54 protein-coding genes (1 of these 54 running past the window's edge) are annotated in these 57,671 nt (G+C 49.6%); 35 read left to right on the top strand and 19 right to left on the bottom strand.

Annotated elements, in window-relative coordinates; translation table 11 throughout:
• Together H141_RS0113635 and H141_RS0113630 are read right to left on the bottom strand one after the other, a co-directional pair.
• Nucleotides 1-1,237 carry the 5' portion of an anthranilate synthase component 1 gene (locus H141_RS0113635; RefSeq protein ID WP_019676837.1) on the bottom strand. Its footprint begins 359 nt before the window's first position, so only the first 1,237 of its 1,596 coding nucleotides appear in the window; its start codon is at nt 1,235-1,237; its stop codon lies beyond the left edge, outside the window.
• A 298-nt stretch (nt 1,238-1,535) separates the two neighbouring features.
• A complete protein-coding gene (locus tag H141_RS0113630; RefSeq protein ID WP_019676836.1) occupies nt 1,536-1,715 on the bottom strand; it encodes a DUF6435 family protein in 180 nt (59 codons plus the stop codon).
• Between the two features lie 129 nt (nt 1,716-1,844).
• On the opposite strand from H141_RS0113630, the gene rnm reads away from it, so the two are divergent.
• The 6 genes from rnm to H141_RS0113600 all read left to right on the top strand — a co-directional run bounded on the left by rnm (nt 1,845) and on the right by H141_RS0113600 (nt 6,996).
• Nucleotides 1,845-2,681, top strand: coding sequence for an RNase RNM (rnm, locus tag H141_RS0113625; protein ID WP_019676835.1), 837 nt, complete (start codon nt 1,845-1,847; stop codon nt 2,679-2,681).
• Between the two features lie 28 nt (nt 2,682-2,709).
• Nucleotides 2,710-3,330, top strand: a complete 621-nt coding sequence (locus H141_RS0113620) for an L-threonylcarbamoyladenylate synthase (protein ID WP_019676834.1) — start codon at nt 2,710-2,712, stop codon at nt 3,328-3,330.
• A 6-nt stretch (nt 3,331-3,336) separates the two neighbouring features.
• Nucleotides 3,337-4,158 (top strand): segregation and condensation protein A, encoded by an 822-nt coding sequence (locus tag H141_RS0113615; protein WP_019676833.1) that lies wholly within the window; start codon nt 3,337-3,339, stop codon nt 4,156-4,158.
• Nucleotides 4,158-4,742 (top strand): SMC-Scp complex subunit ScpB, encoded by a 585-nt coding sequence (gene scpB, locus H141_RS0113610; RefSeq protein ID WP_019676832.1) that lies wholly within the window; start codon nt 4,158-4,160, stop codon nt 4,740-4,742. Before H141_RS0113615 ends, scpB begins: the two co-directional genes overlap by 1 nt.
• Entirely contained in the window at nt 4,742-5,722 is a 981-nt protein-coding gene (gene rluB, locus H141_RS0113605) for a 23S rRNA pseudouridine(2605) synthase RluB (RefSeq protein WP_019676831.1), read from the top strand. The genes scpB and rluB overlap by 1 nt, the downstream gene beginning before the upstream one ends.
• Nucleotides 5,723-5,895: 173 nt before the next feature.
• On the top strand, nt 5,896-6,996 hold the full coding sequence (locus tag H141_RS0113600; protein WP_019676830.1) for a WD40/YVTN/BNR-like repeat-containing protein: 1,101 nt from the start codon (nt 5,896-5,898) through the stop codon (nt 6,994-6,996).
• Nucleotides 6,997-7,053: 57 nt separating this feature from the next.
• Here the strand turns inward: H141_RS0113600 and galE are convergent, their stop codons facing one another.
• A complete protein-coding gene (gene galE / locus H141_RS0113595) occupies nt 7,054-8,073 on the bottom strand; it encodes a UDP-glucose 4-epimerase GalE (RefSeq protein ID WP_019676829.1) in 1,020 nt (339 codons plus the stop codon).
• Nucleotides 8,074-8,373: a YciI family protein gene (locus tag H141_RS0113590; protein WP_026349460.1), complete on the bottom strand. Its 300-nt coding sequence runs from the start codon at nt 8,371-8,373 to the stop codon at nt 8,074-8,076.
• 186 nt (nt 8,374-8,559) lie between these two features.
• Here H141_RS0113590 and H141_RS0113585 point away from each other — a divergent pair, with 186 nt between their 5' ends.
• The gene (locus H141_RS0113585) at nt 8,560-10,017 is read left to right on the top strand and encodes a sodium-dependent transporter (RefSeq protein ID WP_019676827.1); all 1,458 of its coding nucleotides are present in this window, start codon (nt 8,560-8,562) and stop codon (nt 10,015-10,017) included.
• 71 nt (nt 10,018-10,088) lie between these two features.
• On the opposite strand, the gene H141_RS20300 is transcribed toward H141_RS0113585, so the two are convergent.
• The 3 genes from H141_RS20300 to H141_RS0113565 form a co-directional block, all read right to left on the bottom strand.
• Nucleotides 10,089-10,412 carry a DUF6170 family protein gene (locus H141_RS20300; RefSeq protein WP_019676826.1) on the bottom strand — a complete coding sequence of 108 codons (324 nt, stop codon included), beginning with the start codon at nt 10,410-10,412 and terminating at the stop codon, nt 10,089-10,091.
• Between the two features lie 263 nt (nt 10,413-10,675).
• Nucleotides 10,676-12,565: a propionyl-CoA synthetase gene (locus H141_RS0113570; RefSeq protein ID WP_026349459.1), complete on the bottom strand. Its 1,890-nt coding sequence runs from the start codon at nt 12,563-12,565 to the stop codon at nt 10,676-10,678.
• A 73-nt stretch (nt 12,566-12,638) separates the two neighbouring features.
• Nucleotides 12,639-14,174 carry a bifunctional GNAT family N-acetyltransferase/carbon-nitrogen hydrolase family protein gene (locus H141_RS0113565; RefSeq protein ID WP_019676823.1) on the bottom strand — a complete coding sequence of 512 codons (1,536 nt, stop codon included), beginning with the start codon at nt 14,172-14,174 and terminating at the stop codon, nt 12,639-12,641.
• Between the two features lie 164 nt (nt 14,175-14,338).
• On the opposite strand from H141_RS0113565, the gene H141_RS0113560 reads away from it, so the two are divergent.
• Genes H141_RS0113560 through H141_RS20290 form a run of 9 tightly spaced genes read left to right on the top strand, consistent with a single transcriptional unit; the run spans nt 14,339 to nt 23,113 of the window.
• The gene (locus H141_RS0113560) at nt 14,339-16,201 is read left to right on the top strand and encodes a sensor domain-containing phosphodiesterase (RefSeq protein ID WP_019676822.1); all 1,863 of its coding nucleotides are present in this window, start codon (nt 14,339-14,341) and stop codon (nt 16,199-16,201) included.
• Between the two features lie 54 nt (nt 16,202-16,255).
• Nucleotides 16,256-16,774, top strand: a complete 519-nt coding sequence (locus H141_RS20295; protein WP_019676821.1) for a Na+/H+ antiporter subunit E — start codon at nt 16,256-16,258, stop codon at nt 16,772-16,774.
• Complete coding sequence (locus tag H141_RS0113550; RefSeq protein ID WP_019676820.1) at nt 16,771-17,049, top strand: MrpF/PhaF family protein; 279 nt, start codon at nt 16,771-16,773, stop codon at nt 17,047-17,049. Before H141_RS20295 ends, H141_RS0113550 begins: the two co-directional genes overlap by 4 nt.
• A gap of 20 nt (nt 17,050-17,069) precedes the next feature.
• A complete protein-coding gene (locus tag H141_RS0113545) occupies nt 17,070-17,354 on the top strand; it encodes a cation:proton antiporter (protein WP_205620397.1) in 285 nt (94 codons plus the stop codon).
• Nucleotides 17,351-18,310 carry a hydrogenase subunit MbhD domain-containing protein gene (locus H141_RS0113540; RefSeq protein WP_019676818.1) on the top strand — a complete coding sequence of 320 codons (960 nt, stop codon included), beginning with the start codon at nt 17,351-17,353 and terminating at the stop codon, nt 18,308-18,310. Before H141_RS0113545 ends, H141_RS0113540 begins: the two co-directional genes overlap by 4 nt.
• Entirely contained in the window at nt 18,303-18,653 is a 351-nt protein-coding gene (locus H141_RS0113535) for an NADH-quinone oxidoreductase subunit K (RefSeq protein ID WP_019676817.1), read from the top strand. Before H141_RS0113540 ends, H141_RS0113535 begins: the two co-directional genes overlap by 8 nt.
• Complete coding sequence (locus H141_RS0113530) at nt 18,650-20,068, top strand: complex I subunit 5 family protein (RefSeq protein WP_019676816.1); 1,419 nt, start codon at nt 18,650-18,652, stop codon at nt 20,066-20,068. The genes H141_RS0113535 and H141_RS0113530 overlap by 4 nt, the downstream gene beginning before the upstream one ends.
• Nucleotides 20,065-21,573, top strand: a complete 1,509-nt coding sequence (locus H141_RS0113525; protein WP_019676815.1) for a proton-conducting transporter transmembrane domain-containing protein — start codon at nt 20,065-20,067, stop codon at nt 21,571-21,573. Before H141_RS0113530 ends, H141_RS0113525 begins: the two co-directional genes overlap by 4 nt.
• Nucleotides 21,566-23,113, top strand: coding sequence for a complex I subunit 5 family protein (locus H141_RS20290; RefSeq protein ID WP_019676814.1), 1,548 nt, complete (start codon nt 21,566-21,568; stop codon nt 23,111-23,113). Before H141_RS0113525 ends, H141_RS20290 begins: the two co-directional genes overlap by 8 nt.
• 103 nt (nt 23,114-23,216) lie before the next feature.
• Here H141_RS20290 and H141_RS0113515 read toward each other — a convergent pair whose 3' ends face one another.
• On the bottom strand, nt 23,217-25,307 hold the full coding sequence (locus H141_RS0113515; protein ID WP_019676813.1) for a tetratricopeptide repeat-containing diguanylate cyclase: 2,091 nt from the start codon (nt 25,305-25,307) through the stop codon (nt 23,217-23,219).
• A 198-nt stretch (nt 25,308-25,505) separates the two neighbouring features.
• Here H141_RS0113515 and paeA point away from each other — a divergent pair, with 198 nt between their 5' ends.
• Nucleotides 25,506-26,801 carry a polyamine export protein PaeA gene (gene paeA, locus H141_RS0113510; RefSeq protein ID WP_019676812.1) on the top strand — a complete coding sequence of 432 codons (1,296 nt, stop codon included), beginning with the start codon at nt 25,506-25,508 and terminating at the stop codon, nt 26,799-26,801.
• A 47-nt stretch (nt 26,802-26,848) separates the two neighbouring features.
• On the opposite strand, the gene H141_RS0113505 is transcribed toward paeA, so the two are convergent.
• From H141_RS0113505 to dinF, 3 genes are all read right to left on the bottom strand, one after another.
• The gene (locus tag H141_RS0113505; protein WP_019676811.1) at nt 26,849-27,493 is read right to left on the bottom strand and encodes a DUF5610 domain-containing protein; all 645 of its coding nucleotides are present in this window, start codon (nt 27,491-27,493) and stop codon (nt 26,849-26,851) included.
• A gap of 182 nt (nt 27,494-27,675) precedes the next feature.
• Nucleotides 27,676-29,055, bottom strand: coding sequence for an MFS transporter (locus H141_RS20285; protein WP_205620396.1), 1,380 nt, complete (start codon nt 29,053-29,055; stop codon nt 27,676-27,678).
• A 111-nt stretch (nt 29,056-29,166) separates the two neighbouring features.
• Entirely contained in the window at nt 29,167-30,510 is a 1,344-nt protein-coding gene (gene dinF / locus H141_RS0113495; protein ID WP_026349457.1) for an MATE family efflux transporter DinF, read from the bottom strand.
• Nucleotides 30,511-30,651: 141 nt separating this feature from the next.
• Between dinF and H141_RS0113490 the strand changes: the two genes are divergently transcribed.
• The 4 genes from H141_RS0113490 to H141_RS0113475 all read left to right on the top strand — a co-directional run bounded on the left by H141_RS0113490 (nt 30,652) and on the right by H141_RS0113475 (nt 33,992).
• On the top strand, nt 30,652-31,830 hold the full coding sequence (locus H141_RS0113490) for an MFS transporter (protein WP_019676808.1): 1,179 nt from the start codon (nt 30,652-30,654) through the stop codon (nt 31,828-31,830).
• A 103-nt stretch (nt 31,831-31,933) separates the two neighbouring features.
• Nucleotides 31,934-32,479, top strand: coding sequence for an RNA polymerase sigma factor (locus H141_RS0113485; protein ID WP_019676807.1), 546 nt, complete (start codon nt 31,934-31,936; stop codon nt 32,477-32,479).
• Nucleotides 32,472-32,999, top strand: a complete 528-nt coding sequence (locus H141_RS0113480) for a hypothetical protein (RefSeq protein ID WP_019676806.1) — start codon at nt 32,472-32,474, stop codon at nt 32,997-32,999. The genes H141_RS0113485 and H141_RS0113480 overlap by 8 nt, the downstream gene beginning before the upstream one ends.
• Before the next feature lie 18 nt (nt 33,000-33,017).
• Nucleotides 33,018-33,992 (top strand): DUF4097 family beta strand repeat-containing protein, encoded by a 975-nt coding sequence (locus H141_RS0113475; RefSeq protein ID WP_019676805.1) that lies wholly within the window; start codon nt 33,018-33,020, stop codon nt 33,990-33,992.
• Between the two features lie 87 nt (nt 33,993-34,079).
• Here H141_RS0113475 and H141_RS0113470 read toward each other — a convergent pair whose 3' ends face one another.
• The 4 genes from H141_RS0113470 to H141_RS0113445 all read right to left on the bottom strand — a co-directional run bounded on the left by H141_RS0113470 (nt 34,080) and on the right by H141_RS0113445 (nt 37,374).
• Entirely contained in the window at nt 34,080-34,529 is a 450-nt protein-coding gene (locus tag H141_RS0113470; protein ID WP_019676804.1) for a c-type cytochrome, read from the bottom strand.
• A gap of 437 nt (nt 34,530-34,966) precedes the next feature.
• Nucleotides 34,967-35,569 carry a porin family protein gene (locus H141_RS0113460; protein ID WP_019676802.1) on the bottom strand — a complete coding sequence of 201 codons (603 nt, stop codon included), beginning with the start codon at nt 35,567-35,569 and terminating at the stop codon, nt 34,967-34,969.
• 186 nt (nt 35,570-35,755) lie between these two features.
• Complete coding sequence (locus tag H141_RS20280; protein WP_019676801.1) at nt 35,756-36,487, bottom strand: pseudouridine synthase; 732 nt, start codon at nt 36,485-36,487, stop codon at nt 35,756-35,758.
• Between the two features lie 218 nt (nt 36,488-36,705).
• Entirely contained in the window at nt 36,706-37,374 is a 669-nt protein-coding gene (locus H141_RS0113445) for a DUF4136 domain-containing protein (protein WP_019676800.1), read from the bottom strand.
• A 291-nt stretch (nt 37,375-37,665) separates the two neighbouring features.
• Here H141_RS0113445 and H141_RS0113440 point away from each other — a divergent pair, with 291 nt between their 5' ends.
• The 7 genes from H141_RS0113440 to H141_RS0113410 all read left to right on the top strand — a co-directional run bounded on the left by H141_RS0113440 (nt 37,666) and on the right by H141_RS0113410 (nt 47,459).
• Nucleotides 37,666-38,721, top strand: a complete 1,056-nt coding sequence (locus tag H141_RS0113440) for an efflux RND transporter periplasmic adaptor subunit (RefSeq protein ID WP_019676799.1) — start codon at nt 37,666-37,668, stop codon at nt 38,719-38,721.
• Nucleotides 38,722-38,798: 77 nt separating this feature from the next.
• Nucleotides 38,799-42,071: an efflux RND transporter permease subunit gene (locus H141_RS0113435; protein WP_019676798.1), complete on the top strand. Its 3,273-nt coding sequence runs from the start codon at nt 38,799-38,801 to the stop codon at nt 42,069-42,071.
• On the top strand, nt 42,068-45,148 hold the full coding sequence (locus H141_RS0113430; protein WP_019676797.1) for an efflux RND transporter permease subunit: 3,081 nt from the start codon (nt 42,068-42,070) through the stop codon (nt 45,146-45,148). The genes H141_RS0113435 and H141_RS0113430 overlap by 4 nt, the downstream gene beginning before the upstream one ends.
• A 74-nt stretch (nt 45,149-45,222) precedes the next feature.
• Nucleotides 45,223-45,783: a TMEM165/GDT1 family protein gene (locus H141_RS0113425; RefSeq protein ID WP_019676796.1), complete on the top strand. Its 561-nt coding sequence runs from the start codon at nt 45,223-45,225 to the stop codon at nt 45,781-45,783.
• Nucleotides 45,784-45,889: 106 nt separating this feature from the next.
• Entirely contained in the window at nt 45,890-46,453 is a 564-nt protein-coding gene (locus tag H141_RS0113420) for a hypothetical protein (protein ID WP_051090412.1), read from the top strand.
• Nucleotides 46,454-46,487: 34 nt separating this feature from the next.
• Nucleotides 46,488-46,964: an NYN domain-containing protein gene (locus H141_RS0113415; RefSeq protein ID WP_019676794.1), complete on the top strand. Its 477-nt coding sequence runs from the start codon at nt 46,488-46,490 to the stop codon at nt 46,962-46,964.
• Nucleotides 46,965-47,081: 117 nt separating this feature from the next.
• Complete coding sequence (locus tag H141_RS0113410) at nt 47,082-47,459, top strand: DUF1622 domain-containing protein (RefSeq protein ID WP_019676793.1); 378 nt, start codon at nt 47,082-47,084, stop codon at nt 47,457-47,459.
• 31 nt (nt 47,460-47,490) lie between these two features.
• Here H141_RS0113410 and H141_RS0113405 read toward each other — a convergent pair whose 3' ends face one another.
• Complete coding sequence (locus H141_RS0113405) at nt 47,491-48,867, bottom strand: diguanylate cyclase (protein ID WP_169337181.1); 1,377 nt, start codon at nt 48,865-48,867, stop codon at nt 47,491-47,493.
• Between the two features lie 760 nt (nt 48,868-49,627).
• On the opposite strand from H141_RS0113405, the gene H141_RS0113400 reads away from it, so the two are divergent.
• Nucleotides 49,628-49,867, top strand: a complete 240-nt coding sequence (locus H141_RS0113400) for a hypothetical protein (RefSeq protein WP_019676791.1) — start codon at nt 49,628-49,630, stop codon at nt 49,865-49,867.
• A gap of 128 nt (nt 49,868-49,995) precedes the next feature.
• Here H141_RS0113400 and H141_RS0113390 read toward each other — a convergent pair whose 3' ends face one another.
• The gene (locus H141_RS0113390) at nt 49,996-52,275 is read right to left on the bottom strand and encodes an EAL domain-containing protein (RefSeq protein WP_019676789.1); all 2,280 of its coding nucleotides are present in this window, start codon (nt 52,273-52,275) and stop codon (nt 49,996-49,998) included.
• A 371-nt stretch (nt 52,276-52,646) separates the two neighbouring features.
• Between H141_RS0113390 and H141_RS20790 the strand changes: the two genes are divergently transcribed.
• Together H141_RS20790 and H141_RS20785 are read left to right on the top strand one after the other, a co-directional pair.
• Nucleotides 52,647-53,006: an NYN domain-containing protein gene (locus H141_RS20790; RefSeq protein ID WP_019676787.1), complete on the top strand. Its 360-nt coding sequence runs from the start codon at nt 52,647-52,649 to the stop codon at nt 53,004-53,006.
• A 137-nt stretch (nt 53,007-53,143) separates the two neighbouring features.
• Nucleotides 53,144-53,716, top strand: coding sequence for an ion transporter (locus H141_RS20785; protein ID WP_051090410.1), 573 nt, complete (start codon nt 53,144-53,146; stop codon nt 53,714-53,716).
• Between the two features lie 52 nt (nt 53,717-53,768).
• Here H141_RS20785 and H141_RS0113375 read toward each other — a convergent pair whose 3' ends face one another.
• Nucleotides 53,769-54,107 carry a YajD family HNH nuclease gene (locus H141_RS0113375; protein ID WP_019676786.1) on the bottom strand — a complete coding sequence of 113 codons (339 nt, stop codon included), beginning with the start codon at nt 54,105-54,107 and terminating at the stop codon, nt 53,769-53,771.
• 79 nt (nt 54,108-54,186) lie between these two features.
• Nucleotides 54,187-54,867, bottom strand: a complete 681-nt coding sequence (locus H141_RS0113370; protein ID WP_026349454.1) for a glutathione S-transferase family protein — start codon at nt 54,865-54,867, stop codon at nt 54,187-54,189.
• A 230-nt stretch (nt 54,868-55,097) separates the two neighbouring features.
• Between H141_RS0113370 and H141_RS0113365 the strand changes: the two genes are divergently transcribed.
• From H141_RS0113365 to H141_RS21170, 4 genes are all read left to right on the top strand, one after another.
• Nucleotides 55,098-56,015, top strand: a complete 918-nt coding sequence (locus H141_RS0113365) for a matrixin family metalloprotease (protein WP_019676784.1) — start codon at nt 55,098-55,100, stop codon at nt 56,013-56,015.
• Nucleotides 56,016-56,069: 54 nt separating this feature from the next.
• Nucleotides 56,070-56,822 carry an esterase/lipase family protein gene (locus H141_RS0113360; RefSeq protein ID WP_157610924.1) on the top strand — a complete coding sequence of 251 codons (753 nt, stop codon included), beginning with the start codon at nt 56,070-56,072 and terminating at the stop codon, nt 56,820-56,822.
• A gap of 167 nt (nt 56,823-56,989) precedes the next feature.
• Nucleotides 56,990-57,154: a hypothetical protein gene (locus tag H141_RS21770; protein ID WP_019676781.1), complete on the top strand. Its 165-nt coding sequence runs from the start codon at nt 56,990-56,992 to the stop codon at nt 57,152-57,154.
• A gap of 325 nt (nt 57,155-57,479) precedes the next feature.
• Nucleotides 57,480-57,671: transposase (locus H141_RS21170; RefSeq protein ID WP_157610922.1), on the top strand; the 192-nt coding region annotated here is incomplete at its 3' end.

Genomic DNA, 57,671 nt, shown 5'->3' with positions numbered 1-57,671 from the left:
TCACATAGGAGTAGCGGTCTACCTTCAGCAACTCTTTGACATAGCGGCTGCCTGGCACGCTAATTCGGGCAACGTCGTTGCGGGCTAAATCGACCAGCATTAAATGCTCGGCTTTTTCTTTGTCGTCCTGGCGTAGCTCCAGCTCAATCCGGCTGTCTAAATCGCGATCAATACTGCCATCGGCTTTAAAACCGCGGCGCCGGGTGCCGGCAATCGGGTAAATTTCTACCTGACGGTTACTGGCGCTAAATTTCAGCGCCGACTCGGGTGAGGCACCAAACAGTTGAAAGGCGGGATCTTTTACATAGAACATATAAGGGCTGGGGTTCAGCTGTTTTAATTTGGCGTAGGCTGCCAACGGGTTAGGGCAGGGCAAGCTAAAACAGCGGGATGGCACTACCTGAAACACATCGCCGCTGACAATATGCTCCTTTAATGCGTCCACCTGGCGGCTGAAATCAGCATCACTGATATCTACCTGCAGCTGGCTGTCATCACCTGGCTTGCCGGTTGCTAAAGGTGCAGGTTCAGCCAGCCGCTGTTTAAGCTGCTCTAAGCGTTTACCAATGACAAAATAGGTGGCAGGCGCCTGTTCACCACAAAATACATTACCAATCAGCTGGCTTTGCGCTCGCTGATGATCAAGCACCAATAGGGTTTCCGCCAGGTAAAACAGATAATCGGGGCACTGGTTGTTACCATTGCCCACCGCTGGTAACTGTTCAACGTTGGCTACCATGTCATAACCAATTACCCCGGCCAGCATAATGGCAAAGTCAGCTTCGTTGTTCTGCTCGGCGCTTTGCTGGCTGTGGCTGGTTAGCTGATGCTGAATAACCCGCAGTACAGCAAATGGATTAGGCTGCATTAAGCGGCTTACTTCATCCAGCAAGGGATCGGGCTGGCTGAAACTGATGCTAAGGCTGTTATCAGCCCGCGTGACCGTGGCAACGTCTGCCAGTTTTTCTGCCAGAAAAGGCAGTAGGGTGCTGCCGTTCTGACTAAGTGCGCTAATTGCTACCTGCATACCATTACATTCAATGCGCAGCGCAGCGTCAATCAGCATCAGGCTTTTCAGGTTGTCTTTGCTGTCTATTTCGGCAGACTCAAGCAGCACAGCGCTATCACTGTCGGCACTTAAGCTGGCAAAGGTGGCCAGCGCATCAGCATGATAGGGCGCCGGCATGGTAATACTGGCGACTTCGCCTTGCTGGTCAGTAATATGACTAAAAATCATAATGTTATTCTCTTAAAATAAAAAAACCCGCTTCTTATCAGGAAACGGGCTTAGGTAATTAAAGCTAATACAACGCCTACACACGCCCGTTGGGTATGTGCCACCACCAGTTAGTCAGGTTGAAAGCGGTTGTAAATTGCATTGGGTTTAATCACTGGTTATTACAATAAAGTTGCCACATAAAACCGCGAAATGTGGCGCGCGTCAAGTGCTGTTTTGTTATAACACAGAAATAAAAGCGTATAAGCGGCCAGATGGCCTTACTTAGTTGGCTATATTTGGCGTTAGCCAGCCCGCTTTACTTGCTGTCAGCTTTTTCCAGCTCGGTCAGTTGCTGCCAGATTTGTTCACTTTGCTCGGTTAAATCAGCATATAAGCGCATATCGCCATTGCGCTGGGCGTGCATTGCTTGTTCCAGCTTGCTGTCGTAAGCCTTACGTAATTTTTTTGCCGGGTTGGGTTTCAGAAAGCCAAACATAGTTACACCTCAGGATAGATTTGCAGGGAATACGGTTGATAGCCAGCTTTGGTTCAAACGGGAAGCAATAGCGATGCTTTGCCAAATGGCTGCCCTGTGCGACAATAACCACCTTATACTGAGGTGTTAATGAAATTTGATTTACACAGCCATACCCTGTGCTCTGACGGCGTGCTGTCGCCCGCTGAACTGGTCGCGCGCGCAGTTGAGCGCGGCGTAGATGCGCTGGCGATTACTGATCATGATACGGTAGCTGGTTTAGCCGCCGCCCGGCAGGCGATTGACCAGCAGCAACTGGCATTACGGCTGATTAATGGCGTGGAAATTTCTACCCGTTGGCAGCAGCTGGAAATTCATATTGTAGGGCTGAATATTAAGCCGGACTGCCCGCAGCTATTGGCGCGCCTCGCTTCGCAGCAGCAGCAGCGACTGGAGCGGGCGGAAGAAATGGCCAGGCGCCTGGCAAAAAGCCAAATTCCGGATGTAATGCCGGCGGTACTGGCACTGGCCAATGGCGCGGCGATTACCCGTACCCATTTTGCCCGCCATCTGCTTAATATTGGCAAAGCCAGTTCGATGAATGATGTGTTTAAGAAATATCTGGGACGCGGCAAAACCGGTTATGTACCCAGTAACTGGGTGGACATGGCCGATGCGGTACAATGGATCCATGATGCCGGCGGCGTTGCCGTATTGGCCCATCCGTTAAAATACCAGCTGACCACCAAGTGGGTAAAACGACTGGCCGAACAGTTTGCAGCAGCCGGTGGCGATGCGATGGAAATTATTTCACCACAGCAAACCCCGGTGCAAAAGCGTGAGCTGTGGGCGCTTTGCCAGTTACATGGCTTAACGGCGTCGGTAGGTTCAGACTTTCATCAGCAAACCAGCTGGAATGATCTTGGAAAAAATCTATATTTAACTGATGATGTTACGCCGGTTTGGCATAACTGGGCGTTAAATTAAATATATAACAACGATAGAAGAACAATAAATGAGCCAATTTTTTCATATTCACCCCGAGAACCCGCAGCAGCGTCTGCTGAAACAAGCCGTGCAAATTATTAAGCAAGGTGGTGTCGTGGTTTATCCGACGGACAGTGGCTATGCCCTGGGTTGCCATGTCGGAGATAAAAATGCGATGGACAGGATCACCCAAATTCGTCAGATCAGTGGTGACCATCACTTTACCCTGATGTGCCGGGATTTATCTGAGTTGTCGGTATACGCCAAGGTGGAAAATACTGCTTTTCGGCTGATTAAAAACAATACCCCGGGCGCTTATACTTTTATTTTGCGCGGTACCAAAGAAGTGCCACGACGTTTGTTAAACGATAAGAAAAAAACCATTGGCCTTAGGATCCCGGAAAATAAAATTGCCCAGGCGCTGCTGGCCGAATTAGGTGAGCCGCTACTGTCTACCAGCTTAATTCTGCCTGGCCAGCAATTTGCTGAAGCTGATCCGGACGATATGCGCTCGCAACTGGAACGCCAGGTTGACTTAATTTTGCATGGCGGCGTTATCGGCGAAGATCCCACTACTGTGGTCGACTTATCGGAAGAGGGCGCGACCGTGCTGCGTGAAGGCCGTGGCGATCCGACCCCCTTTATCTAAAGCCTGATGAGCAACCAGCCTGCTAACTTAACAGTGCAACAACCTTTGCCGCTGGCCTTTGTCCGCGGCGAGGCAGTGCATCAACGTCCGGATGATTTATATATTCCGCCTGATGCGCTGGAAGTGCTGCTGGATGCTTTTGAAGGGCCTCTCGATTTTTTACTGTATTTAATCCGCAAGCATAAGTTTGATATCGTCGACTTACCGGTGAACGAAATTACCCTGCAATATATGGAATATATTGAGCTGATGCAGGGCCTGAATTTTGAGCTGGCTGCCGAGTATCTGGTAATGGCAGCCATGCTGGCTGAAATAAAATCACGGCTGTTGTTGCCAAAACATACCCAGCACGATGAGGATGAACAGGATCCGCGGGCGGAGCTGATCCGCAGGCTGCAGGAGTATGAAATCTATAAGCAGGCCGCCACTGAGCTGGACAGCCTGCCGCGCGATGAGCGTGATTATTTCAGCGCCCGGGCAGCCCTTGCCGATAATTTCAGCCCATTGGTGGTGTTACCCGAGGTGGAACTCGGTGAACTGGTTATGGCGTTAAAAAGCATTATGCAGCGGGCTAAAGACTTTCAGCATCATCATATTAAACGTGAGCATTTGTCGACCCGCGAGCGGATGAGCAGGATTTTAGATTTATTAGCGCAGCATCAAGGCTACCTGGCGTTTGAACAGTGCTTTGAACTGAGCGAAGGGCGCGAAGGTGTCGTCGTCAGTTTTCTGGCCATTCTGGAACTGACTAAAGAAAAACTGGTTGAGCTTACCCAGGTTGCAGCTTATGGCCAGATCCATGTCAAATTAGCGAAAGAGCACGGCTGATGGCGCAGAAAATCAATGATATTCAACTGTTGCAGCTGATTGAAGCGGCTATTTTTGCCAGCGAGCAACCGCTGGGTGTCGCCGAGTTGCAAGCTACGGTGCTGCAACGTTTTACTGTAAGTAAAAGCCGGATAGATGCTACAATCCGCCAGCTGCAACAGGATTACAGTGCCAGGGGTATTCAGCTGCTGGAAACGGCTTCTGGTTTTCGCTTTCAAACCCTGCCTGAACTCAGTGATGATTTAGCCCGGCTCTGGCCAGAACGCTCAGCCCGTTATTCCCGCGCCGTATTGGAAACTCTGGCGTTAATTGCCTATAAACAACCACTGACCCGTGGCGAAATTGAAGAAGTACGTGGCGTAACGGTCAGTACTCAGATCATCCGTACTTTGCTGGATCGCGGCTGGGTAAAAGTGGTGGGTCATAAAGAAGTACCAGGCCGGCCGGGGCTGTATGCCACCACCGCGTTATTTTTAGATTATTTTGGCTTAAAAAGCCTCAGCGATTTGCCGCCTCTGCCGGAATTTACCGAGCTGACGGCCGATCTTTTTCCCACCGTCGAGATGACAGGAGAGTTACACTAATGAGTGATAAAATCAGCAGCGAAAAACTGCAAAAAGTATTAGCCCGCGCCGGCGTCGGTTCGCGCCGGGAAATGGAAGACTGGATCAGCAAAGGCCGGGTAACTGTTGATGGTAAACCTGCCAGCCTGGGCGATCGGGTAAGTACCGCACAGGCGGTGCGGGTCGATGGCCACCCGGTGCAACTGGCCAGCGAAGAGCAGCAAATCTGCCGGGTGCTGGCTTATCATAAGCCGGAAGGTGAAATTTGTTCACGCACTGATCCGGAAGGCCGGCCCACGGTGTTTGCCCGCTTACCGAAAATTAAAGGTGCCCGCTGGATAGCTATCGGCCGGCTGGATATCAATACCTCAGGTTTATTGTTGTTCACCACCGACGGTGAACTGGCCAACCGCTTAATGCACCCAAAATTTGAAGTAGAGCGCGAGTACGCGGTGCGGGTATTTGGCGATATTAACGATGCGATGATCCAGCGGCTGCGCACCGGCGTTGAGCTGGAAGATGGCAAAGCCAACTTTAAGAAAATAAAAGCGCTGCCGGGCGAGGGGATTAACCGCTGGTTTCATGTGGTGCTAACCGAAGGCCGTAACCGTGAAGTGCGGCGGATGTGGGAGTCACAAGGTGCGGTGGTCAGCCGGCTGATCCGGGTGCGTTACGGCGATTTACTGCTGCCAAAGCATATTCCGGCCGGCGGCTATGCTGAGTATCCACTGGACGAGGTTAACTACCTGCGCAAGCTGGTGCACTTAGGCCCGGAGGAGCAAACCCTGGTAAAAAGCGAAGATCGTACCGAACGTCGCCGCCGCTTAGCCAGTATGAAACGGGCGGTGCGTAAGCACCAGATCGCCGAGAAAACCCCGGCTAAAAAAGCCGAACCCAAGCCAAAGCCGGCAGCCAAACCGCAGCGCGCACCGGCCAGCAAGGGCAAATCAACCCAGCGCCAGCCCACTGGTAAAAAACCGACCCGGCAGGGTCAAAGCTAACATAGCTAATCGGAAAAAGGCGCTGCGGCGCCTTTTTTACTGACCGGTGTGGCAGTTGACTAACCTTTTACAAGCGCTACTTCCTTTATGGTGAAAAAAGCGTTAACTTTTAATTACAAAAAAGAATTTTTTTTAAGCTACAGTAGGCATATTCAGCTAAAAGGAAGTGAGTTATGTCTGTTAAACCATTTTTGCTAGTTTGTGGCTTATGTCTGAGTGCTTTATTCATCAACGCTTGTGGAGGTAGCAGTACGTCACAGGTACAGGAGCCACCGCCGCCACCACCTGTGTCGCCGGCGCCACCGGTTACCCTGAGTTTTCAGGGGTTGGATGGTTTAATTATCAATAAGTTATATCAGCAAAGCGGCGTGTTAGTGGCGGCCAGCGATGATGGGGTTTATCGTCAGGCCAGCAACGGCAGCTGGAATAGCGCAGGCCTGAATGGCTTCGACGTTATGGCGATGAGCCTGTTAACTGAGCAGCACTGGCTGGCATCCAGTTATGTGTCTGATCAGGACGGTTATCCCAACTACCTATTATTTGAAAGTTTTAATGGCGGTAGTGACTGGCATGAAGTGGATTATCAGTTTGGCCAGGCTGGAATTAACGAAGCAATTTATGCCATGTTGTTTGATAAGACCGCGCAGGTGGTTTATGCCACTGGTATAGATGTGCTGGCCAGCTCCACTGATATGGGGCAAACCTGGAAGGCGCAACATGGTGATTTTGGTGGTTTTGGCCAGCCCAAATCAGCGCTAACCCAATCCGCTGATGGCCTGACTATCTGGTATGGCGGCCAGGGTGCCATTGAAAATGGGGTGTTCTATCAATATGACGTGACAAGCCGCCAGGCTATTATGCACACCGACTTATTTCCCAACCCCAGCTCAATTAAAGCCATTCGCTATGCGCCTGACAACCCGCAAACGGTTTATGTCAGCGCCGAGGGCGGCATAATCCGCAGTAACGATCATGGGCAAAGCTGGCAAGCGCTGCTCGATAACGTAGACTTTCGTTTTTATTTTGATCTGATTATTGACCCCGATGCACCAGAGCGTATTTACACCGCAGGTTGGGCTAAAAACTTTACTGAGCCGCAGCCGTTAATTATTGAGTGGACCGAAGATGGTGGCGAGAACTGGCAGCAGTATCAATATCCGGAGCAGGCTTTTTTTGGTGGGGTGCGCAGTATGATCCTGGTTGAAGAAAACCAGCAGCAGATTATTTATTTTGGCCTGTTTAAAGGCGGCATTATGCGCATGCCGCTGCCTTAATGCCGTTATCAAAAAACTGAAATTTAAACGCTGAAGCTGGCGAGTTGTAAGGCGTTGCTAACTATTGCTATAGCCATCCGGATTCTGGCTTTGCCAGCGCCAGCTGTCCCGTACCATATCGTCCAGGGTTTTTTCTGCCTGCCAGCCTAACAGTTTTAAGGCTTTGTCTGGCATGGCATAGCAGCTGGCAATATCGCCTGGCCGGCGGGGTGCTATCTGATAGGGCACCTCGACATTGTTAACCCGGCTGAACGCTTGAACCATATCCAGCACGCTGTAGCCGGTGCCGGTACCCAGGTTAATGGCTTCAATACCCTGATTAGCTTCAAGATATTGCAACGCTTTCAGGTGACCTGCGGCTAAATCAACCACATGAATATAGTCACGCACGCCGGTGCCGTCGGGAGTGGGGTAATCATCACCAAAAATACTTAGTTTTTCGCGTTTACCTACCGCCACTTGTGAGATAAACGGCATCAGGTTATTCGGAATACCATTGGGGTCTTCACCTATCTGGCCACTGCTGTCGGCACCAACAGGGTTAAAATAGCGCAGCAGAGTAATACCCCAGTCAGGCTCGGCTTTAACTAAATCTTCCAGAATATGCTCAATCATCAGTTTACTCTGACCGTAAGGATTAGTGGCAGAGCGGGCTGCAGTCTCTTGTATCGGTACTGTTTTGGCATCGCCATATACAGTAGCAGAAGAGCTGAATACCAGTTTTTTAACCTTGAATTCGCGCATTACCCGGCACAGGGTTACCGTGCCGGCGACATTGTTATCATAGTAATGCAGTGGCATTGCCACCGATTCCCCAACTGCTTTTAAACCGGCAAAATGCACCACAGCGCTAATCTGATATTGCCGGAATACCGCACTTAATGCTGCTTCGTCTCTTATATCGCCGCTGATAGTGATAATGTTGGCGCCAGCCAGTTGCGCTACCCGTTGCAGGGCTGAAGTGGAGCTGTTGCTGTAGTTATCGAAACTAATAACCTGATAGCCAGCCCGCAGCAAGGACAGGGCGGTATGGCTGCCGATATAGCCCGCACCACCGGTCAGTAAAATGTAGCTCATTTAAGGTAACACCCGCTTGAAAGGTTTCACTGTTGATTTAACGTAAACGCCGGCGGCTAAATAAGGGTCGATATCGGCCCAGTTTTGCGCATCTGCCAGCGAGTTAAACTCGGCTACTACTAACGAACCGGTAAAGCCCGCGCCACCGGGTTCGTTGCTGTCAATTGCCGGTAACGGGCCGGCGAGTAATAAACGACCTGCTTCATTTAATGCCTGCAGCCGCGCCAGATGAGCTGGCCGGGTTGCCAGCCGGTTTTCCAGACTATTGGCCGCATCTTCAGAGTAAATCATATAGAACATGGTAAAACCCGCTTACTGTTTGGTGGCTGCAAGATAGCAGATCCAAGGGCCAAAACCAATTAGCAACGCTGTTGTATAAAGGTTGGACTAGGATTTGCCGCAGCCTGCTGTTAGCATGCTGTGCGCACAATATAAAAATAGCAAAACAACTATTCTAATAAAAAAATTCAGGGAGTCCGCAATCCAATGAAACGTGAACAATTCAGCTCCAGTCTGGGGTTTATTCTGGCGGCCGCAGGGTCGGCCGTAGGTATAGGTAACCTGGTGGCTTTTCCGGTAATGGCCAGTAAAAATGGCGGTGCCGCCTTTTTGATTATTTATGCCATTTTTGTGTTTTTTATCTGCTTACCGGTGATGCTGGCCGAGATGAGCCTGGGCCGGCATACCCGGCAAAACCCGCTGGGCGCCTATACTGAAATTGGCCAGAACCGGGCCTGGCGCACTGTCGGTTGGTTGTCGGTTATTACCCCCTTTATGATTGGGGTGTTTTATCTGGTTATCACGGTCTGGATTGCCGGATATTTGGGTAAAGCCATAATGGGCCAGCTGGATCAACTGGCTGATCCCAACGGCTTTGGCATATTTATCAATAGCAACGAGCTGTTTGTCTATATGGCACTGGTGGTTGGCCTGACGTTTTTAATTCTGCAGGGCGGGGTAAAAAAAGGTATAGAAAAAGCCACCACCGTGTTGATGCCGTTATTGTTTGTGATGCTGATAGCACTGGTGATTTATGTACTGACCCTGGATAACGCCATGCTCGGTGTTAAGTTTTTCCTGGTGCCAGACTTTAGCAAGATAACCGGCCAGGTGTTAAATGGCGCATTGGCGCAGGCGTTCTTCTCGCTTTCGCTGGCTATGGGCATTTTAATTACCTATGGCTCGTACATTCAGAAAAACAATAATATTGTTTCTGCCGGTAAAATGGTGGCGGCGTTATCCTTGCTGGTGGCCTGTTGCTCAGGCTTACTGATTTTACCTGCGGCGTTTTCGTTTAACCCGGATATTGAAATCAGCGAGTTGTCAGAATCGAGCATTGGCATGATCTTTATGTTTTTGCCGAAAATCTTTTTAGCGCTGCAGGCCGACATTGGCTACTTTGGTGCGTCCTTTATTGCCTCGTTTTTCTTCCTGTTGGTGTTCTTTGCCGCCATGACGTCTTTGGTATCGATTATTGAAGTACCGGTAGCCAGTATTATGGATGGTAAAGGCTTAAGCCGGCGCAAGGCACTATATTCATTGGGTGCTGCAATGGTGGTGTTGGCGGTGATTAGCGCCTTGTCATTTGGCCGGGTAGATATGCTCAGTGGTATCACCAGCTATGGTGCTGATGCAACAGGTCAACCTATTGTTAAATCGTTCTTTGATTTAATTTACGACATGTTTTATGAAACCATTCTGCCGCTGAATGGCTTGTTGCTGTGTCTGTTCGTCATTTATCGCTGGAAAAAATCCAACCTGGATGCGGAAATGAGCCAGGGCAATGCCAGCTTTGCCGGTTCGTTTTTGCAGAAGTACGTTAACTTTTCACTAGGTACTTTTATTCCGGTTATCCTGGCGATTATTTTCATCAATACGGTATCAACCATTTATTTTGGCCATAACCTGCTGACGATGTTTTTTGAGCAAATAGGATTTAATTAATTATTATCAGCAACTTATAAAAAACCCGCGTATCAGCGGGTTTTTTTATCGGTAGGCGACAGGCAGTGTGTTTAGTCATCGGCTGGCTGTTTGCTATTCTGTTCATTCAGCTGCTGGCGCACCGCGCTGAACTGGCTTTGACATAACGCATAGGTAATAGGCCGGGTAATAAGTGGGTAAGCTACTACCAGCAGCAAAATATAACCAGCAATGGCCCAGCCATCGGCGCGGGCGATTAAGATAAACAGCCCAAATAAAATCAGCAGCTTCAGCGTATTTAAGCCAACTTTGGTCGGGGTAGGCAGTTTGTCGGCGGCAGAGCGCACTACCTGCATGCGCTGACTAAAGTTAAGGCCTTGTAATTCGGGAATTTTCTGGCTATTAAAATACAACATGAGCTGGGTCCCTTATGGTAAAAACTGCATTGCACAAACGGCATGACAAAACGGCCGCTTTCGCAGCAGGCCGCCATTATATACCCAAAATCATTGAAATTGCAGGTAGGCGGCAAGTGAGTGAACCCCCATGAGCATAGATGTCTATGTGATTGGGGTGAGTGAGCGTAGCCAACACCGCTGCAGCTTCAAGAATAATGGGTATAACCACTAATTACAGGCAATGCCCATGGCTCGATCAGTTGCGCTGTATCACTTACTCGTTATTTTGCAATCAGGCCCCGTTTGCTCATGCATTCAGCTATTTCGCTAAGGCTGGCCGGGTCGTCGATGGTGGACGGCACTACATAGTCTTCACCGTCAGCAATTTGCCGCAATAACTTGCGCAGGATTTTACCCGAGCGGGTTTTCGGTAAGCGCGGCACAATTAACGCTTGTTTAAAGCAGGCCAGCGCGCCTATTTGTTCACGTACCCGCTGCACCAGTTCTGTTTGCAGTTGCTGCTCAGTAATATCAACGCCGTTTTTAAGCAAAATAAAACCAACCGGTTGCTGGCCTTTTAACGGATCGGCCAGGCCAATGACGCAACATTCGGCCACCGCCGGGTGGCTGGCCACGATTTCCTCCATTTCACCGGTTGATAAGCGGTGGCCGGCGACGTTAATCACATCATCAGTGCGGCCCATCACATACAGGTAACCGTCGTCATCCAGATAGCCACCATCGCCACTGGCATAGTAACCGGGGAACTGGCGCAAATAGCCGCTGTTAAAACGCTCCGGGTTTTGCCAGATGGTGGTCAGGCAGCCCGGCGGCAGCGGCAGTTTCAGGGCAATATTACCTTGCTGGTTAGCAGGCAGCGGTTGGCCGTTATGATCAAGAATTGCTACCTGGAAGCCCGGCACCGGTACTGTAGCCGAACCGGCTTTGCCGGGCAGCAGCTCAATGCCGGCCGGGTTAGCGCAAATAGCCCAGCCGGTTTCGGTTTGCCACCAGTGGTCAATCACCGGTTTTTGGCTGTGCTCTACGGTCCAGTCATAGGTTGCCGGATCCAGTCGTTCACCGGCCATATATATCCGCTCTAACGCGCTCAGGTCATAGTTTTTTAAAAGCTTAGCATCTGGGTCTTCTTTGCGAATGGCCCGAAAAGCCGTGGGGGCCGCAAACAGGGCTTTGACTTTATATTCAGCGCACACCCGCCAGAATGCGCCTGCATCGGGGGTATAGACCGGCTTACCTTCATATAACACGCTGGTGCAACCGGCCAGCAAGGGGCCATAAACAATGTAAGAGTGGCCGACCACCCAGCCAACATCGGAAGCGGCCCAGAACACATCACCCGGCGCCATATCATAAATGGCCTGCATACTGTAGTGCAGTGCCACCGCATGGCCGCCATTGTCCCGTACCACGCCCTTGGGTTTACCGGTGGTGCCGGAGGTATACAGAATATACAGCGGATCGGTGCTTTTTACCGGCACGCAGGCGGCGGGTTCAGCACTTTGCAGTAGTTGTTGCCAGTCATAATCACGGCCGGCCTGCAAATCGGCGCTAAGCTCTGGCCGTTGCCAGATAATAGCACTTTCGGGTTTATGCGCTGCCAGCTGCAGGGCGTTATCCAGCAGCGGTTTGTAAGCAATTAGCCGGTTAACTTCGATACCACAGGAAGCCGAGACAATCACTTTCGGGCTGGCATCATCTATCCGTACCGCCAGCTCATGGGCAGCAAAACCGCCAAATACCACCGAGTGGACAGCACCCAACCGGGCGACTGCCAGCATGGCAATTACCGCCTGTGGGATCATTGGCATATAAATAACCACCCGATCGCCTTTTTCGACCCCGCGTGCTTTTAATACCCCGGCAAACAGCGCGACCTCGTCAGTCAACTGCTGATAAGTAAATTGCTGCTTGCGGTTGGTGACCGGAGAGTCGTAAATCAAGGCAGTCTGGCCGCCGCGGCCCTGGGTCAGGTGGTAATCGAGCGCCAGATAGGCAGTATTTAACTCTCCGTCGGCAAACCATTGGTATTGCTCACCTTTAATATGCAAAATCTGACCGGGGGCCTGATACCAGGCCAGCCGGTTGGCTTTTTCAGCCCAGAATTGCTGCGGTTGCTGGCAGGCTGCCTGATATTCGGTTTGATAAGACATGCGCATCGTCCTCGTTGCTGCGGTTTTAAGCTACCTTACCGAAAAACCGCAGCGCTGCCACTTAGACTTAAGGCTAATCGGGCAGCAGGTTCAACCAGTTTACTTGATACAGATCATGCCGGCGGTCTTTTAAGTTAGTTACCGAGCCTTCGTTGCGAATTTGGGTTAAGCGGTCCAGATCCAAATCAGAAAACATCAGCATCTCAGTATTGGGTGTGGTTTCTGACATCACCGCATCATGGGGAAAGGCAAAATCCGACGGTGAGAATACTGCTGACTGGGCATATTGCACATCCAGATTATCTACCTGTGGCAGGTTACCGCAGCTGCCGCAAATGACTACGTAACACTCGTTTTCAATTGCCCTGGCCTGGGCACAATGTTTTACCCGCAAAAAACCATTTTTGGTATCGGTCCAGAACGGCACAAACAGCACGTCCATATCCTGTTGTGCCAGCAAGCGGCTGAGTTCCGGAAACTCAACATCGTAGCAAATTAAAATACCCACCCGGCCGGCATCGGTCTCAAACACCTGCAGTTTGTCACCGCCTTCAATCACCCAGTCGCGCCGCTCATGCGGGGTGATATGAATTTTACTCTGGCAATCTATGGTGCCATCGCGCCGGCATAAAAAACTGACATTAAATAAGCTGTCGCCTTCGAGTACCGGCATCGAGCCGGTAATAATATTGATGTTGTAGCTAACTGCCATATCCGACATGGCGGCTTTAAAACGTTCAGTAAAGCCGGCCAGAAAGCGGATGGCGGCGGTCTGGTTCGATTTATCCGGACACAAGCCCATCAGCGGCGCGTTAAAAAACTCCGGGAACAGCGCAAAGTCACTCTTATAATCGGCCAGCGCATCGACAAAGTATTCTACTTGCTGCAGCATTTGTTCAACTGAGGATACTTCACGCATTTGCCATTGCACGGCGCCAATTCTGATTTGGCTTTTCCGGCTGTTCAGCCCGGCCTGAACCGGCTCATAGAAAATATTATTCCACTCCAGCAAGGTGGCATAGCCTTGCGAGCTTTCATCTTCCGGCAGGTATTTTTTTAACAGGCGCTTTAACTGAAAGTCGTTTGATAACTGGAAAGTTAAGATAGGATCGTAAATTTCCCGGCATTTTACCGCTTCCAGGTACTGGGCTGCTGACATCTCACTACTATGCTGCTGATAATTCGGAATGCGGCCACCGGCGATAATAGCGCGTAAATTTAACTGGCGGCATAGTTCTTTGCGGGCATCGTACAAACGGCGGCCCAGCCGGTAACCGCGATAGTCCGGATGGATCATTAAATCCAGGCCATACAGCGCATCACCGGCTTTGTCGTGCAAAATAGTTTCGCGTTTACCGATTAAATCATCATAGGTATGGGGGTTACTGAAGCGGTCGTAGTTAACCTGCACTGTTAACGCCAGGCCAATGATATCATCATGGTCAATCAGACAAATCTGGCCTTCGGCAAAGTCTTTAATAAGCTTATTAATGGTATGCTCCGGCCAGGCGCCACCAATGTCATGGTACACCCGATCCATTAATGCCTGTACCTGGGGGTAGTCAGTGGGTGTTAAGTGGCGGATCTTTAAGTGCAGATCGTCGCGCATAGAAGGCTCCTCTCGCTTAAATTATCAAAACCATACCATCAAACATAACGTTGGTAAAAAATACTGGACCGGAATTTATTTTTGCTGCTGCAACCAATAACCATTAGACTGAACAGCATGCATCTTGCGTACATAGCTTTAAGTCAGCCTAAGGCCAGTGTTCAATGACGGTGTCTTCAAACAACAATGTCGCCTTTTTTCAGTTAATAGCCGATATCTCAACCAGTTTTGTGTTGAGCCCGGCGAATGAGGTTGATTTGGTTGTGAACAAGGCGTTGGCACGGATTGGTGCTTTCTTTGACGCCGACCGCAGCTATGTTTTTCAGTTTAATGCTGCCATCAGCCATGCTGATAATACCCATGAATGGTGTGCCCCGGGGGTAAGTGCCCAACAGGAAATGTTGCAGCAATTAAGTGTTAGCACCTTCGGTAGTTGGATCACCGCGTTAAAAGCGGGGCAGGCTGTGCAGATCAGTGATATCACCCAACTTGATGCTGACTCAGCAGAATATCAGTTGCTGGCTGCGCAGAGCATTCAGTCGGTGTTGATGATCCCGTTGTTAGCGCAGAATAGTTTGCTGGGGGTGTTTGGCCTGGATATTGTTGGTCAAAAACAATATTGGACAGCAGAACAGGTGGCAGCATTAAGCCTTATTGCCGGCAATATCTGCGGTAGTTTATTACGGCAGCGGGCCGAACTGAAAATTAACCAGTTGGCGTTTTTTGATCAGTTAACTCAATTACCAAACCGGCGATTTATCCTGGATCGCTTGCAGCAGGCACTTGCCATCAGTAAGCGTTACAACAGTTTCGGCGCGTTGCTGTTTATCGATCTGGACAACTTTAAGCATTTTAATGACAGCCATGGTTTTGAGCAGGGCGATGAATTACTGAAACATGTTGGCCTGGCAATTCAGCAGGTGCTGCGTGACGGCGATACGGTTGGCCGCTTTGGTGCTGATGAGTTCGTGGTCATTCTGGAACAACTGGCCAGTAGTAGCCTTGATGCGATTGATGCGGTTAAAGTTGTGGCGGCAAAGTTGATGCAGGTCGTTGCTCAGCAATACCAGCGTCAGCATATTGTGTATCACAACAGTGTCAGTATTGGTGTCAGTATATTCAGTGGTTATCAGGAAAGTCCGGATATGCTGATCACTCAGGCCGATATGGCGATGTATCAGGCAAAAGCGGCCGGTCGTAACTGCTTTTATTTTTTTGACCCTACCATGCAGCAGAAAGCCAGCCAGCGGACAGAGTTAGATAATCAACTGCGACTGGCGATTCGTGAGCAGCAGTTTGAATTGTTTTATCAGTTACAGGTGGGGCATGCAGGCCAGGCACTGGGCGCCGAGGCTCTTATTCGCTGGCGCCACCCGGAGCGCGGGCTGATAGCGCCTGATAGCTTTATTGGCTTTGCCGAAGAAAGTGGCTTAATTCTGCCTATTGGCAATTGGGTGTTGTCAGCGGCCTGTCAGCAATTGCGGCTCTGGCAGCAACAGCCGCTGACAGCAGAGCTAAGCTTAGCGGTGAATATCAGTGCCAGCCAGTTTCGCCAGGCTGACTTTGTTGCTGAGGTAAAACACATTTTGCAGCAAACCGGTGCTGAGCCAACAAGATTGAAACTGGAGTTGACAGAAAGCCTGCTAATCACCGATATCAATGACGTTGTTGAAAAAATTCAGCAGCTGGCGGCAATGGGCATCGGTTTTGCGCTGGATGATTTTGGCACCGGTTATTCATCTCTGGCTTATTTAAAGCGTTTACCATTAACCCAGTTAAAAATAGATCGTAGCTTTGTCCGTGATATTTTAACCGACGGCAACGATGAAGCTATTGCCAGAATGGTTATTGCGCTTGGCAATACGCTGGGGCTGGAGGTATTGGCCGAAGGGGTTGAAACCAGCCGCCAGTTTGCTGCCCTGCAGCAGTTAGGTTGTTATCAGTATCAGGGCTACTTATTTGGTAAGCCAGTACCTGTTGCTGAGTTTAATCAAGCTTTGTTAAGCCTGCCCGCGCCAGTTAATTGAACTTTTCTATTACATTCAATACTATTAGTGGATTGTTTCAGCTAAGGAGTAAGCATGGCCATTACCCGTTCCAAGCCCAAAATTACTCAGCTGATCGTTGCTGCTCTGGCTATTGCCCTGTGCTGGGCCGCTTTAACGGAAAATCGCGGCTGGTGGTTTTTTATACCGGTATGTGGCGCTATTTTGTTATGGCTATATTTCGCCAATATTCAGGTTCCCGCCATACGCTGGCGGGCTTTACCGGGCTTTCTGCTGTTTTTTGCCAGACAGTTAGTGCTGGGCGCTTTTGATGTTGGTTGGCGGGCGCTGGCACCAGAGCAGAAATTAGCGCCAGGCTGGCAACGTTACCCGATAAGTTTATCCGAACCCGCCAGCCAACGTTTGCTGGCCAGCATGATTAGCCTGCTCCCCGGTACCTGCAGTGCCGAGATAGAGCAGCATCCGCCACAAGCCGCTCAGTTACTGCTGCATGTGCTTGATCAGCAGGCCGACTGGCAAGCCGGGGTGATTGCGCTGGAACAGCAACTTGCCAGGCTGTTGCGACAGGAAACGCCTGCAGGTACCACTTTATGATGATGCTGGCTGTCGCGCTGTTGCTGACCATGCTGCTGGGGTTATGGCGGGTTGTAAAAGGCCCGGCATTATTAGATCGCTTACTTGCCGTGCAACTGTTTGGCAGCACAGGTGTGGCGTTGTGTCTGGTGCTGGCTCAGGCATTGAATCAGCCGGCGCTGCGCGATGTGGCACTGGTGCTGGCTTTACTGGCCGCAGCGGCGCCGGCGGCGTTGGTGCAACGCTTAAAGCATAATCATGCACTAAAAGCGGACTCTTCAGAGGAGCAGTCATGAGTGATATTGGTGAGCTCAGCCTGTTCAGCTTCGTATTAAGCAGTGGGCTGCTGTTTATTGGCCTGCTGTTTTTTATTGCCGGTAGTATTGGCATGTTGCGCTTTCCTGACAGTTTCAGCCGGCTGCATGCGGTAACAAAAGCCGATTCACTTGGCCTGGGCTCGGTTATTGCTGGCTTAATGTTTTACAGTAGCTGGTGGCAAAACCTGTTAATGCTGTTGATCTGGTTGCTGGTAATGGCGTCTGGCACGGTATCCTGCCAGTTGCTGGCCCGCTTTTGTAAAGCAAAGCAGGACCAGGCATGAGTTTGCTGCTATTTGATACCTTACTTTGCGGTTTGTTATTAGCGCTGGCACTGGCCAGTGTGTTAAGCCGGCAGCTAAGCCATGCGGTTATTTTATATATTGCTTTTGGCCTGTTAATGGCCATGGCCTGGGCCAGGCTGGCGGCACCTGATTTGGCGCTGGCGGAAGCCGCTATTGGCGCAGGTTTAACCGGCGCCTTATGTTTTACCGCGCTGGCCCGCCAGGGCCAGCTGGCACTTAGCCCGGTAGTAAGCTGGCAGCAACGCTGCTGGCCTGCTTTATTCGTATTAGTAACCCTTAGCGGTTTACTGCTGGCGTTGCTGCAAATTCCGGCCAGCCCCGGGCCGTTGCCCGCTCTGGTATTACAGGAGTTAGCCGGCAGTGGGGTCAGCCATCCGGTAACGGCGGTATTACTTAATTTTCGCTCCTGGGACACCTTGCTGGAATTGTTGGTGTTACTACTGGCTTTGCTAGGCACCTTACAGGTTGCGCCAGCGCCAGTTCGACAAAATAGCTGGGCACTGAGCCGTAGCTGGAGCCAGCTATTAGCGCCGCTGATTATTTTGCTGGCGGGCTATGTATTGTGGGCCGGCGCCAGCCAGCCAGGCGGGGCTTTTCAGGCCGGTGCGCTGCTGGCAGCAGGTGCCGTAGTATTGAAATTAAACAAGCAACTTAACTGGTTAGCCTGGCGCAATATCTGGGTCAGGTTTTTTGCTGTTGCCGGGCTGGGGGTATTTGTTATCGCGGCTTTGGCGGCCTGGTTGCTGCAGGGGCTGGCGGCTGAGCCGGTCTGGCTGCGCTGGCCACCGCAGCTGGCCAAGTACATTATCTTACTGATTGAAACTTTTGCCACCCTGGCGATTGCTATTACTCTGACCTTACTGGTGGTTGCTGAACAGCCTGACACACCGCTCAGCCTCGAAACACAAGATAGCGCAGGGGGCAGTGATGACTGAACTCAGTGGTTCGCTGCTGCTGTTTTTGCTTACCGCAGCCAGCCTGGTGGCAATTGGGGTTTATGGTTTTATCATCGGCCCTGAACCGCTGCGCCGGATCCTGGCTTTAAATATCATCAGTGCCGGAATCTTTATGTTAATGGTGGTATTGGCTTATCGGACTAGCGGGTCCGGGGCCACAGAACTAGCGGCTGATCCGGTGCTGCAGGCCCTGGTGCTTACCGGTTTAGTGGTCGCGGTAAGTGCTACTGCTTTTGCCCTGGCACTGCTTGCCAGGCTGGAACAGTCCTCGTCTGAGATGTCAGCGCCACTGCAGCTGAAGCAAACGGAGCCAGAGCAATGATGATTCTGTTACTGGTCTTGCCACTGTTAAGTGCTTTGCTAATGTTGCTCTGGCCCCGGATTGCGCCGCTGCTGGCGCTGTTTTCGGCGGCCGCCTCCAGCCTGCTGGCACTGCAGCTGTTGCTGCAGGTTGCTGAGCAGGGTACCCGTTACTGGCTGTTGGCCGGTTGGCCCTCCGGCCTGGCCATTGCCTGGCAGGCCGACACGTTAAGCTGTCTGCTGATTTTACTAAGTACCGTATTGCAGCTGTTAGTGGGTTTATATGCTTTTGCCACCCGTAGCCGGGATAAGTTAAGTCAGGGTTTCTGGCCACTCAGTACTTTGCTGCAATTAAGCTTAACCGCGCTGTGGTTGTCGCGTGATTTATTTAATCTGTACGTTTGTCTGGAGCTACTGGGGCTGGTTGCGGTGGCGCTGGTTAGCCTGTCCGGTCGTAAAGCCATTAAACCTGCATTTAATTATTTGCTGCTGTCGCTGTTTGGCTCGCTCTGCTATTTACTTGGCGTAGTGCTGCTCTATGGTGCCTACGGTTTGCTGGATATTGCCGGCTTAGCCAGCCAGTGGCAGGCCGGCTGGCTGAGTAACAGCGCCTTACTGTTGATGAGCCTGGGCTTAATGTTAAAAGCCGCGATCTGGCCTTTACATGCCTGGTTGCCAGCAGCCCATGCTGCCGCTCCTGCTCCGGTTAGTGCGCTGTTGTCGGCGCTGGTGGTGAAAGGGCCCTTGTTTATTCTGTGTTTACTCTGGCTGCAGCTGGCAAGCACCTCGCAAGCGCAGGCCATGGCGCCACTGTTTGCTGCTGCGGGTCTGGCTGCCTTGCTGTTTGGCGGCTGGTCGGCGCTTCGCACACCTTTTGCTAAAAATCTGGTGGCCTATTCTACGGTGGCCCAACTCGGGTATGCCACTCTGGCCCTCGGGCTGATGCTAACGTTTGACCAACCGTTGATTTTCGCTGCTTTATGGCTGTTTGTGCTGGCCCATGCCCTGGCCAAAGCAGCCTGCTTTTTAGCTATCGGCGAAATGAGTGCCACCCTGGGTGGCAAGCGGCTGACCATATTAAAGGGCGCCAGCCAGACGATGCCTCTGGCCATGTTTGCTTTTGCCGTTGCCGGCGGCAGCTTAATAGGCCTGCCGCCCAGCGGCGGCTTTCTGGCTAAGTGGGCGCTGTTACAGGGGTTGTGGTTGCAGGGAGAGCAATTATTCTGGCCGTTAGCGTTGGTGTTTGCCACCTTGTTGTCTGCTGCCTATGTATTTCGGGTAGTGGTACTGGCGTTTGACCGGGCCGACCCGGTGGCACCTGATTTTGCGCCGCAGCTGGTGCCGCAGTGGCTGGCTTTGTTGCCGGCTTTAGCGGTTTGGGCGATGGCGCTGTTTAGCGAGCCTTTGCTGTTACTGCTGCGGCTGGAGGCGTTATGAGCCCGTTCTGGTTAAGCTACTTACCACTGGCCATTATTTTAAGCTCGCTGCTGCCGGGCTTAATTATTTTCACCCTGAAAGAGCAGCAGGTAAAACTGCGGATCAGCCTGAATCTGTTGGGCGTGACGGTAAAGCTGATCCTCGTGCTGATAATGTGGCAGGCGGTGAAAGCCGGTGACATTTTTTACTTCAGTGTGCCGTTTTTGCCGGGTGCCGATTTAGTGTTGCAAGGTGATGCCTTGTCGCTGCTGTTTGTGGTTTTGTCGTCAGTGTTATGGCTGGCAACCACTATTTATGCCATTGGTTATCTGGAAAACTCACCGCTGCGTTCGCGGTTTTTCGGCTATTTCAGTTTATGTGTCAGTGCCACCGTTGGCCTGGCGTTGTCGGGTAATCTGGTTAGTTTTTTACTGTTTTACGAGCTGCTGACGCTGGCTACCTTCCCGCTGGTGGTGCATCGCGGCACACCACAGTCATTGGCTGCTGGCCGGCGGTATCTGGCGTATACCCTGGGCGGCGGTTTACTGCTGTTGACCGGGGTCGCCCTGTTACATTCGCTGGTGCAAAGCCCGCAATTTGTCCCTGGTGGTTATGTCAGTGCTGTAGTGAGTGAGCACTCCGGGCTGCTGCAGCTGGCTTTTGGCCTGATGATTGCCGGACTTGGTGTTAAGGCAGCACTATTGCCATTGCATGGCTGGTTACCGCAAGCAATGGTAGCGCCGGCACCGGTCAGCGCCCTGCTGCATGCGGTAGCCGTGGTTAAAGCCGGCGCGTTTGGCATTATCCGGCTGGTATACGATGTATTCGGGGTTGAGAGTATGCAGCTGTTGCAGCTGGCCGAACCCTTAATGTTGCTAGCTGCAGCGACTATTTTATATGGCTCCTGGCGGGCGCTGGCCCAGCAGGACATTAAACGACGGCTGGCGTATTCCACCATTAGCCAGGTCTCCTATATTACAGTTGGCGTAGCAATGTTGGGGCCTTTGGCGGCAGTGGGTGGGTTGGTGCATCTGGTGCATCAGGGTGTGATGAAAATTACCCTGTTTTTTTGCGCCGGCAATTATGCTGAGACCCTGGGGGTGCATAAAATCAATGAGTTAAATGGTGCTGGCCGGCGCATGCCGCTGACGTCTGTTGCCTTTACGCTGGGCGCTCTGGGGATGATTGGTATCCCGCCGACTGCCGGCTTTATCAGTAAGTGGTACCTAGGGCTTGGTGCCGTGGCCAGTGACAACCAGCTGATGCTGCTGGTGTTTGTGTTTTCGGGGCTGTTAAATGCTGCTTATTTTCTGCCAATTATTTATCGCTTATGGTTTTTACCCCAGCGTGGCAGCTGGCCTGATGAGCAGCGCCTGTCAGCCAGGCTGGAAACTCACTGGATGCTGCTGTTGCCAATGCTGTTTACCGCGTTACTCATTATACTGATGGGCCTGTTTGCCAGTACCGGGATAAGCCCGCTCAGCTGGGCTGAACTGATCGTCGAGCGGGAGTTCAGTTATGATTGATTTATCGCCCTGGCTTTGGCCCGGAGCTGGCCTGGGTCTGGTAACAGAGTTGCAGCAGGTCTGGTGGTACTTTAGTTTAAGTTTATGGCTGGTTGCTGCGGCATTCAGCCTGGCATTTATGGCAAAAGCGGCGCATAAGCGCCGCTACTGGCTGTTTTTCGGCCTGAGCTTTGCCGGCAATATGTTGTTGATTGGGGCACTGGACGCCATCAGTTTTTATCTTGGTTTTAGTGTTATGAGCTTGTCGGCTTATGGTCTGGTGGTGCATAGCGGCGATAAAACTGCGCGTCGGGCCGGCCGTTTATATTTACAACTGGCGATAATTGGTGAGCTGTTGTTGTTTGCAGCGTTGATCCTGCGGGCCAGTGCGGCCGATGGCCAGTATGACTGGCAGAGCTGGCAGCAGGTGCCGTTGGATCACCTGACTATTCTGTTGACTATTACCGGCCTGGGGTTAAAAGCTGGGTTCTGGCCGCTGCATATCTGGTTGCCGCAGGCGCATCCTGCAGCACCGGCTCCGGCCAGTGCTGTGCTATCCGGAGCGATGATTAAAGCCGGGGTGCTGGGGCTGGTGATGTTTTTACCGGCTGGCGATCCGCTGTTGCAATACTGGGTGCCGTATATGGTATGCCTTGGGTTTTTCTCCGCTGGTTTTGGGGTGCTGGCCAGTCTGTTGTATCGTCAGCCCAAGGTTATTCTGGCGTATTCTTCGGTAAGTCAGGTTGGTTATATTCTGATACTGGTAGCGTTGGCCTGGACAGCCAATGCAGCTGCGGTGCTACCGGTGCTGATAGCCTATGCCGCACATCATGCCTTTGCCAAAGGGGCATTATTTTTATTTGCCGGCGTAAACGCGAAACAACCATTGCCCGGTTACTGGCAGTTGTTTTTCTGGCTGCCGGCACTGGCGTTAATGGCGATACCGTTAAGTGGTGGCGCGGCAATCAAAACCGGCTTAAAAAGTCTGCTTAGTGAGATGTCGGTGCCGGGTTGGCTTAATACCGATATACTGACCGGTTTGTTAACTCTCGGCGCTTTATTAACGGCGCTGTTGTTTTTGCATCTGGCCGCGGCGCTGCGCCAGCAACAGCGAGAGCTTACTTCCCGCTATGGCTTAGCGCCGGCCCCCGGTTTTGCCTTGTACTGGCAAGGCGCTTGTCTTTTGGTGCTGCTACTGGTACTCATCTGGCTGCCATGGCAATGGCAGCCAATGCAGCAACTGAGCCTGCAAACCCTGGCCTGGCCAAAAATATGGGCGCTGAGCTTCCCACTTTTTCTGGCGGTGCTGTTGGTTTACATTGCACGTTGGCGGCAATGGCGATTGCCAGCGACATATTATGATCGGAATAGCGCAGTGTTGTTATGGTCGTTGTGGCTGAAGCGATTATACCAGCCACAACGGCAGTGGCAGGCGCCACGGCTGAAATTTAACTGGCGGGCCGCAGAGCGTGCTTTAAACCGGCTGGCCCCTGCCAATGTGGTAAGCTCCAGCGCATTGCTGCTATTGATAATGTTGCTGGCTGGCGCTGCATTCTTGTAGCAGTAAACAGCAGTAAACAGCAGTAAACAGCAGTAAACAGCAGTAAACAGCAGTAACAGTAATGGGGGTAACAACAGCGGCTATCCAATTAAAGTCGCCAGTTTTACTGGGGCAATGCCGGGCCTTTAATGGTGATATAGTCGACCATACTCTGTTGGATTGCTGCTTGTAAATCATTGGTCAGGGGCTGGCGGGCTAATTCGTAGTCACAGCGTAACCCGGTAATGGCATACACCTGGTTACGGCCATGAACTTTACTTAAATACAGCGCCATATCAGCAATTTGCAGCGCCCGCTCCCAGTCAAGCTCGGTTTCATCAATACCGGCGAACGGCAAATGAATAAAACCGCCACTGGCGCTGACCGGGATCAGTTTGTCTTCGCACGCCACCGGCTCACTGGCAATCACTTCAAGAATACGCTGACAAAAACCAGCTACCTGCTCAGGTTGAATATTATCTAGGTATAATAAAAACTCTTCGCCACCCCAGCGGATCACTAAATCCTGCTCTCGGCAAACCGCAATTAAACGGGCGCTGAGTTGTTTCAGTACTTCATCACCAGCGGCGTGGCCATAGCTGTCATTAATTTTTTTGAAATAGTCGACATCCAGCAGTAAAAAGCCGTTGGCATGAGTATTGTTATCACTTATCCGCCGGCCAAATTTGGAGCGGCGCTGCATATTGTCCTGCAACGCGCGGCGGTTAAATAAACCCGTTAGTGGGTCACGTAATGACTGATATTCCAGTTGTTTGTTAGCTTCCCGTAACTTGCGGTTCGACTGGCGCACTTTACGATACAATTGATACAGCATTATGGCAGCAAAAATAAGTACTAACGAAAACAGGGCAGTGAGTTGTTGTTGCAGCTTTTGATTGTCCAGTAACTGGGCTTTTAAGTTGTTTTCCTGTTCTAAAATGGTAATCAGCTGGGTTTTTGCTTTGGTATCATAGCGGTTTTGTAGCTCACTGATGCTTTTTTCCCGCGCACTGGTTAAAATTTCTGCCCGCAGCTGCAGTTGTTGCTGTAATGTCTGGGCTTGCAACTGATATTTGCCAGCAGCCTCATAGGCTTTAGCTACCCATTCCAACGTTGATTCATAGCCGGATTTGGTATCGTTATTTTTAAAATATTCCAGTGCTGTCAGCATTTTGGCCAGGCCACTGTCATGCTGGCCTTCCATCACCTCTATATAAGCGAGGTTAAAAGTAATAAGCTGATTGCTGAATTCATCGTTTAATATCTTTGCTTGTTCAGCCGCCTGGTGCAAGGCCTGTTTAGCTGCAGCGTAGTTAGCCAACTGGATATAAATAGAGCCAAGATTATTCTGGAATGTCAGCTCAACACCAGGTTGGTCAATCTCTTTTGCTGCGGCAAGCCCAAGTTGGTTAATGGCAATAGCGGCGTCTAAATCTTTTTGTTCAGCAACAATAAAACCGAGCATTACGTAAAGCTCTGGCAAAAACTGCTTATACTGATATTTCTTAGCATCCGCAATCAGCTCTTCAGTCAGCACTCTGGCTTCCGGCCATTTTTTTAGCTCGCTGTATACCTGCGCTATAGAAAAATTTAAAAAAGCACGGCGGCGCAGGGTAAACTGATTGTCGGTTTCAATTACAGCATCCAGTGCGTCGGTATATTGCTGTAAGGCCCGTTCGTACTGGCTATCGGCCTGAAATAGCCCTCCGAGTATATTATGAACATAGTAGCGTACCCGCGGGACATCAGCCTGAGTTGCCATTAATTCAAGTCGATCAGCTTTTAATACCGCCGCAGATAACAATTGCTGATATAACATAAACTGGATTTCAGTTGCGTAGATTTCAGCTAAGGCATTGGGGTCATCGGTTTGTTCAATTAATGCCAGCAGCTCAGAAAGTAATGCATCAGCCTGTAATTGCTGCTTCAGATAAAGTAATGAAGTGGCCTGATAAGATAACAGCCGCACCTTGCTGGCAAGCGGAATATCAGCATCCGGGTTGATGTAATAACGTTGGTACAGCTCGTCGAGAAATTTACCGGCCTGATCAAAATCATCCCGGGTTAAGACAATATATTGATCAAGTTCTTGCTCAAGCTGTTGGTCAGTTTGCTGTTGGGCAATGACTGTGCCCGGGCTCAGGCATAATAAAATTAACAACGCGGCAAAAAGACGGATCAATGACAAGCTTTTTAAAGCTGAAATCAGATACATGCGCCGGTTCCAGTCAACATAATTAGATTGAAGATAGCTTATTTTGCAAACAATTACAGCTGTTAATTTGTGTTCTATAAAGATTCAGTCTGTATATTTTCAGTTGCTTAGGGTTATTAGCAGCTGATTAAAGCTATAATAACAACAGTGTTGTTTAACCTTGGCAAAATGGTTTGCCCTGAGTTTTCTGGAAGTGTTATGAGTGCCCTTGAATACCTGTTTATTATGTTGCTGCTGGTAGCTGCCAGTTCGTTTTTTTCGGTTTCTGAAATAGCGCTGGCGGCATCCCGCAAAATGCGTTTGCGGATGATGGCGACGCAGGGCGATGTCAGTGCTGAAAAAGTGCTGATGCTGCAGGAACACCCCGGTAACTTTTTTACTGTAGTGCAAATTGGTCTGAATGCTGTGGCAATTCTGGGGGGTATTCTAGGTGAATCGGCTTTTACTCCTTATTTTTCCTCGATACTTGCCCTGTTTACTGATGCGAGCTGGCTGCCGGTTGCCGCTTTTGTGTTATCGGTATTTTTTGTTACGTCGTTATTTATTTTATTTGCCGATTTAATGCCTAAGCGGCTGGCAATGATTGCGCCTGAAAAAATCGCAGTGAAAATCGTCCAGCCTATGCTACTGCTGATTTTGCTGTTAAAACCTCTGGTCTGGCTGTTTAATGGCCTGGCCAATTTATTTTTCAGCTTGTTTAATGTGCCGACGATGCGCAAAGATGATATTACGCCCGATGATATTATGGCGATGATGGATGCCGGCGCTCAGGCCGGGGTGTTGCAGCAACATGAGCATCAGCTATTGGAAAATGTGTTTGATATGGAATCGCGCACCGTGACCTCTGCGATGACAGCGCGGGAGAGCCTGATTTTTTTCACCAATAATGAGTCGCAGGACAATATTAAAGCAAAAATTGCTGAGCACCCGCACGCCAAGTTTATTGTTTGTGACGAAGTGCTGGACCGGGTAGTGGGCTATGTTGATACCCGCGATATTTTGATGCAGGTGTTGCATGACCAGCCAATTTCACTGAAAAAAGAGGGCATAGTGCGCTCACCGCTGATTATTCCTGATACTTTGTCGTTGTATGAGGCACTGGAGCATTTTAAATCTACCGGGGTCGACTTTGCCATTATTATGAATGAATACGCCTTAGTGGTGGGTATTATCACCTTAAAAGATGTGATGAGTATCGTGATGGGGGAGCTGGTTAGTTCAGAAGAAGAACAGATAGTAAAACGCGATGCTAATTCCTGGCTGGTGGAAGGGTTAACGCCGCTGGCCGACGTAATGCGGGTGCTGGATATCGACAGTTTTCCAAATCCGGAGAATTATGAAACCATTGCCGGTTTTATGATGTTTACTCTGCGTAAGATCCCCAAGCGCACTGACTTTGTGTTACACGGCGGCTATAAATTTGAAGTGGTTGATATCGACAGCTATAAAATCGACCAGTTGCTGGTTACCCGGATTGATAAACAGGATGCATAGGCAGGCCGTGACAGCCAGGCTTTAAGTGGCAGGCTGTTACAGACTATTTAATTGCTGGTGTCAGCTTGATTGCTGCTTTCAGGGGCATTTTCTTTAGTGGCCTGCTCAGCCAGTTCTAACATTTTTTGGCTGAAAGTTTCCAAACCGGCCATCACTTTGGCGTAAGTCTGGTCAATGCCGTCTTCAACCTCACCTTCGTACACTTTTAACCCTTTCAGAATATCTTTGGCATCAGCAAAGCCTTTTTCAATGCCGCCGCCAATTACTGCGAAGAAGTTATCCAGTTGCTCTTGTTCAGTGCGGTCGGGGTTAAGTTCTTTATAGCGGCTGTAAAAGCTGGTGGCAAAAGCAATAATTCGTTCGGCGGTTGCCTCAGGCGAGGTATCGACACCTGAGTCATAGATTTTCTGCGCTGCGTTCTCGCCCAATACCGGCTCCAGCTCGGCATTAATCCCTTCCAGCGCCGTTTTATACAGCAAGCTTAGCGAGTCGTTGTTGCTGCTAAGCGACACCTGCTCGTTGGCTTTTAAAATTGCCACGTTCTGCGCCTGACGGGCTTTTGCTGCACTGCTTTCAATGCCCTTATTGTCAACCGCGCGCTTGTTGTCCTGCGCGGCTTGGTTTTGCTGGGCGTTAGCCGTTTGAGTGCTTTTTTTAGCCACAATACTGGCGGTGTTAGGTGTAATAGCCATAACAATGACCTCTTGTTGCTCTCGCCAGCATTACTGGCAGTTAATTAAATTATAGCTTAGCTAAATTATTTCTTCGTAATGGTATCGGCGGGCTTGGTGGAAACTTTAGGCTTATGTTGCATAAAAAAACGGCGCCTTGGTTAAAGGGCGCCGTTTTCAGTTATTGCCGGTAAAACTGAGGTTTAACCAGGGTGTTGCTCGGCCGCCACCACAGGGTTTTTAGTGGTGATCGAGTCGAGGCCATGACCTCCCGGTCCTTGCTCGGTGCGCCACAGTTTGTAAGAGAAATACAAACCTAACGATGCCAGTGCGGTGTAGAACCACATACCAGGGGTATAACCATCAATATTTTCAGGCCCCGCCAGATAAACATCATTCAGGTAGCCGACGGTCAGTGGCACTATCGCCCAGCCAATTTGCTGGCAGAACGTCATCAGGGCATAGGCACTGCCAAGCCGGCGGCTATCGACTATGTAGGCGACAGAGGGCCACATCACCGCAGGAATTAGCGAGAACACCATACCCAGCAGCAAAATAACCAGCAGCAGAGTAAGCGGCACCACGGCGCTGCCAATAAAGGGGATCATCACATTAACGTCTGGCCCGGCAGGCAAATAGGTAACCATTAAAAACAGCGGTAGCATCACCAGCGAGCCCGCGGCCATAAACAGCGCCCGTTTACCCACCCGGTCTACCCACAGCCCGAATAAGGGGGTGGCAATAATGGCAGCTACCGGTAACAGGCTGCTTAAAATGCCGGCAGCTTCACGGTCCAGGCCATGAGCCTGCTGAAAGTAATCAATTGCAAAACTGCGAAACGGGAATACTGTGGCATAAAACACTACACAAAGCGCTACTATGTACCAGTAGGAGGCGCTAAACGAATACAGGCTTTTAAATTCCAGTTTATCGGTGCTGTCTGCTACGCCTAAATCGTAGCGGCCTTCGGCCCGGCGTTCTAAAATCCAGTACAAAATAGCAGCAGTAACCGAGATGCCGGCAACGGCAGTCGCCAGCCATAACGGGTCTTGCCAGTTTACATAAAGCGGGCTGGCAAAGCCGGTAGACCAGTCGGCGGAGGCTGAGCCCAACCGCGAGATAGATAAGTTGATGCCAAAGGCAAAGCTCAGCTCTTTACCTTTAAACCATTTAGCCAGCACCGTGGTAGCGGCGACAATCAGTGGCTCAGCTCCCAGGCCCAGCATAAAGCGGCCGGCAAACATAGTTTCGAAATTAGGGCTGAACGCTGTTACCGCAGCCGCGACCAGACAAATTAAGGCAAACAGGGTAATGGCTTTTTTGGTGCCCCAGCGGTCGATGATATAACCACCGAGCAGCAGCACACATAAAGCCGCAATATTATATGCTGTGGATAACCAGCCTATTTGCTGATAACTGAAATCACGTTGTTCACGCAGTAAATCGACAATCGGCCACAGCGAGTCGTAAATATAATAGTTACCAAACATTGCCAGGCTGACGAACAACAATACCATCCAGCGGTAAAATGATGATGGTTGCGGCAAAGCCGACATGGGCGGTGAAATAGTGGAAGTACTCATGCAGGTTGCGTCTCGTTATTAGTCAGTGCCGGAGCACCGTAGAATTATGACGCCGTCCACTCTAACCGAGGCACCACCGCTTAGCAATAACTTAACAAAGTCACGGGATTTTTAATCTGAGGTTGGTTGCAGAAACTGCCCACTGTGCCACTGGCGCCGCAGAACCAGGGCCAAACTAATGCTGCGCAGCAGCATAAATACCGCCAGCGCTGCCCACAGTGCATGGTTTTGCCAGCTTTGCAGCAGGAAGAAACTGCCGGCAAAACCCAGCAGGGCAATAATCATACTGTTGCGCAGGGTTTTGCCCTGAGTAGCACCAATAAATACCCCATCCAGAAAATAAGCCCAGCAGGCCAGTAGCGGCAGTAAAATCATCCAGCCCAGATAAAGTGCAGCATGCTGCTGCACCTCAGGTAATGATGTGAGTAAACTGACAAAGTGATTACCCAAAAAGCCATAACCGGCACTGAATACCATAGCCAGCAACAAGCACCATAGCGCCAGCAGGCCAAGAGTATTGCCGAGCAGGCGGCTATCCCCTGCACCTATGGCTTTACCTACCAGGCTCTCGGCTGCATAAGCCAGGCCGTCCATGGCATAGGACACAAGCATTAAAAAGCTCAGCAATACGGCGTTAGCGGCAACAGTATTATCGCCATAGGCGGCACCTTGAAAGGCAATAAACACAAAAACACTTTGCAGGCACACACTACGCAAAAAAATATCACGGTTTAGCGCAAATAAGCGCTTGAGCCCAGCCAGCTTACTAAGCTGGTTTAGCATAGTTGCCAGTAAATCCGTCGCTGCCAGGCTGCGTAGCAGCAAATAGCCACCAAGCAGCAGGCCGCCGTAATCAGCCACCACTGATGCCGCAGCAATGCCGGCAACCTGCCAGCCAAAACCCAGCACAAATACTAAGTCGAGGATGATATTGATTAAGTTGGTAACGATCAGCATCCACATCGGATAGCGGGCATTTTGCCGGCCTAAAAACCAGCCCATTAATACCAGATTGAGTAAGGTTGCCGGGGCGCTCCAGATCCGGATAGCAAAGTAAAGCTGCGCTTGTTGGTTTACCTGGCTACTGGCGTCACTAAAGCTAAAGGCCAGCCGGGCCAGTGGCCATTGCAATATTAACAACAGCGCAGCCAGTAGCAGCGCGACTAACAAGCTCTGGCTTAAACAGCGTAGCTGACCTGCGTTATCATTGGCACCATAAGCCTGAGCCGTCAGGCCGGTGGTGCTCATCCGTAAAAAGCCCAGCAGAAAAAACAGCAGACTGATTAAACTGGAACCGAGCGCTACACCACCCAGATACCAGGCATGTTCTAAATGACCACTGACTGCAGTATCGACCAGTGCTAGCAGCGGTACTGACAAATTAGACAGCACCATTGGCAGGGCGATAGCAGCCACTTTTTTTTGTAGCGGGGCATTTAAAAATAATGACAGCAAGCCGGGACCTTTCTGATTTAAACCAGCGCTATGATACACCGCTTATGGTGCGATGCCACCGGGTAAGTTGCCCTGATACCAGCTCGTCAGCGCCAGGTAAAGCCAGTATACTGTGGCTTTGCCAACAGCGGATCCCGCATTGTGATTGAGTATAAATCGGCCGCGTTTTATCGTAGTTGTTTTGCGCTGTGTCTGGCCGCCATAGTGGTATTTGCCAATTTGCATTTACTGCAACCGCTGTTGCCGCAGCTTAGCCGGGATTTTCAGTTAAGCCCGCTGCAAGCCAGCCTGAGCTATACCATTGCTACACTGGGGTTGGGCCTGTCTTTACTGGTTTATGCTTCGTTATCTGATGCCTGGGGCCGCAAATCCTTATTGCTGGTAACCATGCTGGGCATGACCGTCAGTACCCTGGCGCTGACTCAGGTTGAAAGCTTCGGCGCCCTGTTATGCTGGCGGGCGGTGCAGGGCATTTGCCTCGGCGGTTTACCGGCCATCGCTATTGCCTGGATGGGCGAGGAATATTCCACGCCGGCACTGGTGACTGCCGTTGGTTATTATATCAGTGCTAATTCGCTGGGCGGTATTGGTGGCCGTTTACTGGCCGGTGGCCTGGCCGATCTGGGGCACTGGCAATGGGTATTCTGGCCCATGGCGCTGTTAAGTGCGCTGAGTTGCTACTTTATCTGGCGTTATCTGCCGCAATCTCATCAGTTTAATCGCCAGCCGTTCCGGCTTCGGCAAGCCCTCAGTAACCATGGCTATCATCTGCGCCAGCCGCTGTTGCTGTTAACCTACCTGATTGGCGGCCTGAATTTTCTGGTGTTTTTAAATCAGTACACTTTTATCAGTTTTGTGCTGGCGGCGCCGCCATACCTGCTAAGCAGCAGTATGCTGGGGTTGCTGTTTCTTACCTATTTCAGCGGTACTGTCGGTTCAGCTTTATCTGCAAAAATTGCCCGGCGCATGTCAGCACCATTGGCAATGGCCCTGGGCATTGTGCTGATGATGCTGGGCAGTCTGGTAACCCTGAATAGCCAGCTGCCACTGATTGTCAGTGGTTTTTTTATCAGTGCTTTTGGCTTTTTCCTGTGCCACTCACTGGCCAGCAGTTGGGTGAACCAACATGCTAAGCACGCTAAAGCCAGTGCCAGTGCGCTGTACCTGGTGTTTTATTATGTCGGCGCCAGTATTGGCAGTATTTATCTGCAACCGTTCTGGCAATGGTCCGGCTGGTCGGGTGTGGTACTGGCTTCCCTGCTGATGTATAGCCTTACCTTAAGTCTGGCATGGTGGTTGTGGCGCCACAGTAGCCGTTAATTTCAAAATAATAACTGTGGTATTTAAACCTTTCCCGCCAGGCTTACGACTAATCTGCTAATACTGATAAAAATTGAATATTAAACCCAGACAAAGGGCAGTTATGGCAATGGAGCTGGCGCAGGTAATTGCAGCCGCAAAACAAGGCGACAAACAAGCATATTACCAGCTTTATCAGCAGTATATCGGCCGGGTGTATGCTATTTGCTGGCGGCTGCTGGCCAATAAGCAACTGGCTGAAGATGCCAGTCAGGAGATCTTTGTCAAGGTTTGGCAGCAACTGCCGGCTTTTCGTGGTGACAGTAGTTTTGCCACCTGGCTGCATAGCGTAGCTACCCGCACCGCTATTGATCACTGGCGTCAGCAAAAGTATCTGCGGCTGACTGACAGCAATGATCAGCAGTTAGCCGAGCCGGAGCAGCCGGTCGGGCAGACAGCGCAAACTGTCGCCTGCAGTGGCGAGATGGCAGTGTTGGAGCAGGCCATTTTACGCTTACCGGCACAGGCCCGGGCGGTATTTGTATTGTTTGCGCTGGAAGGCTACCAGCATCAGGAAATTGCCGGTTTATTAAATATTGCCGAGGGCAGTTCTAAAGCCCAGTACCACCGGGCCAGACAATTGCTTCAGGAGTGGTTAGCCGATGAATGAACAGCAACTTGAATTAGCGCTGCAGCGGCTTGATAGCGATATCCAGCCAGGGCGTGATTTATGGCCGGATATAGAGTCACGGCTGGGCGCTCAGCAAAATGAGCACTGCGTTGGAATTGGGCCTGATGTTACGGTTGTCTCGCAAAGTAACAGGCCCGCCTGGCTCGGATTGGCCAGTGCAGCGGCAGTGGTATTGGTAGCTTTAATGGGTTGGCAGTTGGCTGTGTTACCGTCGCCAGCTCAACGTACTGCCGCTCTGCCGTCGGCAGAGTTGATGTTACTGCAGGTGTACGAGCAGCAAAAAGCCCGGCAGCTTAGCCAAATAGCGGCAATTGCTGAGGGTTATGACAACTGGCAGCAGCAATTATCCAGCTGGGATCAGGCCATCGCTCAGGTGCGCCTGGCTCTGCAAATTTATCCGGATGAACCGCGGCTGTTAGCGCAGCTGCAACAGTTATACCAACAGCAACTGGCGTACATCGAACGCGCCACCTTGCAACAACCATTATTAAAGAGTTAGACACTTAAGGAGTATTACATGCAAAAAGTTACCCGATTCGGCTTATCCGGCTTGATCAGCGCAGCATTGCTAAGCATTAGTTTGCTGGCCTGGGCTGATTCAAGAGAGGTGGTGAATGAGAGCCATAACGTCAGTGCAAATGAAAAAATATATATTGAAGTGATGAGTGGCGAAATTAGCATTAAGGCCGTGCCGGCCAGTAAGTTTACTGTTAAAGGAAAACTGGATAGCAAAGCCACCGGTTATATGCTGGACACGAAAGACGGTTTCAGCCGCTTTGAAATGACCATGCCACGTCAGGTAAATTACAGCGGTAAAGATAAAGACAATATGGCACAACTCAGTTTCGAAGTACCGGTCGGTAGCAGCATTGAGTTTAAAGGCGTTAATGGCAATGTCGAGGTTACCGGTATCCATGGCAGTAGTGAGATCAGTACCGTCAATGGCAGGATCAGCGCTGATGACTTACGTACAACTGTTAAGCTGCATACCGTTAACGGCGAAATAAAGGTTAACGGCGCTCGTGGTCAGATTGAGCTTAATTCAGTTAATGGTGAAATTGACGATAAAGGCTCCAGCGGCCGACTGCGTTATGAAGTGGTTAACGGCAAAATTAACGGCCAGAGCAGTGCAGAAGAAGTCAGTATCAGCACCGTAAATGGTGATGCGAAACTGGAACTTGATGGCACTAAGCAGCTGAAGCTCAGTACGGTAAATGGCGAAATTAAAGCTAAACTGCGCGGTGCTACCAGCCCACGAGTCAGCGGTAGCAGCGTCAGCGGCGATATTGAATTAAAGCTGGAAAACAACACCAGCGCCCGCATTGACTTACGGGCATCAGCGGGTGGCAGCATTGCCAATAAGCTTAGCAATGACAAAGCCAGTAAGGCCAAATATGGCCCGGCTCGCAGCTTGCAGTTTACCCTGGGTAGTGCTGAGGGTAGTGTCGAAATTACCACTGTCAGTGGCGATATTAAGCTGGATAAGTTGTAATCAATAATTACCCTAAAAAGACAAGGCCGCGTTAGCGGCCTTGTCTTTTTAGTTTTAGCACTGTTCAGCAGAGCTTTAGCATTTTCATCAGGGGAAATACGTCGGATAATTAGTGCGGTTAAACGGTTTCAGATTGTATTGAGGCTGCAGGAACGCAACTAAATCAACCAATTCGTTCACTGTCATTACATCATTATAGTTGCGCATTAAAGACTGGCCGTCGGCATCAATGTACCCTTCACGTTTAAAGCCCGGGGCAATCTTATGCGACGGGTTAATGACTGAGCTGACAAGCTCACCATAAGTTTTGATCTTAGTGACATCGCCACCTAATGGTACTTTTTTGGGTAAGTGTTGTTCAGTGCCACTGTCTGGTTCACCCTGCAGGGTATGACACGCTAGACACTGATAAGAAATAAATACCGCTTTACCGGCATCAACATTACCCTCTGGCAAGCTAAACCCTCTGGGTGACTCGGGGCCTTCTGAGCAGGCAATTAGTGCGAGTGTTGTTAACAATATCAGTATGACTTTCATTGTTTTCTCCATGCGAGTGGCTGAAACCAGTTTTTACTGGTCATTTAATAACCAGCCTAGTCCATTCTGACGACTACAGCTTGATAAAGATCAATTTTCCCCGATGTTTTGCAGGGCACTAATTTCGCCGTTCTTTAATTTTCGGTATTGGCCAGCCCACGAATCAGCGGAGGCAGTGTCAGCGGCGATATTGAATTAAAGCTGGAAAGCAACACCAGAGCCCGCGTTGGGTTGCGGGTATCAGCGGGTAGTAGCATTGATAATAAACTGAGCAACGAATGGCCTGTTGAGAAAAAGTAACAGTGTTGCAATTCAAGGCCGCAAAACCGGCCTTGTTATTGCAGTTTGAGCCGTTCATGAACCGGTATATATCAGCTATCAGTGTGTGCTCAGCATTGGTTAATCGCTGAATGCTGGGCAGCGTGGTTATTCTACAGTCAAAAAAAGTAATTAATTCCTAAGCTAGTGTTTTTCCATCTATTATCTGAAATCGAATGTTCTGCATCTGGCAGCACTTTGTAGTCAACAAAAACCGTTATTGCATTCGTTAATTGGTAACTGACCCCCAGGCCATAACTAAAACCATTGTAAGAATCCTTAATAACTGCAGGATAGCGAAGTGTCATGTTTCCCTCCACATCTGTATCCGCACCAACAGTGGTTATTTTAAATCTCGTTTCAGTGAGTCCTGCCAGCGCATACAGTTTAAAGGACTTAGAAATGGGATAGATTGCTTTTGCATATAAAGATGCCTGCGTCTCAATTTCCTCTATGTACTCTGCCCCCGGGATTTCATCCTGATAAAACGGAAATGAAAAATCGGATGTTCCGGCATCGATTCTGGTTTCCAATGAAAAATACGGATTAAACTGATAGCCAACATTGATACCAACAGTTTTGAACTTTCGATCAGGGGTAGAACTGATTTCCTGGGCACTATATTGCGCGCCAACATACCAATTACTTTCCTCTTTAGCGTTAACCGACAAAGTCACACCTAGTGCAAGCAGTGAAAAGATAGGGGGAAAAGATTTCTTCATTTGGCATCCTTTTAAAATTTGTGGCCGGAACATTAAAATTCGCTGATTAATCAACTGCTTCACAACGTGTAATGCCGCAGCTTCTAAATTGGGTCCAGCTTAAACGCCAATAGCATGTAAATCAATAGTTAATATTAATTGTTTTTTTAGAGCCTTAAGGAAAATAGCATTAATAGTAAACATGCATTACATCTGCATGGGCCGCTGCAAAGTCTGAATTTCTGGAGTATTTAACTCCTTTAACTGACCAACAGCCAGCTCGCCCAGTGGCAGGGCGCCGATGGCGGTGCGTTTTAACGCTGTGACCCGGTAGCCCAGGGTTTTACACATATAGCGAATTTGCCGGTGCATCCCCTCGGTCAGAATGATTTCAAATTGCTTTTGGCCAGTGGCGTTAACCTGACAGGGCCGTGACTGATATTGATTGGCGCCAAGCTGCCAGCTGACGCCCGCGGCCATCTGGCCGATGAAATCTGCAGTTAACGGTTTGTCTGTGTCAACCTGGTAGGTTTTGCTGTGCTGATAATCGGGGTGCATTAACCGCTGACACAGCGCGCCGTCGTTGGTAAGTAGCAGCATACCGCTGGAGTCTTTATCAAGCCGGCCCACTGCAAACAAGCGTAGCGGCAGGGTTTTAAGCAGCTGATGCAAACTGGCCGGGTCGTCGGGCCGGTTATTACAATCGATACCAATAGGTTTATGGTACAAAATGTAGCTAAGTGGCGGCAGCGCAGTAAGGGGGGTATCGTCTATTAAGATGCAGTCAGAGTTGTTCACCAGGTCGGTGTGCCTGGCGGCTATGCCGTTAACCTTTACCCGGCCTGAGGTGATTAACCGCTCAGCGGCGCGGCGCGAACAGTGGCCACTTTGGGCTATCCATTTTGCCAGGCGTTGCTTAACTTCAGAATCGACTAGCAAGGCTGTCTGCTTAATAATGACTGGGAAAAGACGATTTTAACCTATTTTAGGGTGCAAAAAGCAGTTGTCAGTGTTTTTGTAATAATAATGCCATTAAAAGCTGGCATCATTGGCCCTGTTACACCTTCCTTCCTGGATATTTTAACCCATCTGGTGATGGGTCACTCGGTTAGTGATGGGAGCTGCGGCTCCCACTTTTTTTCTGCCAGCTAGCTTGATTATTTATTCTGCTCAGTCAAACGGGTAGGGTAGCGCTGATAAATCAGCTGTACTGTATCGTTAATGGCTTGCTGCGGATTTGCCATAGCTTTTTTCGTCAGACGACCGTCAACCAGACCCTGCCAAACCAGGCGCTGCTCGCTGGCATCGATAACATCAATAGTCACCGTGCCTACTTTATACTCGGTTTTTTCTAATTGATTGCCAAATAGTGGAATGCCAAACATAAAACTGCTGCTTCTGCCGTAATAACCGTAACCGGCATTAATTGAAAACGGTGAACTGCGCACATCACTGCGGGTTTCAACATTAGTCATGTAATTAACTAACAGCTGAGGGTTTTGTTCACTGTACTGATAACCCAGTGCCGCCATTTCGGTATTGATAGCAGTTTTAAAGTGCTGATCTAATAAAGTGGTATAGGCTTTAGCTTCGGTATTTTCAGCTTTTACGTCCTCTGTCAGTGGTTGGGCTGATTCAGTTTTTTCAGTTGTCGCGCCATCTTCCAGGCCCGGCTGATAGAAGCCATAAGTCTGATATTGCTGAAAATTAACGGTGCGATCGAAATCAACCGTGGCCTGACGAGGGCTGGAACAGGCACTAAGCCCCAGTATCAAAGCAGTAGTAAGGCCGCAAGTGCGGAGCAGAGTGTTGTCGATAATAGCCATATTTGCCTCATAACAGCGTAAAACAGTAATTCAAGTGTATAGCAGCTAAGACTCAAAGCTAAACAATAAGTTTGCTGCTTTTCACCAAATTTTAGCGTAACTCGCCAACTGCAGGTTGCCAATAATATTTGATTACACATTAAATGGATTTAACTTATTGAAATTAAAAAATAAAAATATAAAATTCAGGCTGGCATAAGCTCTGCATTAGTCACTACCAGTAGTAAAAACTGATTTGAAAGTACCGTTTGCAACAACCTGACGGTAAGTACATAACAAGGACCTGAAAAAATGAAAAAGTTATCTCTGGTTGTGGCAGTGTTTAGCTCAGCATTATTTTTAACCGGCTGCAATCAGGCCAAAAGCAGCACAAATACTGATACTGCTGAAGTGATTGCCATTCCGGTAGAGGCCGCGCTGGCCCGTCATGGTGAAATAAGCAGCAGTTACCACACTAATGCCACCCTGGCTGCTCGGGCTGAAACAGACGTTATCAGCAAAAGCAGTGGCATAGTGCAGCAAGTGCTGGTGGAAGAGGGGGATTTCGTTAAAGCCGGCCAGTTGCTGGCGGTGCTTGAGAACGAGCGGCAGCGGTTTATGCTGGCGAAAGAGCAGGCTGAATTAAGCCGGCTGGACAGCGAGCTGCAGCGTATGGCGGAAATGTATCAACGTAAATTAATCAGTACCGATGTGTATGAAAAGCTGCGCTGGCAGTATGACGCAGTAAAAGCCTCAGTCGACCTGGCCGAATTAAGTGTCCGCGAAACTGAAATCCGCGCCCCGATTGCTGGTGTGGTGTCCCGTCGTTATGTTAAAACCGGCCAGTTGATAAGCCAGATGGCACCACAGTCATTGTTTCATCTGGTTGCCAATGCTGAGCTGGAAGCGGTTGTGCATATCCCGGAGCAACAACTGGCGCAGGCCAGAGCAGGTCAGGCCGCCATTTTACGCTTTGCTGGCATGTTACCGGTAAATGCCAATGTCAGCCGGATTTCACCGGTGGTTGACGCCCAGTCAGGTACCGTTCGCACCACCCTGATCATTGATAATAGCGCTGGCGAGCTGCGCCCTGGCATGTTTGCCCAGGTAGAACTGAAGTTCGACGTTAAACCAGCAGCGCTGCTGGTACCTAAGCGGGCGATTATCACTATCGATAACCAGCACAGTGTGTTTGTGGTTGACGCTGAGGGTAAAGTAAGCCGCAAGCCAGTGCATCTTGGTTACAGCTCAGACAGCGCCGTTGAAATTTTAGAAGGCGTGGCTAATGGCGAGCAAGTTGTTATTGCTGGTCAGGGCGCCCTCAAAGATCAGAGCCTGGTGAACGTAGTAACCACCCGCGAATTCTAACCGCTACGCCCGGTAGCGCCGGGCTTATAACCACAGTAACGAACAAAAAATAAGAAAATACTGATAAGGAATTGATTATGAAACTGGTTGATGTAGCGGTAGCACGCCCGGTCACAATATGGATGTTTACCTTTGGCATCCTGTTATTTGGCTTAGTGTCAGCGGGCCGGCTGGCTGTCAATTTACTGCCTGATTTATCCTATCCCAGCTTAACCATTCGCACTGAATATCTGGGGGCGGCGCCGGTAGAAGTAGAGCAGTTGGTCAGCAAGCCAATTGAAGAAGCGCTGGGCATTGTTAAAGGCGTGCACAAAGTGCAATCAGTCTCGCGATCTGGCCGTTCGGATGTGGTGTTGGAGTTTGACTGGGGCACAGACATGGATCTGGCCATGCTGGAAGTTCGGGAAAAACTCGATGTTTTAATGTTGCCACTGGATATTGAAAAACCGCTGTTGCTAAGATTCAACCCTAATTTAGACCCGGTAGTCCGGTTGGCACTTAGCCGCGAGGGCGGTATCAGCAGCGAGCGCGAGCTGGTGTCGCTGCGCACTTACGCTGAGGAAGACCTGCGCCGCAAACTGGAAGCCATGCCTGGCATAGCTGCGGTGCGGCCGGACGGCGGCTTGAATCAGGAAATTCAGGTATTGGTTGACCCGAACAAATTGAGTCTGCTGCAACTGGATATCGGTTTAATCAGCAGCCGGCTGGCCGAGGAGAATATTAACTTAGCGGGGGGCCGGCTGGAAACCCCGGGCTACGATTTCCTGGTGCGAACCATTAACCAGTTTGCTGATTTATCCGCCATTGAAAACCTGTATCTGGCTACTGTCGGCAATTCACAAATACGTTTAAAAGATGTGGCAACGGTAGTAGATGCTTTTGCTGATCGCAAAAGTGTCACTTACGTTAATGGCAGTGAAGCGATTGAAGTCGCCATTTATAAAGAAGGCGATGCGAACACGGTCAAGGTAGCAGAATCGCTGCTGGCTCAGCTGCCTAATCTGCGCAAAGGGCTGCCGCAGGACTACAGTCTGACTCTGGTATACGATCAGTCAGCTTTTATTAAACAAGCCATCAGCGAAGTAAAATCGGCCGGTATAGTCGGCGGTTTACTGGCTATGCTGGTGCTGTATTTATTTCTGCGTAATGTCTGGGCTACCGTTATTATTTCGGTGTCTATTCCTGTTTCAATTATTGCAACTTTCAATCTGATGTACGGTCAGGGCATTACTCTGAATATGATGAGTTTAGGGGGTATCGCGCTGGCAGTCGGTCTGCTGGTAGATAACGCCATCGTAGTGCTGGAAAACATTGCCAGGCACAAAGAGCAGGGTAAATCTGCACCCGAGGCAGCCAGAACCGGTACCGGCGAAGTGGCAATGGCAATTACCGCTTCAACCCTGACCACGGTAGCAGTGTTTTTTCCGCTGGTGTTTGTCGAAGGTATTGCCGGCCAGCTTTTTAAAGATCAGGCGCTAACTGTTACTTTCGCGTTATTAGTATCGCTGGTGGTAGCGCTGACCCTGATCCCTACTATGGCTGCCCGTCAGCGTCGGGTTAGCAGCGCTGCCGATGTTGAACCGGCAGTAACCAAGGTAAAAGGAACCCGCTGGTATCATAAACTTGGCCGGATTTTATGGTGGGTGCCAGGGATGATTTTTAAAGGCGTGTATTTTATCTTACTTGGCCTGCTAAGCCTGTTTACGTTGCTGTGGCGGGCTGTCAGCCGGGTCCTCGGGCTGGTATTTAAACCGCTGTTGTTTGTAGTTAAAGCCAGTCTGGACGGTCTTACCCGCGCTTACCGCCGTTTACTAAGTGGTGCCTTGCAGGCTAAATGGTTGACGATAGGCAGTACCCTGTTGCTGGCTGGACTATGTTACAGCTTGTTACCACGCCTAGGTGCAGATGTGATCCCGGAGCTGAGCCAGGGCGAATTTTATGTTGAAGTGCAACTGCCGATTGGCAGTGCCATTGAACAAACCGATGCCGTGCTAAAAGAGCTGGCAGCAGTTGCCAAACCGCTGACCGGCGTTGCCCGAAGTTACGGCCAGGTAGGAACCGGTGCCCAGATGACAGTAGACCCGGCCATTGGCGGCAGCCACTGGGGCAGGCTGAATGTTGTGATGCAAACAGGTAGTGACGAGCAAGCCGAACAGCAGGTTATAGCGCAGCTGCGCCAGCATATTACCGGTATGGCCGGGGTTAAAGCCCGTTTCGATAAGCCGGAACTGTTTAGTTTCGCTACCCCGCTGGAAATTGAGTTAACTGGCTTTGAACTGGCCGAACTGAAGCAGGCGGCAGATCAGCTGCTGGCCAGTCTGGCAGCAGAACCACGGTTTACCGATGTTAAAACCAGTTTAAGACCGGGCCAGCCGGAAATAACCTTGTATTTTGACCATGCCCGGCTGGCGCAGCTGGGTATGACGGCGCAGCAGGTCGCAAAACGGGTAGCGGTGTATGTTGGCGGTGAGGTAGCGGGCCAGTATTCGGTAAACGACAGAAAAATCGATATCCGGGTGCGGCTGGCCGAAGAATTCCGGCAAAACGAGCAACAGCTAGCGGCCTTGATTATTAACCCGGGCAGTGCCCAGCCGTTACCATTATCAGCTGTGGCAGACATTCGGCGCGAACTTGGCCCCAGTGAAATTACCCGGGTTGGCCAGCAGCGGGTGGCGATTGTCAGTGCTAACCTGGCTTTTGGTGACCTGGAGCAGGCTACGGCCAGTGCCCGCGACATCGTAGCGCAGCAAAATCTGCCATTTGGCATAAGTGCTGTTGTCGCCGGCCAGAGTGAAGAGATGCAGCGGGCTTATGGCTCGCTGACTATGGCGTTACTGCTGGCGGTATTTCTGGTGTACTTAGTAATGGCTTCGCAGTTTGAAAACCTGCTGCAACCCTTATTAATTTTGTTTACGGTACCATTGGCTGGTGCCGGCGCTATTCTTGGCTTGTGGCTAACCGATACCCGGTTGTCTGTCATCGTATTTATCGGCCTGATTATGCTGGCTGGTATTGTGGTTAACAATGCCATTGTGCTGATAGACCGGATTAATCAGTTACGGCAGGGCGGAATGGCGTTAACCGACGCGATTATTGAAGGGGGCGCCAGCCGTTTACGGCCGGTACTGATGACTACCCTGACTACAGTGCTGGGCCTGCTGCCTATGGCATTAGGTGGCGGCGACGGCAGTGAAATCCGCGCGCCGATGGCCGTTACCGTCATTTTTGGTTTGATGTTATCTACCTTGTTAACTCTGGTATTTATTCCTGTGTTGTATGGCTTATTCAGCCGGCAACAGCAATCCTCTGATGATGCTGTGGTGAATAGCAATGCGCAGGAGGCTTTATGACTGAGCAACCACTAGCCATTACCCGGTTGGCGTTAAGCCGGCCCGTTACGGTAACCATGTTGTTTATTTCATTATTGCTGTTCGGAAGTCTGGCCAGCAGGTTGTTACCGCTGGAAATGTTTCCGGGTATCGATATTCCGCAGCTGTATGTCAATGTGCCTTATAACAATGCCAGTCCGGCGGAAGTCGAGCGATTAATAACCCGGCCGCTGGAAGAGACGCTTGCCACGGTAAGTGGCATTAAGCAAATGCGTAGTTTCTCCAACGAAAACAGTGGCGAAGTGTCATTGGAATTTAACTGGAGTGAAAATATAGGCAGTAAAAGCCTGGAAGTGCGTGAACGAATAGATACGGTGCGCCATTTACTGCCGGATGATGTCGAGCGGGTGCTGGTATTTCAATTCAACACCGACGATATGCCGATATTCCAGTTACGGATATCGTCAGAACGGGATCTGGCGATGGCTTACGATTTACTGGAGCAGCAAATAAAACGGCCGCTGGAACGGGTGCAAGGGGTGTCTAAGGTTGAATTATATGGGGTGGAGAAACGCCAGGTCATTATCCGGCTCGACCCGGATAAACTAAAAGCCCTGAATGTAGATGCCAACGCCTTATTGGCGCAACTGCGGGGCAGTAACTTTGCCCTGACTGCGGGTGAGCTTCGTAACGCTGAGCAAAGTATTTTAGTTAAGCCGTTAGGCGAGTACCGACAGCTGGCTGAAATTGAACGGCTGCCGGTGCGGCCGGGTTTAATGCTGCGTGACGTCGCCAGCATCGCCCTGGAACTGCCAAAGCGGGAAGATGGTCGTCATTTAAACCAGACATATGCAGTGGGCATGAATGTGTATAAAGAGTCGGGTGCTAATCTGGTTGAGGTGGCTAAGGCCGCAATGGCCGTGGTGGCAGCGGCCGACAGTAATCCGGCTTTTAACGGCATTAATCTGTACATTATGGACGATGTTGCTGATGGCGTTACAACCTCACTAAAAGACTTATTAATGGCCGGTGCTATTGGCGCCTTGTTGTCTTTTGTGGTGTTGTATTTATTCTTGCGGCATTTAACCACCACTCTGGTGGTGGTGTTATCGGTGCCCAGTGCCATTATTATCGCGCTCGGCGCCATGTACTTTATGGGCTACAGCCTGAATATTCTAAGCATGATGGGCTTAATGCTGGCCATAGGTATGTTGGTAGATAATGCGGTAGTGGTTACCGAAAGTATCTTTCGTGAGCGGGCCGCCGGTGGCGATATCCGGGCTGCCACCGAGCGTGGTGTGCGAAGGGTTAGCCTGGCTGTGCTGGCTGGTACCGCGACTACGGCGATTGTATTTCTGCCGAATATTATCGGCCAGAAAATGCAGCTGACTATTTTCCTCGAGCATGTGGCAATAGCGATTTGTCTGTGTCTGGCGATTTCGCTGGTGATGGCCCTAAGCCTTATTCCACTGTTAACCACCAAATTAAAAGTTATCCCGCTTGAGAACGCTAATGGCAGCAAGCTGGATCGCCTATACAAGCGCAGCCTGCAAGGGGTAATGAACTGGCCAAAACTGTCGGCGTTGGCCGCAGTGCTGGTACTGGCCAGTATCGCTGTGCCAATGGGCTCAATGGGATCAGATAACGGTGATAACGGCGACAATGGCCGCTTGTTTCTGAACTATCATATTCAGGGCAATTACAGCCTGGAAGAAGTGCGCGAAGAAGTCAGCCTGATGGAAGCCTACCTGTACAGCCGGCAGGACGAGCTGCATATCGAGTCGGTATATAGCTACTACACCGCCGGTTATGCCATGTCGATTATCTTACTGAAAGAGCAACTACCGCTGAGCCTGACCCAGTTAAAAGATGAAATTCGCAGCGGCTGGCCAATGTTGGTGCGGGCCCGGCCGGTGTTTGGCTGGGGTGGTGGTGGCGGTATGCAATTGCATTTACTGGGTAACTCTACTGAAGTACTGATGGAATTATCTGAAATGCTGGTACCCATGCTGCAAGGGTTACCCAGCCTGGAAGATGTTACCTCTGACTTAACCGATGGCCAGCAGGAAGTACAAATTATCCTCAATCACCAGCAACTTGAACGCTACAGTGTTAGCGCCCAACAGGTAGCGCAAAGTGTGGCGCTGGCGCTGCGCGGTGTGAATTTACGCACCTTTCGCAGCCCTGAACAGGGCGAGTTGCTGCTGCGGCTGATTTATGATGAAAAAATCAGCCAATCTGTTGCCGAATTGGAACAACTGCCGGTGACTAACGCCAATGGCGTGCCGATAACCCTGGCGCAACTGGCTGACTTAAACATTATGCCGCGGTTATCCAGCATCCGCCGCTTTGACCGCGCCACTGGCGTTGCCATTCAGATGAACCCGGCCAAAGATTCCGATATGGATAAAGCCCGGGCCGATATTGAGCAATTAATGAAAAGTGTCGCTTTACCGGATGGTTACCGCTGGTCGTTCCGGGGGAGTTTCGAGCGCCAGGATGAAGAGCAACAGGTAATGATGGTAAATATGCTGCTGGCCGTAGCGATGATCTATATCGTGATGGCCGCGTTATTTGAATCGTTGTTACTGCCTACTGCGGTCATTGGTTCGTTGCTTTTTTCCCTGGTAGGGGTGTTCTGGACTTTCCTGCTAACCGGCACCGGCATGGGGGTAATGGGTATGATTGGGATGCTGGTGCTGATGGGCATTGTGGTTAATAACGGCATTGTGCTGGTCGACAGGATAAATCAGGACCGCGAGTTGCTGCCATTGCAGGACCTGAAAACGACCATTATTCATGCCTGTGAAGCACGTTTAAAGCCGATATTAATGACCGTATCCACCACAGTGCTCGGCTTGCTGCCACTGGCGATGGGCGGCACCCAGATCGGTGGCGGTGGTCCCAGTTATGCACCGATGGCTATTGCCATTATTGGCGGGCTGCTGTTCTCAACCTTAACCAGTTTGCTGTTAGTACCGTTAACCTACTACGGTTTGTTAAAACTGCGCGCTGCCTGCAGCCGGCTGGTCAGCAGTAGCAGAAAAATCAGCGACAAGGTGTTGCTGGCGGCAAAATCTGCGCAGCCACCAGGCTAATTTTACGTTGCGACCGGCGGGCAGAGTTCATACAATGCCTGCCGCCTTTCGCAAGTTCGCCTCTGAGAGTTGTAATGGACGCTTTGTTTTCCTCGTTTTCTGCCGTTGCCATCGCTGAAATTGGCGACAAAACTCAATTATTATCATTATTTCTGGCGGCCAGGTTTCGGGCTAAAGGTGCCATTATTGCCGGTATTCTGGTGGCGACCTTATTAAACCATGCTGCTTCAGCCTGGCTGGGTGTCTGGCTGGCTCAGTTTATAGCGCCGGCCATTGGCCCCTGGTTACTCGGTGGCTCTTTTATTGTTGTTGGTTTATGGCTGCTTATTCCTGATAAAGATGACAGTAATGAGACCGGGGTACTGAAATACGGCGCTTTTGCGGCCAGTTGTATTTTGTTTTTTCTGGCCGAAATTGGCGATAAAACCCAGATCGCGACTGTTATTCTGGCGGCAACCTTTGAGGACGCAGTCTGGATGGTAATTTGGGGTACCACCCTTGGCATGCTGGCGGCCAATGTGCCGGTAGTATATGCCGGCAGCTGGCTGTTACAGAAAGTGTCGCTGGACTGGGCCCGGCGTATCGCCTGTGCAGTTTTTATCATCCTGGGGTTAATAACCATAGTTTCAGCATAGGCAATTTACGCTGCCTGTTATCAGCCAGGGTTCAGCCGGGATCGGTTCTGATAGCGCTATGCAATACAAAAATGCTGGCGTTTCCCGGCAACCGGAGAGAATTATTATGATAAAAACAATGCTGTTTGGCGCGGGTTTACTGGCCGTTGTTCCTGCTTATGCTGTTACGGTGCTGACCGAGCAAAACCTGAGCCGGCTGGAGGCAGCTTTACCGAAGCTGGCCAAAATTCAGCAGGATGATGTAGGTTCATTGCATAAAGTAAGGCTGCAGCGCCACTGCGACTGGCCGCGGCATGCGACTGAGATGCGGGCGCAGCAGCAGGGTAAAAGTTACCTGGCTGAAGTCGATAAAATTCTGGCTGAACATCAGCTAAGTCCGCCATTATTTATGGAATTAACCGCCAAAGGCAGCTGGCCATTGTTACAATCACTGCAACCTGTGTTATCGGTTACCCGGCAAACGTTACCGTTTTTACCACAAGCCCAGCGCCAGCAGGCCGAACAACTGCTGGCCCAAACAGACAATATGATTGTGGTAGTAGAGACCTGTTTAACTGAGGCCGACAAGGTGGCGCTAAAACAGAATCAACAGCGGTTAATTAACCTCGCCAGCAGGTTACCGGGCAGTATTTTGCCGGCACAGGCGAACTTAACTGCCACCTCTGAATAACCTGACTCCCTGAGGGGCACATTTAAGGAAGCGGATGAACAGCGTCACTATTTTGGTTGATGTGCAGAACATCTACTACACCAGCCGCCAGGCTTTTGGCAAAAGTTTTGACTACAACGCATTCTGGGCAGAGGTGACAGCCGGGCGCAAGGTGGATAAAGCGATAGCCTATGCCATAGATCGCGGCGATGAAAAGCAGCGCCAGTTTCAGAATATTCTGCGGGCTATTGGCTTTGAGGTAAAACTAAAACCCTTTATCCAGCGGGCCGATGGCTCAGCCAAAGGCGACTGGGATGTTGGAATTACCCTTGATGCTATTGAGTATGGCCAGCATAGTGATGTGCTGGTGCTGGCCTCCGGTGACGGTGACTTTGCCTTGCTGGCAGAGCGCTTGATTGGTAATTATCAGACCGAAGTTGAAGTGTATGGTGTTCCCAGCCTGACCGCCCAGGCACTGGTTAATGCGGCCAGCCGTTTTATGCCAATTGGCCCGCAGTTGTTGTTAGGTTAATTCCGGTAAGTTTTTTTAAAATCACTCCGGTTAGTTTGCTGCTGTTATCACTGTATCTGAGGGTAGGCTATGCTTTAGGCAAATTGAGCTGACTGCAGTATTGCTAACGGAGGTATTTTGACAGAAGGCGTAACTAACCTGTTGGGCTCATGGCCCGAATGGTGTGCTGTTGCAATTGAGATGCTTGGCATTGGCATTATTACTGTTATTGCCGTGTATTCGTTGTTGCATGGCATTATCCGGCTGATTAAACGCGACTCACCCCGTGCTATTCAGCAGGAAATCCGGCAGCGGCTGGGCCGCGGTATTTTATTGGGGCTGGAGTTTTTAATTGCCGCCGATATTATTCATACGGTGGCGGTGGAACTGACCTTTACCACGGTTGGGGTGCTGGCGCTGGTGGTGCTGATACGGACATTTTTGAGTTTTACGCTGGAGGTAGAACTGACTGGGAAGTGGCCATGGCAACTGAACCAGCCTGAAACCGCTGAGTAGCAAAGCTGTTAGCAATATATCAGCTTGTTTGTCATGCCAGGCAAATCTGGTTTCTGCCAGCTTCTTTGGCCTGATACAGAGCTTTATCTGCGCGCTCAAAACAGTGCAGCAGGTTTTCCTGGGGGGCCTGTTCGGCAATGCCGAAACTGCAACTCAGACTGATGTTGTTGGTAAAAGTGTGTTGAGTAAGCGCCACGGTAATCCGTTTGCATAAGGCTTTTGCTTCTGCGGCGGTAGTATGCTGACATAAAATGACAAACTCCTCGCCGCCCCAGCGGGTTACCTGATCATGCTCGCGCACTTCTGCCAGAATAATGTCGGCCAGTTCCCGCAGAATGGCATCGCCGACACTGTGTCCATGCTTGTCGTTAATATCTTTGAAATAATCAATGTCAATAACGATAAGGCTGAGCGTTTGCTCTGATTGGGTTGAACGGCGCTGCTCCTGCTGTATAACTGAGTCAAAGTGATTGCGGTTATAGAGCCGGGTCAGCGGATCGTGATTAGATAAAAACTCCAGTTCTGTGACGGCTTTTTTCAATTCATGCTGGGATTGTTCCAGCTGTTGATTTTGCTGCTGTAACCGCTGATTATAATAGCGACTGCGGTAATTCCAGATACTGAGCAGCAGAATAATAGCAATTGCAATACCGCCGACCTGCCACAACAACTTGTAATTGTTCACTGTAATAACGTCTATTCTGGTCCACTTTTGGTAAATGCTAATTTGTTCCTGCTCACTGATATTTCGCAGCGCTTGATTAAGAATGGGAATAAGTGCTTGATAACGATTAGTGACGCCAATCCTAAGTTCGTCTTCTAATCCGACCCAGCCGGCTATTTTTAGCTGATATAACGAATTTTGCTGGATCTGGCTGTTAATTGAATACAGTGAGCCGATAAATAAATCCGCTTTACCACTGGCAACGGCTGCCAGTCCGGCAGGCTCGTTTTCCACCCGTACCAGTTTAGTTTGCGGGTAGTAGCGTTCAACATATTCAAGTAACCGGTAGCCATGCGGCACTGCCAAAGCGCGATTGCCGATGTTCTCAAGACTTTGTAAAAATGGTTGCTCCCGCAACGATACCAACACGTTAGGCGAACGGAAATACACTTCCGAAAATTGCAGATAATTATCACGCGTTGCGGAGCGGTTTAGCATAGGTGATAACTGGCAATCACCACTTTGCAATAGTTGCAGCGATTCCTGCCAGGACGAGGTGGGAACCAGCTGAAACTGAATACCCGTTTTTCTGGTAATAAGCTGCAGATAATCAGCAGAAATTCCGACATGAACACCGTCTCTGATGGCTTCATAAGGCATCCAGTCAGGATCAACGCAATAGGGTACCGGTTGCTCAATAGGGAGGGCGGCCGTGCTATCTGCCTGGCTGAGAGATGGCAGCATACCAGCAAGCCCCAGGCTAAAAAACAGCCAAAATAGTGTCAGCGGCCGGGAAAATGTGCAGCGTGCCGAAGCCGTTAATTTTGTAGTAAGCCACATTGTCAATACGCCATCAGGTAAAGTCAGTATGCCTGAACGCTAACTGCTTATTAGTTAACATTAATGTTTTTTATTGATAGTAGTGCCTGATGAGTAAAAGTGCGAATGCTATTTTTTTGAACAATTAAAAACACAAACTCTTGATTTACAGTTAAATGCAGGCATAGTTTAAGCGGGTTACAAAATTATAAGGAAAAGGCAATGAATTTTATTAAAAGATGGTGCCTGACAATATTATGCTTGTTAGCTGCTGTGGGGTGTTATGTGCTTGGCATTCCGGCTGGAGGACTTGCTTTTCTGTTGCTTGGTGTCATTTTTGAAACTACCTTCTGGGTTCGGCTATACCGACAGCATTCTTAAAACGCATGGAACTGTTTAACAACCGGATATTACCGTTAATACTTGGTTCTCTGTTCTCTGTTCTCTGTTCTCTGTTCTCTGTTCTCTGGTCGCAGTGGCATCAATTTTTTAACAGTAGCGGCTATGGTTATCGCAGATACCGTTTATCAGAAAACTAAACCGTTGGTCTGTTGTGACTGTATCACTTAAGCAAAAATTTAATATGCTGAAGCTGGCCAATTTATGAACCAGGCCAAAAGGTGGGGGAATCGTTAATGATTCAACCTGACATAGTGTTCGTCATATCACAAAAGGTGGGTACCTGATGCAAACTGCACTTATTGAAAGGCGTCAGTCGACTAGGGAACTACAACCGTTCTGGGATGAACTTAATCTGGCACAAAAATTTTCTGCCGCCGAACTTCAGCGTTATGGTTACGAACTGGCGTTCGTTCGACATGAGAGCTCGGGTAATTTAGCTGTTCTGCGGGCAGGTGATCGCTTTGCGGCTATCAATCAAGAGGGTGAAATTGACACGGCGCCTAAAATCGTTATACGTCATTGAGTTTCAACGACAGCTGTATTAAAGCAGTAACCAGATCAATGCAAGTAAAAGGGCATTGGCTGCTACTTATCGCGATAGCCTTGTTCCTGCCGCTGATAAGCATGGGTGGCCTGGTGCAACTGTAGGAATTATTCGGCAGCAACGTATTGGGGTTTGGCGAAAGAACTTTCGGTTGTAAAGCCGCTAAGTTGACGTAACCAATGATCGACCGGTAATGGTCTGGAGAAATAATATCCCTGCATCATTTGCGCCCCCAGAGACTGCAGGAAACGACGTTGGATATCCGTTTCCACACCTTCAATAATAACTGCTAGCTTTAAGGTTTTTGCCATTTGCATTACTGATTGAATAAGCTGAGTCTGACGTTGATCTGCAGGAATGTTTTGCAAAAAGGTTCTGTCGAGTTTAATTGTGCTTACTGGTAATTGGCTTAAGGTACTCAGTGAAGCCTGGCCGGTACCAAAATCATCCAGGGCAATGACGTAACCTAAACGAGTCAGAACCAATAGCTTGTTAAATAATGGCTGCTGATGGCGGACAACACTATTCTCGGTGAGTTCCAGGCTGAGCATGCTCAGCAATTGAGGTTGGTGTGTGGCAATATCTATCAGTGTGTTGTAAAACTCATCACAAAGCAAGTCAGAGCCGGTCAGATTAATAGCGACAGGATAGGTAATGCTTTGTTGCTGAAACAGCTTAATAATTGTTATGGCCTTCGCTAATATGCTAAGTGATAGTTGAACAATAAAGCCATATTGCTCAGCAAGCGTCACCAAATTATCAGGAGCAATAAAGTTGCCATCATTATCTTGCCAGCGCAGTAAGGCCTCAAAGCTGATAATAGTGCCATCGGGCTTAACTTTGGGTTGTAACCACAAAGTGGGTGTATCTAGCTGCAATGCCTTTTTAAATGCGGCCAGCAGTTTTAATTGCTGATTGCGCTGCTCCAGAATGTCGGCCTGATAATAAGATATAGGCCTGGTATAAGCATCGGCTGATTCCAGTGCTGCTTCACATTGCTCCAGCATCAGCTCTGGCGTTGCCAGAGTGTGATTCGAGATACTTACCCCCATTTCATACATCGGCTGCAGGATGCCAGTGCTAAGGCTTAACTGTTTTGGCAGTAAACGTTGAATGGTGAGCACTTCATCACTAAAAGATGTGCTGTGCTCAGGCATGGGCCGCCACAGTATAAACTTAACCCCACGCAATCTGGCAGTCAGGGTGTTTTCAATAAAGGCTAGTTGGAAATCACGGGCAAACACGGCTAACAGCTCATCACCAGCCTGGTAACTATGGGCATGGTTAAAAGCCTTAATATTGGCTAATCGGACAATAACCATAAGGCTGCCTGCTTTACATTCACCATATTGTTTGACCAGCTGCAGAAAAAAATTTTGTTCCGGAAGTGCCGTCAGCGTATCGTAATTTCGCCATAAATTTTGTTTTTGATCGTTGGACGTGAGTTTTTGGTGGAGTTCTTTTAGTGGAGTGATATTGTCCAGTTGTACTATATGATGCTGCTGGGTTCGACACAGATGATTTAACAATATATGGATGGAAGGTGTTGCCTGTAGGGTGCATTCTGCTTCATGGCCAAGCCAGAAACAGGATTGTGAATTGTCAGTAACTTTCAATAAATCTTTGATATTGTGATCAGCTGCCTCATCAATTCTTAGCAGACTTTTCGCTTTAGTATTGGCTTTTAAAATTGCACCGTGGCTGTTAACCAGCAGGGTAGCCTTAGCCTGATGATCAAAGATGTCTTCATATAAATTATTACTTTGACTAATAATGTCATTTTGCTGTTTTAATGCCACAGCATTACGCTTTAACGTGCTTATCACCCGCATAACCGCAAGGGGGATACAGAGATTAAAAAATAAAAATAACAAGCTGTGTAAATACGCTGGGGTAGAAGGCAAGATAATGGAGATATTAAACAGACTTATTGGCCCACTGCCAAACATCAGGAACAAATAGGGAATAATGTTCAGCAGCATGACGATGATTGTCATCGTGCGGGAGAAAAACAGCATGGCAATAACCGGCGCGGTGTATACAAAAATCACCCCCAGTTTTGACAGCTCAAAATTATCGATAAACAGCAGCATGCATAGGCCTGCACCAAAAACGGTGAACAGCAGCAGTATTTTACTTAATGCTAATGATTTTGCTGAAAAATACAGCGCCAGTAGCAAGGTAAGATAAAAGCCCGAAGTAATGCCGATAATGTACCAGGCTTCGGCCTGATAAGCCTGCCATGAACTGTGCACTGCAATACTGAGCACCAATAACAAGCCGGAACTTAGGATAATGCGCAAGGTACTTTGCTGCAGGTGATTTACTGAGGTTGAGCCCAAATCGTCTTCAGTTAACAACAGTAGCTGCTTAATACGGCTTAACATAGTATTTCCGTGATAAAAGGCTAAGGCTGCATCCGTGCATTATTGGTACAAATTAATTGTTAAAACGTTCCCTGTTTGTGGTCATTAGGTTAACGGATGTGCCGGTGTCAGGCAACGTAAAGTATGTAAATTTATGTTAAATAGAATGTTTTTTCAGTTGAGTTGCGCTGTAGCTGACATAACCCTCGGTAAAATAAACTTGCAGCCAGAAGATCAGGCGGTTAGCTTAGCGCTTTGTAAATTGGAGGCCTGCAATGTCTGGCGTGACAATATTAGTTGATGTGCAAAACATCTATTGCACCAGCCGTGAGGTTTTTGGCCGCAATTTTGACTACAACGCCTTTGGGCGGCAGGTAACGGCCGGGTGAACTGTGGTCAAAGCCATTGCCTATGCAATTAATCGTGGCGATGAAAAGCAGCGCCAGCTTCAAAATATTCTGCGCGCCATTGGTTTTGAGGTAAAACTTAAGCCGTTTATTCAGCGCGCAGACGGCAGTGCTAAAGGCGATTGGGATGTGGGTATCACGCTGGATGCTATTGAATACGGTCAGCATAGCGATGTGTTGGTACTGGCCTCCGGTGATGGTGACTTCGGCCTGTTGGCAGAAAAACTCATCGCTAAATACGAAACAGAAGTAGAGATATACGGCGTGGAAGGCTTGACTGCCCAGGCACTGATTAAAGCCGCCAGCCGTTTTATTGCTATTGACGAAGCCTTACTGCTGCCGTAGGGGCGCATTATTGCGCCCGGATGCTGTGAAACCAGCAGTGAGGAATATCGTTACACTTCCTCAACGCAGCTTATTTACTTATTGTAAGGAGCTGCCAACTTATTGGTAAGTTGTAAATATAATACTAAGGATAAAAGATGATATCGCGTAGCGTTATGGCGAAATGTCTGGAGCCATCCACAGAGCAGGATAAGCGCTATCTGCGGGTGGTTCGCTTACTGCGTGTATTTAAACTCAGCCGCTATTCCCGAGCCATGCAGTTGTTGCTGAATGTATTTAAAGAAGAGCGTCTTTCACTCTTTGCCGCTTTTTCGGTACTGTTTATTATTATGCTGGTGGCAGCGTGCGCCATGTACACCTTAGAAAAAGATGTCCAACCTGAGCACTTCAGCTCTATTCCACAGGCCATGTGGTGGGCGTTGGTTACGCTCACCACGGTAGGGTATGGTGATGTGACTCCGGTTACCGATTTAGGCCGGTTGTTTGGTGGTTTAATCACTATTGTGGGCATTGGTATGGTAGCGCTGCCGGCAGGTATTCTGGCGACAGGTTTTTCTGAACAATTGTCCCGTCGTCGGCAGTTTTTCAACTGGCGCTGGATCAGGCATTTAAAGATGGCCGCTTTGCCGTGGAGTCCGAACCGCTGTTACAACGGCTTCGGGCTGAGCTGGGCATTAGTCATACCGAAGCAGCCATACTGCGTGAGCTGATGGAAAAGCGCCATCAAACCTTACACTACAAAGATAATTAGGCTAACAAAAATCACTTCGGCTTATTCAGCAATGCTTTTAAATCAGCAAAAGGGTTATGGGTAGCTGCGGCAACTTTTTGTTCAGTGGTGCCGCCGTACATCACATATTCGTGAAATTTATTGTGCTCGTTGTCGTGACAATAAATACAGAGCAACTCCCAGTTACTGCCGTCGCTGGGGTTATTACTATGGTTATGATCAATATGATGTACCGTTAGCTCGCGCAAATTAGAATGGAGAAACTCGCGGGCACAGCGGCCACATACCCAGGGATACATTTTTAACGCTTTGTCACGATAGCCCTGTTCCTGCTGCTGATAGGCCTGGGCGCCGCTGCTGTTTTTATTCATTTCACTGATCTTTCCGGTTTCAGTTTATGCTGAGGCTAAGCATACCTCAGCTAATTACTGACCACACTGGTTTTTGACGTCAATTCTGCCGGTAATCCTTAACGATGGTGCCATATAAACCCATTTCTGCTTCATGGCCTGGTTCGCGCCAACTTTCCAGTAACGCTGCCTGATACCAGGCTTGCATCGCCGGCAGAGCAAGCAAACGCTTAACATAGGCCATGGCGTTTGCGCTTAGCTGCAAATCATAACTTTGCACCCGAAATGCCACAGGGGCAAAAAACGCGTCAACAGCAGTAAAAGAAGTTCCGGTTAAAAAAGGCCCGCCAAACTGATCTAACCCTTGCAACCATAGCTCGTCCAGCCTGGCTAAATCTTTAGCCAGCGCTGGCGGCGGGTTATTTAGCTTTACCCGTGCCCCGCAATTCATAGTGCAGACATTGCGCAGCGTACTGAAGCCAGCATGCATTTCACTGGCGGCACAACGTGCATAGTTGCGAGCTGCAGCATCTGCCGGCCAGACCCCGACATGACGTTCGGCCAGATATTCGACAATAGCCAGCGACTCCCACACTACTGTATCGCCATCATGCAGGCATGGCACCGTTGCTGTTGGTGAAAACCGGCGGAAATTCTCATAGTTGTCGAGCTGAAATTGCTGCAATTTTTCGTCGAACGGAATACTCAGCTGCTGCATTAATAACCAGGGCCGAAGCGACCAGGACGAGTAGTTTTTATTGGCAATAAACAATTGATACACAGGCACCTCCATGGCTACGTCGTTAAAGATTACGCTGGTTATAACCTGGCTTCAAGCATCAGATAGTTTGAATTTCCGCTACTGGTGGCGGCGTAGAGTAAGGATTACCAGATATTAAGACAAATAGCAGGTGAAGGTACCAGTGATAATTGCAGAACTACAGCAACGGTGTATAAACTAAGGGCGGATAAAGTAGGGGGTAAAATAGTGCCCTAATATAAGGTTAAACCATGCTCGCCAGACTGATATTTCTTATGTTGCTATTGCTGGGCAGTTATCTGCTGCTTTCGGCCTGGTTCGCTGCTGAGCGGCCAGAGCCCCAGGCGCTGAAGCAACTGGCAGAAAAAGCTATGCAACAAAAATTGTGTCAGACGCCGGTACTCTGGCGGATTGGCCAGATGGACCCTGCGTTTGCTTTAACGGCGGATCAAGCTGAACAGGCCGCCCACAATGCAGCTGCTCAATGGAATATGGCTGTTGGCCAGGAGCTGTTTCGTTATGATAGCATGGACGGTTTTCCGATTAACTTTCGCTACGACCAGCGCCAGCAACTATTGCTGCAACAGGCATTGCTTGAGCGCAATATTCAGCGCTATGACAGCAATATCGATCAGCGTGCAGCGATACTGGCACGGCAAAGCGAGCAGTTACAGCAGCGTCTGCGGGAATTCGCCCAACAAAACCAGCAGTTTGCCGCCGATATCGCCGTGTTTAATCAGCAAGCCGCCAACGCTAATCAGGCTAACCTGGCTGCGCTGCAGCAACAACAGCAGCGATTACAACAACGCGAGCAACAGTTGCAACAACAGGCTAAGCGCTTAAACGAACAGCAAGCCCAATTGCAGCGTGAACAACAATATCTGAATGACACTGTGAATGATCGCAATGCATTACTAACAGATCAGCCGCCACCTTTAGCCGCCGAAGTAGGTTTAATGGAAATTATTAACGGCAAACGTAATATGACTATTTTCGCCTACAGCACTGTTGCAGCATTGCAGCTTACTATCGGCCACGAATTTGGCCACGCTATGGGGCTGGGCCATACCGATAACGATGCCGCGCTAATGCACTACGCCCTGAACCCACAGCAAACAGGCCCGACAGCGGAGGATGTTGCCGCGCTGAAGCAACAGTGTGGGTTTTGATAATGTGCCCTGTAATATATCACCGTGTTCAGCTCCGGGCAGCTTAAGGAAGCTATGCGAATAATACTGTCAGCTGTTTTGCTATTGATGTCCTTTAACAGCGTCGGTGCAGACTGCGTGGTGCTGCTGCATGGTCTGGCCCGCAGTGCCGGTGCTATGGAGACGATGCAGCAGGAGCTTACTGATGCCGGTTACCATACCGTCAATGTCGATTACCCTTCCCGCAAGCATGCTATTGAAGCGTTAGCGCCCATGGTTATCCCGCCGGCATTGGCGCAGTGCCGGGAAAAGCAAACTGATATTATTCACTTTGTTACTCATTCGATGGGCGGCATTTTGCTGCGCCAGTATCTGCAAGACAATGTTATTGCAGATTTAGGCAGGGTAGTGATGATGGGGCCGCCAAATCAAGGCAGCCAGGTGGTAGATAATTTAAAAGATGTGCCCGTTTTTAAGGCGTTTAACGGCCCGGCCGGTATCCAGTTGGGCACAGGCGAACAAGATTTACCCAAACAACTGGGGCCGGTAAGTTTTGAGCTGGGAGTAATTGCCGGAACCCGTTCTATTAATCTTATTTTGTCTACGTTTTTGCCTAACCCCGATGATGGCAAGGTGTCGGTTGCAAACACCAAAGTACAAGGCATGTGCGCCCTGGTTACAGTAGAGGTGTCGCATCCGTTTCTGATGAAACGGCAAAAGGTGATTAAGCAGGTACTACACTTTTTAAAAGCAGGTAAATTTAGCGGCGACAAAGCGCAGCAGTTTGCCTGTCCGGCGCAGTCTACGCTCAAAGCGAATACGATTTAAAACTCTGATTTAGTGTTTTCGCGTTACGATTGCCAACTGCTAAAATTACCTCAATGGCTGGTGACAGATCTTGAAGCGTCTATTGCTGAATGTGATGCTGATGCCAGCTTTGTCGCCAAAGCTTTGGATGATATTGCCCGCGCCAAATTACAACAGGAGTAACTAGCATGGCAAAAACACTGCAGCAAATGCTGGTAGAGGAAAAGCCTGAGGTTGTTGCCTCGGCGATAGAGCAGGCCGCTCAAATCCTGCAAAAAATTGAACCTGAGTTGGCGGCATATAAAGGTCAGGAGCTGATAGATATTGTTAAAGCCAGACTAACTGACCCGTAGCCGGGTATGAAAGTGAAGTTTTCATTTACACAATCAACCACAGTAGGGGCGCACTATTGCGCCCTTAGTTTTTACAGCAAATAAACCCTTGACCAGGTTAATTTTTTTGTCAAATATAGCTGGGAAAAGATTGTCTGACCGTTTTTAGCGTCATACCAGTCGTTCGGGCAAATAAAAACGCTTGACCATAAGCTTAAACAACCAAGGAAAGAAGATTGAAAAATTGTCTGATACTAGGGCTTGTTGATCTTTCGTGATGGATTATTAGACAGCATGATGGGCTGGTATAATTACTTTCGCCAAAAACTAACCATGACAACCCATCATGCCAAGAACAATGTTAACAGACGAGTACTGGTCAAAGCTAATCAGATTGATGCTTAAAACGGGCCGCGTATATGACAAGCCCGAACACAGAAATACTTTCGAAGGCATTTTGTATCGGATGCGGGTCGGTTGCCCTTGGCGCGATGTGCCAGAAGCTTTTGGAGATTGGAGCGCCATCTACCGGCGTTTT

It is taken from the genome of Arsukibacterium perlucidum DSM 18276 (genome assembly GCF_000382165.1).
GTDB lineage: Bacteria > Pseudomonadota > Gammaproteobacteria > Enterobacterales > Alteromonadaceae > Alishewanella > Alishewanella perlucidum.
Note: the sequence above shows the minus strand (reverse complement) of the source record. Positions and strands in the feature narration are given on the sequence as shown.

Bases quoted from the DNA above. Each gene is read 5' to 3' on its own strand.
- H141_RS0113630 (WP_019676836.1), bottom strand. From the start codon at position 1,715: ATGTTTGGCTTTCTGAAACCCAACCCGGCAAAAAAATTACGTAAGGCT.
- rnm (WP_019676835.1), top strand. From the start codon at position 1,845: ATGAAATTTGATTTACACAGCCATACCCTGTGCTCTGACGGCGTGCTG.
- H141_RS0113620 (WP_019676834.1), top strand. From the start codon at position 2,710: ATGAGCCAATTTTTTCATATTCACCCCGAGAACCCGCAGCAGCGTCTG.
- H141_RS0113615 (WP_019676833.1), top strand. From the start codon at position 3,337: ATGAGCAACCAGCCTGCTAACTTAACAGTGCAACAACCTTTGCCGCTG.
- scpB (WP_019676832.1), top strand. From the start codon at position 4,158: ATGGCGCAGAAAATCAATGATATTCAACTGTTGCAGCTGATTGAAGCG.
- rluB (WP_019676831.1), top strand. From the start codon at position 4,742: ATGAGTGATAAAATCAGCAGCGAAAAACTGCAAAAAGTATTAGCCCGC.
- H141_RS0113600 (WP_019676830.1), top strand. From the start codon at position 5,896: ATGTCTGTTAAACCATTTTTGCTAGTTTGTGGCTTATGTCTGAGTGCT.
- galE (WP_019676829.1), bottom strand. From the start codon at position 8,073: ATGAGCTACATTTTACTGACCGGTGGTGCGGGCTATATCGGCAGCCAT.
- H141_RS0113590 (WP_026349460.1), bottom strand. From the start codon at position 8,373: ATGTTCTATATGATTTACTCTGAAGATGCGGCCAATAGTCTGGAAAAC.
- H141_RS0113585 (WP_019676827.1), top strand. From the start codon at position 8,560: ATGAAACGTGAACAATTCAGCTCCAGTCTGGGGTTTATTCTGGCGGCC.
- H141_RS20300 (WP_019676826.1), bottom strand. From the start codon at position 10,412: ATGTTGTATTTTAATAGCCAGAAAATTCCCGAATTACAAGGCCTTAAC.
- H141_RS0113570 (WP_026349459.1), bottom strand. From the start codon at position 12,565: ATGTCTTATCAAACCGAATATCAGGCAGCCTGCCAGCAACCGCAGCAA.
- H141_RS0113565 (WP_019676823.1), bottom strand. From the start codon at position 14,174: ATGCGCGACGATCTGCACTTAAAGATCCGCCACTTAACACCCACTGAC.
- H141_RS0113560 (WP_019676822.1), top strand. From the start codon at position 14,339: ATGACGGTGTCTTCAAACAACAATGTCGCCTTTTTTCAGTTAATAGCC.
- H141_RS20295 (WP_019676821.1), top strand. From the start codon at position 16,256: ATGGCCATTACCCGTTCCAAGCCCAAAATTACTCAGCTGATCGTTGCT.
- H141_RS0113550 (WP_019676820.1), top strand. From the start codon at position 16,771: ATGATGATGCTGGCTGTCGCGCTGTTGCTGACCATGCTGCTGGGGTTA.
- H141_RS0113540 (WP_019676818.1), top strand. From the start codon at position 17,351: ATGAGTTTGCTGCTATTTGATACCTTACTTTGCGGTTTGTTATTAGCG.
- H141_RS0113535 (WP_019676817.1), top strand. From the start codon at position 18,303: ATGACTGAACTCAGTGGTTCGCTGCTGCTGTTTTTGCTTACCGCAGCC.
- H141_RS0113530 (WP_019676816.1), top strand. From the start codon at position 18,650: ATGATGATTCTGTTACTGGTCTTGCCACTGTTAAGTGCTTTGCTAATG.
- H141_RS0113525 (WP_019676815.1), top strand. From the start codon at position 20,065: ATGAGCCCGTTCTGGTTAAGCTACTTACCACTGGCCATTATTTTAAGC.
- H141_RS20290 (WP_019676814.1), top strand. From the start codon at position 21,566: ATGATTGATTTATCGCCCTGGCTTTGGCCCGGAGCTGGCCTGGGTCTG.
- H141_RS0113515 (WP_019676813.1), bottom strand. From the start codon at position 25,307: ATGTATCTGATTTCAGCTTTAAAAAGCTTGTCATTGATCCGTCTTTTT.
- paeA (WP_019676812.1), top strand. From the start codon at position 25,506: ATGAGTGCCCTTGAATACCTGTTTATTATGTTGCTGCTGGTAGCTGCC.
- H141_RS0113505 (WP_019676811.1), bottom strand. From the start codon at position 27,493: ATGGCTATTACACCTAACACCGCCAGTATTGTGGCTAAAAAAAGCACT.
- H141_RS20285 (WP_205620396.1), bottom strand. From the start codon at position 29,055: ATGAGTACTTCCACTATTTCACCGCCCATGTCGGCTTTGCCGCAACCA.
- H141_RS0113485 (WP_019676807.1), top strand. From the start codon at position 31,934: ATGGCAATGGAGCTGGCGCAGGTAATTGCAGCCGCAAAACAAGGCGAC.
- H141_RS0113480 (WP_019676806.1), top strand. From the start codon at position 32,472: ATGAATGAACAGCAACTTGAATTAGCGCTGCAGCGGCTTGATAGCGAT.
- H141_RS0113475 (WP_019676805.1), top strand. From the start codon at position 33,018: ATGCAAAAAGTTACCCGATTCGGCTTATCCGGCTTGATCAGCGCAGCA.
- H141_RS0113470 (WP_019676804.1), bottom strand. From the start codon at position 34,529: ATGAAAGTCATACTGATATTGTTAACAACACTCGCACTAATTGCCTGC.
- H141_RS0113460 (WP_019676802.1), bottom strand. From the start codon at position 35,569: ATGAAGAAATCTTTTCCCCCTATCTTTTCACTGCTTGCACTAGGTGTG.
- H141_RS0113445 (WP_019676800.1), bottom strand. From the start codon at position 37,374: ATGGCTATTATCGACAACACTCTGCTCCGCACTTGCGGCCTTACTACT.
- H141_RS0113440 (WP_019676799.1), top strand. From the start codon at position 37,666: ATGAAAAAGTTATCTCTGGTTGTGGCAGTGTTTAGCTCAGCATTATTT.
- H141_RS0113435 (WP_019676798.1), top strand. From the start codon at position 38,799: ATGAAACTGGTTGATGTAGCGGTAGCACGCCCGGTCACAATATGGATG.
- H141_RS0113430 (WP_019676797.1), top strand. From the start codon at position 42,068: ATGACTGAGCAACCACTAGCCATTACCCGGTTGGCGTTAAGCCGGCCC.
- H141_RS0113425 (WP_019676796.1), top strand. From the start codon at position 45,223: ATGGACGCTTTGTTTTCCTCGTTTTCTGCCGTTGCCATCGCTGAAATT.
- H141_RS0113420 (WP_051090412.1), top strand. From the start codon at position 45,890: ATGATAAAAACAATGCTGTTTGGCGCGGGTTTACTGGCCGTTGTTCCT.
- H141_RS0113415 (WP_019676794.1), top strand. From the start codon at position 46,488: ATGAACAGCGTCACTATTTTGGTTGATGTGCAGAACATCTACTACACC.
- H141_RS0113405 (WP_169337181.1), bottom strand. From the start codon at position 48,867: ATGCTGCCATCTCTCAGCCAGGCAGATAGCACGGCCGCCCTCCCTATT.
- H141_RS0113400 (WP_019676791.1), top strand. From the start codon at position 49,628: ATGCAAACTGCACTTATTGAAAGGCGTCAGTCGACTAGGGAACTACAA.
- H141_RS0113390 (WP_019676789.1), bottom strand. From the start codon at position 52,275: ATGTTAAGCCGTATTAAGCAGCTACTGTTGTTAACTGAAGACGATTTG.
- H141_RS20785 (WP_051090410.1), top strand. From the start codon at position 53,144: ATGATATCGCGTAGCGTTATGGCGAAATGTCTGGAGCCATCCACAGAG.
- H141_RS0113375 (WP_019676786.1), bottom strand. From the start codon at position 54,107: ATGAATAAAAACAGCAGCGGCGCCCAGGCCTATCAGCAGCAGGAACAG.
- H141_RS0113365 (WP_019676784.1), top strand. From the start codon at position 55,098: ATGCTCGCCAGACTGATATTTCTTATGTTGCTATTGCTGGGCAGTTAT.
- H141_RS0113360 (WP_157610924.1), top strand. From the start codon at position 56,070: ATGCGAATAATACTGTCAGCTGTTTTGCTATTGATGTCCTTTAACAGC.
- H141_RS21770 (WP_019676781.1), top strand. From the start codon at position 56,990: ATGGCAAAAACACTGCAGCAAATGCTGGTAGAGGAAAAGCCTGAGGTT.